General features: G+C 72.5%; 59 protein-coding genes and 1 other RNA gene (1 of these 60 only partly in view). 29 read left to right on the top strand and 31 right to left on the bottom strand.

Annotated elements, in window-relative coordinates:
* Positions 1-213: 213 nt before the first annotated feature.
* Complete coding sequence (locus LXM90_RS05875) at positions 214-1,473, bottom strand: glycosyltransferase family 4 protein (RefSeq protein ID WP_234082014.1); 1,260 nt, start codon at positions 1,471-1,473, stop codon at positions 214-216.
* 106 nt (positions 1,474-1,579) lie between these two features.
* On the opposite strand from LXM90_RS05875, the gene LXM90_RS05880 reads away from it, so the two are divergent.
* Positions 1,580-2,764 (top strand): DUF1972 domain-containing protein, encoded by a 1,185-nt coding sequence (locus LXM90_RS05880; RefSeq protein ID WP_026604548.1) that lies wholly within the window; start codon positions 1,580-1,582, stop codon positions 2,762-2,764.
* Positions 2,758-4,002 carry a glycoside hydrolase family 5 protein gene (locus tag LXM90_RS05885; protein ID WP_234082017.1) on the top strand — a complete coding sequence of 415 codons (1,245 nt, stop codon included), beginning with the start codon at positions 2,758-2,760 and terminating at the stop codon, positions 4,000-4,002. The genes LXM90_RS05880 and LXM90_RS05885 overlap by 7 nt, the downstream gene beginning before the upstream one ends.
* 35 nt (positions 4,003-4,037) lie before the next feature.
* Here LXM90_RS05885 and LXM90_RS05890 read toward each other — a convergent pair whose 3' ends face one another.
* The gene (locus tag LXM90_RS05890; RefSeq protein WP_056531666.1) at positions 4,038-5,336 is read right to left on the bottom strand and encodes a VpsF family polysaccharide biosynthesis protein; all 1,299 of its coding nucleotides are present in this window, start codon (positions 5,334-5,336) and stop codon (positions 4,038-4,040) included.
* Positions 5,333-7,438, bottom strand: coding sequence for a GumC family protein (locus tag LXM90_RS05895; protein ID WP_234082020.1), 2,106 nt, complete (start codon positions 7,436-7,438; stop codon positions 5,333-5,335). The genes LXM90_RS05890 and LXM90_RS05895 overlap by 4 nt, the downstream gene beginning before the upstream one ends.
* 434 nt (positions 7,439-7,872) lie before the next feature.
* On the opposite strand from LXM90_RS05895, the gene LXM90_RS05900 reads away from it, so the two are divergent.
* The 7 genes from LXM90_RS05900 to LXM90_RS31875 all read left to right on the top strand — a co-directional run bounded on the left by LXM90_RS05900 (position 7,873) and on the right by LXM90_RS31875 (position 12,717).
* Positions 7,873-8,127 (top strand): hypothetical protein, encoded by a 255-nt coding sequence (locus tag LXM90_RS05900; protein ID WP_020090689.1) that lies wholly within the window; start codon positions 7,873-7,875, stop codon positions 8,125-8,127.
* A gap of 69 nt (positions 8,128-8,196) precedes the next feature.
* Positions 8,197-8,353: non-coding RNA, 6S RNA (ssrS, locus tag LXM90_RS05905), on the top strand.
* The gene (locus LXM90_RS05910; RefSeq protein ID WP_234082022.1) at positions 8,343-8,960 is read left to right on the top strand and encodes a 5-formyltetrahydrofolate cyclo-ligase; all 618 of its coding nucleotides are present in this window, start codon (positions 8,343-8,345) and stop codon (positions 8,958-8,960) included. Before ssrS ends, LXM90_RS05910 begins: the two co-directional genes overlap by 11 nt.
* Positions 8,961-8,963: 3 nt before the next feature.
* Positions 8,964-9,782, top strand: a complete 819-nt coding sequence (locus LXM90_RS05915; protein ID WP_012322254.1) for a TIGR00282 family metallophosphoesterase — start codon at positions 8,964-8,966, stop codon at positions 9,780-9,782.
* 206 nt (positions 9,783-9,988) lie between these two features.
* The gene (locus LXM90_RS05920) at positions 9,989-10,978 is read left to right on the top strand and encodes a MotA/TolQ/ExbB proton channel family protein (RefSeq protein WP_234082025.1); all 990 of its coding nucleotides are present in this window, start codon (positions 9,989-9,991) and stop codon (positions 10,976-10,978) included.
* Entirely contained in the window at positions 10,978-11,991 is a 1,014-nt protein-coding gene (locus tag LXM90_RS05925) for a peptidoglycan -binding protein (protein WP_020090686.1), read from the top strand. Before LXM90_RS05920 ends, LXM90_RS05925 begins: the two co-directional genes overlap by 1 nt.
* Positions 11,992-12,270: 279 nt before the next feature.
* Positions 12,271-12,717, top strand: coding sequence for a methyl-accepting chemotaxis protein (locus LXM90_RS31875; RefSeq protein WP_267965782.1), 447 nt, complete (start codon positions 12,271-12,273; stop codon positions 12,715-12,717).
* Between the two features lie 72 nt (positions 12,718-12,789).
* Here LXM90_RS31875 and LXM90_RS05935 read toward each other — a convergent pair whose 3' ends face one another.
* Positions 12,790-14,634 carry an ABC transporter transmembrane domain-containing protein gene (locus tag LXM90_RS05935; protein ID WP_234082028.1) on the bottom strand — a complete coding sequence of 615 codons (1,845 nt, stop codon included), beginning with the start codon at positions 14,632-14,634 and terminating at the stop codon, positions 12,790-12,792.
* 240 nt (positions 14,635-14,874) lie between these two features.
* Between LXM90_RS05935 and rpmE the strand changes: the two genes are divergently transcribed.
* Positions 14,875-15,123: a 50S ribosomal protein L31 gene (rpmE, locus tag LXM90_RS05940; RefSeq protein WP_012322259.1), complete on the top strand. Its 249-nt coding sequence runs from the start codon at positions 14,875-14,877 to the stop codon at positions 15,121-15,123.
* 364 nt (positions 15,124-15,487) lie between these two features.
* Entirely contained in the window at positions 15,488-16,270 is a 783-nt protein-coding gene (locus LXM90_RS05945; protein ID WP_042674923.1) for a MetQ/NlpA family ABC transporter substrate-binding protein, read from the top strand.
* A gap of 66 nt (positions 16,271-16,336) precedes the next feature.
* Here LXM90_RS05945 and LXM90_RS05950 read toward each other — a convergent pair whose 3' ends face one another.
* The 5 genes from LXM90_RS05950 to LXM90_RS05970 form a co-directional block, all read right to left on the bottom strand.
* The gene (locus LXM90_RS05950) at positions 16,337-16,867 is read right to left on the bottom strand and encodes a DUF1465 family protein (RefSeq protein ID WP_020090682.1); all 531 of its coding nucleotides are present in this window, start codon (positions 16,865-16,867) and stop codon (positions 16,337-16,339) included.
* 179 nt (positions 16,868-17,046) lie between these two features.
* A complete protein-coding gene (locus LXM90_RS05955) occupies positions 17,047-19,182 on the bottom strand; it encodes a TonB-dependent receptor family protein (protein ID WP_234082031.1) in 2,136 nt (711 codons plus the stop codon).
* A 44-nt stretch (positions 19,183-19,226) separates the two neighbouring features.
* Positions 19,227-19,667: a hypothetical protein gene (locus tag LXM90_RS05960; protein WP_234082034.1), complete on the bottom strand. Its 441-nt coding sequence runs from the start codon at positions 19,665-19,667 to the stop codon at positions 19,227-19,229.
* 37 nt (positions 19,668-19,704) lie between these two features.
* Positions 19,705-20,679, bottom strand: coding sequence for a DUF1775 domain-containing protein (locus tag LXM90_RS05965; RefSeq protein WP_234082037.1), 975 nt, complete (start codon positions 20,677-20,679; stop codon positions 19,705-19,707).
* A 42-nt stretch (positions 20,680-20,721) separates the two neighbouring features.
* Positions 20,722-21,099: a hypothetical protein gene (locus LXM90_RS05970; protein ID WP_234082040.1), complete on the bottom strand. Its 378-nt coding sequence runs from the start codon at positions 21,097-21,099 to the stop codon at positions 20,722-20,724.
* 229 nt (positions 21,100-21,328) lie between these two features.
* Between LXM90_RS05970 and LXM90_RS05975 the strand changes: the two genes are divergently transcribed.
* Positions 21,329-22,627, top strand: coding sequence for a L,D-transpeptidase family protein (locus LXM90_RS05975; protein ID WP_020090677.1), 1,299 nt, complete (start codon positions 21,329-21,331; stop codon positions 22,625-22,627).
* A gap of 215 nt (positions 22,628-22,842) precedes the next feature.
* Positions 22,843-24,507, top strand: a complete 1,665-nt coding sequence (locus tag LXM90_RS05980; RefSeq protein WP_234082042.1) for a calcineurin-like phosphoesterase C-terminal domain-containing protein — start codon at positions 22,843-22,845, stop codon at positions 24,505-24,507.
* A gap of 33 nt (positions 24,508-24,540) precedes the next feature.
* Here the strand turns inward: LXM90_RS05980 and LXM90_RS05985 are convergent, their stop codons facing one another.
* Complete coding sequence (locus LXM90_RS05985; RefSeq protein ID WP_234082044.1) at positions 24,541-25,119, bottom strand: type 1 glutamine amidotransferase domain-containing protein; 579 nt, start codon at positions 25,117-25,119, stop codon at positions 24,541-24,543.
* Between the two features lie 166 nt (positions 25,120-25,285).
* On the opposite strand from LXM90_RS05985, the gene LXM90_RS05990 reads away from it, so the two are divergent.
* On the top strand, positions 25,286-25,489 hold the full coding sequence (locus tag LXM90_RS05990) for a hypothetical protein (RefSeq protein ID WP_012322267.1): 204 nt from the start codon (positions 25,286-25,288) through the stop codon (positions 25,487-25,489).
* A 30-nt stretch (positions 25,490-25,519) separates the two neighbouring features.
* On the opposite strand, the gene LXM90_RS05995 is transcribed toward LXM90_RS05990, so the two are convergent.
* Positions 25,520-25,909: a hypothetical protein gene (locus tag LXM90_RS05995; RefSeq protein WP_020090673.1), complete on the bottom strand. Its 390-nt coding sequence runs from the start codon at positions 25,907-25,909 to the stop codon at positions 25,520-25,522.
* Positions 25,910-26,226: 317 nt separating this feature from the next.
* Here LXM90_RS05995 and LXM90_RS06000 point away from each other — a divergent pair, with 317 nt between their 5' ends.
* Positions 26,227-26,436 carry a cold-shock protein gene (locus LXM90_RS06000; RefSeq protein WP_012322269.1) on the top strand — a complete coding sequence of 70 codons (210 nt, stop codon included), beginning with the start codon at positions 26,227-26,229 and terminating at the stop codon, positions 26,434-26,436.
* A gap of 216 nt (positions 26,437-26,652) precedes the next feature.
* Positions 26,653-26,889, top strand: coding sequence for an AsnC family transcriptional regulator (locus tag LXM90_RS06005; RefSeq protein WP_091679178.1), 237 nt, complete (start codon positions 26,653-26,655; stop codon positions 26,887-26,889).
* A gap of 33 nt (positions 26,890-26,922) precedes the next feature.
* On the opposite strand, the gene LXM90_RS06010 is transcribed toward LXM90_RS06005, so the two are convergent.
* Positions 26,923-27,738, bottom strand: a complete 816-nt coding sequence (locus tag LXM90_RS06010; protein WP_056531692.1) for an inositol monophosphatase family protein — start codon at positions 27,736-27,738, stop codon at positions 26,923-26,925.
* A 420-nt stretch (positions 27,739-28,158) separates the two neighbouring features.
* Here LXM90_RS06010 and LXM90_RS06015 point away from each other — a divergent pair, with 420 nt between their 5' ends.
* Positions 28,159-28,614: a DUF6101 family protein gene (locus tag LXM90_RS06015; RefSeq protein WP_020090670.1), complete on the top strand. Its 456-nt coding sequence runs from the start codon at positions 28,159-28,161 to the stop codon at positions 28,612-28,614.
* 15 nt (positions 28,615-28,629) lie between these two features.
* Here LXM90_RS06015 and ubiA read toward each other — a convergent pair whose 3' ends face one another.
* Together ubiA and LXM90_RS06025 are read right to left on the bottom strand one after the other, a co-directional pair.
* Positions 28,630-29,577 carry a 4-hydroxybenzoate octaprenyltransferase gene (gene ubiA / locus LXM90_RS06020; RefSeq protein ID WP_020090669.1) on the bottom strand — a complete coding sequence of 316 codons (948 nt, stop codon included), beginning with the start codon at positions 29,575-29,577 and terminating at the stop codon, positions 28,630-28,632.
* An 88-nt stretch (positions 29,578-29,665) separates the two neighbouring features.
* Positions 29,666-30,145, bottom strand: coding sequence for a hypothetical protein (locus tag LXM90_RS06025; protein WP_020090668.1), 480 nt, complete (start codon positions 30,143-30,145; stop codon positions 29,666-29,668).
* A gap of 220 nt (positions 30,146-30,365) precedes the next feature.
* On the opposite strand from LXM90_RS06025, the gene LXM90_RS06030 reads away from it, so the two are divergent.
* From LXM90_RS06030 to LXM90_RS06050, 5 genes are all read left to right on the top strand, one after another.
* Complete coding sequence (locus tag LXM90_RS06030) at positions 30,366-31,118, top strand: 16S rRNA (uracil(1498)-N(3))-methyltransferase (RefSeq protein ID WP_234082046.1); 753 nt, start codon at positions 30,366-30,368, stop codon at positions 31,116-31,118.
* 293 nt (positions 31,119-31,411) lie between these two features.
* The gene (locus tag LXM90_RS06035; protein WP_100250666.1) at positions 31,412-32,779 is read left to right on the top strand and encodes a glutamate--cysteine ligase; all 1,368 of its coding nucleotides are present in this window, start codon (positions 31,412-31,414) and stop codon (positions 32,777-32,779) included.
* A 98-nt stretch (positions 32,780-32,877) separates the two neighbouring features.
* Positions 32,878-33,219 carry a hypothetical protein gene (locus LXM90_RS06040; protein WP_234082047.1) on the top strand — a complete coding sequence of 114 codons (342 nt, stop codon included), beginning with the start codon at positions 32,878-32,880 and terminating at the stop codon, positions 33,217-33,219.
* 77 nt (positions 33,220-33,296) lie between these two features.
* Complete coding sequence (locus tag LXM90_RS06045) at positions 33,297-33,566, top strand: sulfurtransferase TusA family protein (RefSeq protein ID WP_020090664.1); 270 nt, start codon at positions 33,297-33,299, stop codon at positions 33,564-33,566.
* Between the two features lie 37 nt (positions 33,567-33,603).
* Positions 33,604-34,179 (top strand): NUDIX domain-containing protein, encoded by a 576-nt coding sequence (locus tag LXM90_RS06050; RefSeq protein WP_026604542.1) that lies wholly within the window; start codon positions 33,604-33,606, stop codon positions 34,177-34,179.
* Positions 34,180-34,181: 2 nt separating this feature from the next.
* Here the strand turns inward: LXM90_RS06050 and LXM90_RS06055 are convergent, their stop codons facing one another.
* The 6 genes from LXM90_RS06055 to LXM90_RS06080 all read right to left on the bottom strand — a co-directional run bounded on the left by LXM90_RS06055 (position 34,182) and on the right by LXM90_RS06080 (position 41,821).
* A complete protein-coding gene (locus tag LXM90_RS06055; protein ID WP_103984932.1) occupies positions 34,182-35,045 on the bottom strand; it encodes a WecB/TagA/CpsF family glycosyltransferase in 864 nt (287 codons plus the stop codon).
* A complete protein-coding gene (locus LXM90_RS06060; RefSeq protein WP_020090661.1) occupies positions 35,038-36,513 on the bottom strand; it encodes a GumC family protein in 1,476 nt (491 codons plus the stop codon). Before LXM90_RS06060 ends, LXM90_RS06055 begins: the two co-directional genes overlap by 8 nt.
* 280 nt (positions 36,514-36,793) lie before the next feature.
* Positions 36,794-37,933: a glycosyltransferase gene (locus LXM90_RS06065; protein ID WP_103984931.1), complete on the bottom strand. Its 1,140-nt coding sequence runs from the start codon at positions 37,931-37,933 to the stop codon at positions 36,794-36,796.
* Complete coding sequence (locus LXM90_RS06070; protein WP_234082050.1) at positions 37,930-39,906, bottom strand: glycosyltransferase; 1,977 nt, start codon at positions 39,904-39,906, stop codon at positions 37,930-37,932. The genes LXM90_RS06065 and LXM90_RS06070 overlap by 4 nt, the downstream gene beginning before the upstream one ends.
* Before the next feature lie 86 nt (positions 39,907-39,992).
* The gene (gene selD, locus LXM90_RS06075) at positions 39,993-41,039 is read right to left on the bottom strand and encodes a selenide, water dikinase SelD (protein ID WP_020090658.1); all 1,047 of its coding nucleotides are present in this window, start codon (positions 41,037-41,039) and stop codon (positions 39,993-39,995) included.
* A 62-nt stretch (positions 41,040-41,101) separates the two neighbouring features.
* Entirely contained in the window at positions 41,102-41,821 is a 720-nt protein-coding gene (locus LXM90_RS06080; protein WP_020090657.1) for a cytochrome c biogenesis CcdA family protein, read from the bottom strand.
* 208 nt (positions 41,822-42,029) lie between these two features.
* Here LXM90_RS06080 and LXM90_RS06085 point away from each other — a divergent pair, with 208 nt between their 5' ends.
* The 3 genes from LXM90_RS06085 (at position 42,030) to LXM90_RS06095 (ending at position 43,218) form a co-directional block, all read left to right on the top strand.
* On the top strand, positions 42,030-42,539 hold the full coding sequence (locus LXM90_RS06085) for a metallophosphoesterase (RefSeq protein ID WP_020090656.1): 510 nt from the start codon (positions 42,030-42,032) through the stop codon (positions 42,537-42,539).
* Between the two features lie 129 nt (positions 42,540-42,668).
* On the top strand, positions 42,669-42,992 hold the full coding sequence (locus tag LXM90_RS06090; protein ID WP_020090655.1) for a hypothetical protein: 324 nt from the start codon (positions 42,669-42,671) through the stop codon (positions 42,990-42,992).
* A gap of 88 nt (positions 42,993-43,080) precedes the next feature.
* Positions 43,081-43,218 (top strand): hypothetical protein, encoded by a 138-nt coding sequence (locus LXM90_RS06095; protein WP_020090654.1) that lies wholly within the window; start codon positions 43,081-43,083, stop codon positions 43,216-43,218.
* Here LXM90_RS06095 and LXM90_RS06100 read toward each other — a convergent pair whose 3' ends face one another.
* The gene (locus tag LXM90_RS06100) at positions 43,219-43,461 is read right to left on the bottom strand and encodes a hypothetical protein (RefSeq protein ID WP_020090653.1); all 243 of its coding nucleotides are present in this window, start codon (positions 43,459-43,461) and stop codon (positions 43,219-43,221) included.
* 168 nt (positions 43,462-43,629) lie between these two features.
* On the opposite strand from LXM90_RS06100, the gene flaF reads away from it, so the two are divergent.
* Positions 43,630-44,001 carry a flagellar biosynthesis regulator FlaF gene (gene flaF / locus LXM90_RS06105; protein WP_020090652.1) on the top strand — a complete coding sequence of 124 codons (372 nt, stop codon included), beginning with the start codon at positions 43,630-43,632 and terminating at the stop codon, positions 43,999-44,001.
* Positions 44,002-44,014: 13 nt separating this feature from the next.
* Here the strand turns inward: flaF and LXM90_RS06110 are convergent, their stop codons facing one another.
* Positions 44,015-44,428, bottom strand: coding sequence for a flagellar biosynthesis repressor FlbT (locus LXM90_RS06110; protein ID WP_234082052.1), 414 nt, complete (start codon positions 44,426-44,428; stop codon positions 44,015-44,017).
* Between the two features lie 150 nt (positions 44,429-44,578).
* On the opposite strand from LXM90_RS06110, the gene LXM90_RS06115 reads away from it, so the two are divergent.
* Positions 44,579-45,355: an SDR family NAD(P)-dependent oxidoreductase gene (locus tag LXM90_RS06115; protein ID WP_020090650.1), complete on the top strand. Its 777-nt coding sequence runs from the start codon at positions 44,579-44,581 to the stop codon at positions 45,353-45,355.
* 87 nt (positions 45,356-45,442) lie between these two features.
* On the opposite strand, the gene LXM90_RS06120 is transcribed toward LXM90_RS06115, so the two are convergent.
* The 5 genes from LXM90_RS06120 to LXM90_RS06140 form a co-directional block, all read right to left on the bottom strand.
* On the bottom strand, positions 45,443-45,673 hold the full coding sequence (locus LXM90_RS06120; RefSeq protein WP_020090649.1) for a hypothetical protein: 231 nt from the start codon (positions 45,671-45,673) through the stop codon (positions 45,443-45,445).
* A 216-nt stretch (positions 45,674-45,889) separates the two neighbouring features.
* Entirely contained in the window at positions 45,890-46,141 is a 252-nt protein-coding gene (moaD, locus tag LXM90_RS06125; protein ID WP_020090648.1) for a molybdopterin converting factor subunit 1, read from the bottom strand.
* 54 nt (positions 46,142-46,195) lie between these two features.
* On the bottom strand, positions 46,196-46,795 hold the full coding sequence (gene pgsA, locus LXM90_RS06130) for a CDP-diacylglycerol--glycerol-3-phosphate 3-phosphatidyltransferase (protein WP_020090647.1): 600 nt from the start codon (positions 46,793-46,795) through the stop codon (positions 46,196-46,198).
* Positions 46,796-46,868: 73 nt separating this feature from the next.
* Positions 46,869-48,935: an excinuclease ABC subunit UvrC gene (gene uvrC / locus LXM90_RS06135; RefSeq protein ID WP_103984928.1), complete on the bottom strand. Its 2,067-nt coding sequence runs from the start codon at positions 48,933-48,935 to the stop codon at positions 46,869-46,871.
* A gap of 74 nt (positions 48,936-49,009) precedes the next feature.
* Positions 49,010-49,726, bottom strand: a complete 717-nt coding sequence (locus tag LXM90_RS06140; RefSeq protein ID WP_020090645.1) for a protein phosphatase CheZ — start codon at positions 49,724-49,726, stop codon at positions 49,010-49,012.
* Positions 49,727-49,998: 272 nt separating this feature from the next.
* Here LXM90_RS06140 and LXM90_RS06145 point away from each other — a divergent pair, with 272 nt between their 5' ends.
* Positions 49,999-50,799, top strand: a complete 801-nt coding sequence (locus tag LXM90_RS06145) for a L,D-transpeptidase (protein WP_026604541.1) — start codon at positions 49,999-50,001, stop codon at positions 50,797-50,799.
* A gap of 100 nt (positions 50,800-50,899) precedes the next feature.
* Here LXM90_RS06145 and LXM90_RS06150 read toward each other — a convergent pair whose 3' ends face one another.
* The 3 genes from LXM90_RS06150 to pgeF form a co-directional block, all read right to left on the bottom strand.
* A complete protein-coding gene (locus LXM90_RS06150; protein WP_020090643.1) occupies positions 50,900-51,643 on the bottom strand; it encodes a DUF2076 domain-containing protein in 744 nt (247 codons plus the stop codon).
* A gap of 197 nt (positions 51,644-51,840) precedes the next feature.
* Complete coding sequence (locus LXM90_RS06155) at positions 51,841-52,680, bottom strand: outer membrane protein (protein WP_103984927.1); 840 nt, start codon at positions 52,678-52,680, stop codon at positions 51,841-51,843.
* Positions 52,681-52,947: 267 nt separating this feature from the next.
* A complete protein-coding gene (gene pgeF / locus LXM90_RS06160) occupies positions 52,948-53,715 on the bottom strand; it encodes a peptidoglycan editing factor PgeF (RefSeq protein ID WP_234082956.1) in 768 nt (255 codons plus the stop codon).
* A gap of 144 nt (positions 53,716-53,859) precedes the next feature.
* Here pgeF and LXM90_RS06165 point away from each other — a divergent pair, with 144 nt between their 5' ends.
* Positions 53,860-54,051 (top strand): hypothetical protein, encoded by a 192-nt coding sequence (locus LXM90_RS06165; RefSeq protein ID WP_012322302.1) that lies wholly within the window; start codon positions 53,860-53,862, stop codon positions 54,049-54,051.
* A gap of 41 nt (positions 54,052-54,092) precedes the next feature.
* Here the strand turns inward: LXM90_RS06165 and LXM90_RS06170 are convergent, their stop codons facing one another.
* Positions 54,093-54,266 carry the 3' portion of a class I SAM-dependent methyltransferase gene (locus tag LXM90_RS06170; protein WP_234082054.1) on the bottom strand. It continues 897 nt past the right edge of the window, so the window shows 174 of its 1,071 coding nt (coding positions 898-1,071); its start codon lies beyond the right edge, outside the window — the gene reads right to left on this strand; its stop codon occupies positions 54,093-54,095.

A 54,266-nucleotide genomic window follows, 5' to 3' on the forward strand; every position in this document is an offset into this window, starting at 1 on the left:
CGCGAGCGGGGCTCCGGTACCCGGGCGGCCGGGGCCGGTGAGGGGACGAGCCCGGGCCGGTCGTTGCGCGGCGCCGGCAGCAGGGCCGGCCGCGGCGCTTGGCCACGGACCGCGGGCGAGCAGGAGGTCGTCCCGGTAACCCCGAGGGCGCCCGCGCTCAGGGCGGACGCCTGTTCCGGACCGACGCCGGTCCTGCGGGGACGCGCGGGGATCCTAGGCGGCCGGTCGCGCCGGCGCGTCCGCGGCGCGGGACGGATCCGTCGCCGTCGGGCGGCGCAGCGTCGTCCGGACCATGGCCTCGATGCCCTCCGCCGCCGAGGCCTCCGAGAACAGGCTCAGGTAGCGCGCCCGGGCCGCCCGGCCGAAGTCGCGCCAGCGCGCCGGGTCGGCGACCAGATCCGCCAGCACGGCGGCGATCGGCTCCGGGCCGCCCGGCGGGACGATCCAGCCGGTCTTCCCGTCCTCCACCACCTCGGGCAGGCCGCCGATCGCCGTGACGAGCGGCGGCACGCCGTAGGACATCGCCTCGATCGCTACGCGGCCGAGGGATTCGGGCCGCTGCGACGGCATCGTGACCACGTCGGCCCAGCGGTAGAGGGCGGTGGGATCGGCCACGAACGGCTCGAGCGTGACCTGCGCGGCGAGCCCCGCCTCGGCGATCCGCCCGACCAGGGCCCGCTCGCGGGCCTCGTCCTCGAAGGCGCTGCCGACGATGCGCAGCGCGATCCGCCGACGCACGGGCTCCGGCAGGGAGGCCAGCGCCTCCACGAGGACGTCCTGGCCCTTGATCCGGCTGATCCGGCCGAGCATCAGCACGCGGAGCGGGCGGGCGCCGACGTAGGCGCTCCGATTCGGCTCGGCGGGACCCGCGATCCCGTTGTAGACGACCCGGGCGGTCGCCCCGCGGGGCAGGGCGTAGGCCCGCTCGGTGGCGCGCGAGTTGAACACCACGTTGGCGCCGCTCCAGCGGATCAGCCCGCGCAGGACCTTCAGCACGGCGCCTTCGGGGATCTCGTGGACGTGGACGATGCTCCGGCCGGGGACCAGCCGGGCGGCCAGCAGGTAGTCGGCCACCACGGTGGTGTTGATGTAGACGAGGTCGCTCGCGCGGATGCGGCGCCACGCACGGATCATCGCGATGGGCAGAGCCATCAGACCCAGGGTTACGAGGCGCGCCAGGTTCTTGCGCCGCAGGATCCAGAGCGGGGCGATCACGATCTCGCTGGCGAAGGGCTCCAGCGCGGCCACGATCGGCCCGCGTCGCGGCAGCACCACGTCGATCCGCGCACCCGGATGGGCGGCCCGGATCGTGCGGACGGTCTCGATGAAGCAGCGATCCGAGCCGTACAGCTCGAATCCCTGGTGGACGCACGTGATCCGAAGCTCCGCAGCGGCGTTGCCGACGGCCCGCAGCGCGGGGGCGGCAGCACGATCGCTGTCGCGCGCCGCTCTCAGTCCGAAGTTATCTACCATAAGATGATTTCTGTATTGAATAAACAACTAGCAGTTGTAGAGACCGGTCGTCGGGATTGTATCCTTCGGATCTACAATAGGGCCGACACATTGGAAAGGAAGTTTCATGCCTGACCGCGCACCGAAACTACTTATTCTCGGAACGCGCGGTATCCCGGCCGCCCACGGTGGTTTCGAGACTTTCGCGGAACGTCTCGCGCTCTACTTGGTCGAACGCGGCTGGCAGGTCGGCGTGTACTGCCAGAGGGATGTCGAGGCGGTGCGGGACCGCATCGTGCGGAGCACCTGGAACGGCGTCGAACTGATCACCGTGGAGATCGGCCTGCGCGGTCCCGTCGCGACGCTCGCCTTCGACGCGATCTGCGCCCACGACGCCGCGACCCGCGGCGGCGTCTGCCTCGTGCTCGGCTACAACGGCGCCGCATTCCTGCCCTACCTGCGGGCGCGGGGCGGGCGTATCCTGACCAACATGGACGGGATCGAGTGGCGCCGTCCGAAATGGTCGCTGCCCGTGCGCGCCTTCTTCTACGTCAGCGAGTGGATCGCCGCGTGGTCCTCGCAGCGGCTGGTGGCGGACCATCCCGTCATCGCCGACCACCTCGCCCGTCGCAGGCCGCGCGGCGCCATCGCGACCATCCCGTACGGCGGCGATCCCCCGGCGGCCGATGTCGGACCGCCGCCCCTCGGCCTCGAGCCCGACCGCTACCTCGTCTCGATCGCCCGCATCGAGCCAGACAACAACATCCTGACGCTCGTCGAGGCCTTCTCGCGCCGTGCCCGCGGCGTGCGGCTGGTGGTGCTCGGCACGCTGCGGGTCGGCAACCCGTACCATCGCGCCGTGGAGGCAGCCGCCTCGCCGGAGGTGCTGTTCCCCGGGGCCATCTACGAGCCCGGGCAGGTCCAGGCCCTGCGGGTCCACGCGCGGGCCTACCTCCACGGCCACACCGTCGGCGGCACCAACCCGTCGCTGGTCGAGGCGCTCTGGGCGGGCAACGCCGTGGTCGCCCACGACAATCCGTTCAACCGGGGCACGGCTGGCGACGGTCAGTTCTACTTCTCGGATCCGGACAGCTGTGCCGCGGCGATCGAGCGTGTGCTCTCCGACGGGGCCGCGGTCGCGGCGGCCCGCGCGGCGGCGCGGGCGCGCGCCGAGCAGTTCCGCTGGGATACCGTGCTGGCCTCGTACGAAGATGCGCTGCGCCGTGTCGGCGGCTACCCGCCGGCCCCGGACAACGCGGCGCGCGCCGCCGCGGCAGCGCCCGTCAGCGCCACGGCCGGTCCGGGATGGTAGGCCCCAGCCGCCGGTCGGTGCTGGCCGGCGTCCTCGCGGCGGGTGCGGGTGTCCGGCCTGTCCAGGGTAGTCCCGCGCCGGTCACCCTGCGCCGCGGCATCGCCCTCTGGCCCTGGTTCTCGCTGACCACCGAGTACCCGCCCCCGCGGACCGACTACGCGTGGCCGCCCTTCCAGGCCGGCCGGCCGGTGCCGACCCGCGACGACCTCGCCCGGATCGCCGGGTTCGGCTTCGACTTCGTGCGCCTGCCCCTCGATCCCGGGCCGTTCGTGGCCTTCACGGGGCCGCGGCGCGCCGAACTCCTCGGCACCTTGTCGGAGGCCGTCGACGCGGCGCTGGCGGCCGGGCTGCGCGTCCTGGTCAATGTCCAGGCGAACGCCGCGACCCACCACTACACGCCCGACGCGTTCTACGGCTCGGACCGGGCGCCGCTCTTCGCGGCCTATCGCGACCTCGTCGGAGACCTCGCGCGCCTGTGCGCGCGGAAGGGCACGGACCGCGTGGTCCTGGAGCCGGTGAACGAGCCGCCGCAGGCCTGCGGCGGCGGCGCCTGGAACCGGGTACAGGACGGGCTCCTGGCCGCGGCCCGCGCGGCCGCGCCGGCGCTCACCCTGGTGGCGACCGGCTCCTGCGGCAGCCTCGTCGCCGGCCTGACGGCTCTCGATCCGGCCGCGCTCGCGCGGTTCGCGCCGCTCCTCTACACATTCCACTTCTACGAGCCGTACCTGTTCTCCCACCAGGGGGCGACCTGGCTCACCGAGGAGCCGTTCTACCGCTGGCTCACCGCCGTGCCCTGGCCCGGGAGCCGCGGCACGCTGCGCGAGACCCTCGCGGCGGTGCGGGCGCGCATGGAGACGGACCGCACGGTGCCGCAGGCCGAGAAGGCGCGCGACCGCGCGGTGATCGAGGCGAAACTGCACGCGTATTTCGAGGCCGCGCCCGGCCCGGCCTACATCGCCGACGCGATGGCGCCGGTCGCGACCTGGGCGGACCTCTACGGGATCCCGCGCGGGCAGGTGCTGATGGGCGAGTTCGGCGCCCTGCGCACCGACGCCCGTTTCACGGCGTCCCGGGCGCCGGACCGGGCCGCCTACATCCGGGACGTGCGGCTGGCGGCGGAGGCGAACGGGTTCGCGTGGTCGTTCTGGAACCTGTTCGACGGCCTCGGCCTCATGGACGACGCGCACGTCGCCGATCCCGCCCTGATCGCGGCGCTCGGGCTGCGGGCCCGGCCCTGAGGCGGCCCTCGACCGATCCGCGGCACTGCGCCCACTCAGCCGCGGCGCGGAAGGGGCGGGAACAGGACGATGAGCATCAGGGCGAACTTGGCGAGCAGGGTCGTCTTGCCGGCGAGTCCCTCAAACGTGTTCACGAGGATCACGAAGGCCAGGATCGGGAGCCAGACGCCGCGCCGGCAATCCCGCGCGATCTCCGCGAGGTAGAGCCCCACCGCGATCACCAGCACCCCCGTGACCAGGATGCCGTGGTAGAGCACGGCCGAGATGATCGAGTTCTCGATGCCCCATTCCAGGCCGTAGATCCGGCGCAGCGTGTTCACCTGCAGGAAGTCGGGGGCGAGCAGGAGCTGCCGGAACGGGATCGCGTCGAACACCGTGAGCATGTCGACCCGGGCCTGCGCGCTGCCGCCGTCCGAGACGAACCGGTCCAGCAGGGTGTCGAAGAACCCGGCCGAGGCGAGGACCGCGACCAGCACGGGCAGCAGCGTCAGGGCGAAGCACGCGCAGGCCGCCGCCGCCAGCGGGACGCGGCCGGTGCGCAGTGTGCGGTTCAGGGACACGAGCCCGACAGCGCCGCCGAGGATCAGCGTCGTGACGGTGGCCGAGCGGCCCCCGAACGTGACCAGGGCGACGAGCTGGAGGACGATCATGGCGGCGCGCGGCATCGGCGCCAGGCGGCCGCCGCCCTTGGCCAGCGCCAGGATGTAGCACGCCGTCATGGTCGCGTTGGCCAGCGGGTGGCCCTGGAGGGCCGCCGAGCGGGTGTCGGACTCGAACGCCACGCCGTCGAACCGGTAGGGGAAGAAGCGCTGGCCGCTCGCGAGCTCGAACAGGCCGAGCAGGGCGTTGGCGAGCATCACGAGGTGGAAGATCGTCTCCAGCCGCCCGAGCGTTTCGGCGTCCCGATCCATCAGGAGGATCGGGACGAGGCCGGCGAGCACGAAGGTGTCGATGGAGCCGGCGAGGCCCGCGCCGCCCCGGGCCGCGATCAGCGCGAGCAGCAGCACGCCGCAGGCGGCCAGGAGCACGCTGGCCGGCCGCCTGTTCAGCGCCCCGGCCACCGGGATCACCGGATTGCCCGCGCGCATCAGGGTCCAGCCGATCAGGACGACCGCCAGGTAGGTGGCGGGGTGGATCTTCGAGGCGGCCGAGCCGGTGATCCCCTCGTAATTGAGGCCGAGCACCCACAGGAGGCCGCCCGAGACCCCGACGAGGAGCAGGGCCCAGACCGACAGCGCCACCGATTCCGCCCGCAGCAGGGCGCGCAGCACCGGACCCGTGCGCGCCGCCGGATCGTGGCGGCGCGCGAAGCCGGTCTGCCGGAGGGTCCTCACGCCTTGCGCCGGGTCAGGAGCAGGGAGCCCGAGATCGGCCGGCCCAGCGCCTCCGACGTGTCGACGAGGTCGATCAGGTCGCGCTGGCGCGTCGCGCCGTTGCAGGCGACGAGCAGCAGCCGGTCGGCGGCGGCCGCCAGGGGACCGAGCCGCAGGTTCTCGGTCAGCACGCCGCCGTCGACGAGCACGAGGTCGAAGCGTCCCTTCACGCCCGCGATGAAGCGCTCGACATTGGCGGGGGTCAGGGCATCGCGCAGGGGCTTCTCGGTGTCGCCGAGCCCGACCCGGCGGGCGCCGGAGGCCGGGTCCGTCCGGGTCACGGCGTTGAGGCTCTGCTCGCCGCGGAGCACGTCGAGGAGGCCGCCGGTGCCGGAGCCGTCCGCCCGCAGGTCGGCGTCGACGCGCAGGACGCGGTCGCCGCGCGCGACGGCGACCGCGGCGAGCAGCCCGATCACCGCCTGGCGCTCGGCCTCGTCGGATTCGCCCGAGGTGACGAGCAGCGCCAGGGCGTGGCCGCTCTTGCCGGAGGTCGCGGCCAGGTGGTCGAGGGTGAGGCTCGCGGCGCTCGCGCTCGCGCCCCGCGGCCGCAGGCCGGGCAGCACGGCCACCACCGGGGCGTTCGACAGCCGCTCCAGCTGCCGCGGCGAGAGCACGGTCGGCGCCAGATATTCCCGCGTCAGCGCGAGGCCCGCGCCGAGGCCGAGGCCGCCCGCGAGGGCGGCGGCGACCAGGATCAGCCGCGGCGGCCAGCTCGGATCCTGCGGCGGCCGCGCCGCGGTGATGATCCGGGCGTTCGAGCTGTCGATGCTGGTCTGCTCCTTGATCTCCCGGGCGCGCACCAGGAAGGCGTTGTAGACCGAGCGCGCCGCGTCGACCTCGCGCTCGAGCTCGCGCTGCTGCACCGACGACTGGGCGTTCACCGCCGACTGCCGCTGCAGGCGCTCCAGCTCCGCCGCGAGGGTCCGCTCGTTGGCCTGGGCGCGCTGGGCCTCGGTCTCCGCCGCGCCCGCGATGCGGTTCAGCTCGGCGTCGATCAGCCGGCGGACGTCCTGCATCTGGGCGCGCACCGCGGCGATGAACGGGTGGCGCTCGCCGAGATTGGTGCGCAGGTCCGCCTCCTTGGCGGCGAGCTCCGCGTACTGCCCGCGCAGGCGCTCGATCACCGAGGACTGGACCGCCTCCGGCATCGCTCCGGACCCGATCGCCTGCCCGCGCGCCTCTCGGATCCCCTGGAGCCGCGCCCTGGCGTCGGCGGTCCGCGCGCGCGCGGCGACCAGCCGCGCGTTCAGGTCGGTGAGCTGCTGCTCGTTCACGAGCCGGCCGCTCGACGCGATCAGGCCGTTGCGCGCCTTGTAATCCTCGAGCTTCTTGTCGGCGGCGTTGACGGCGCTGCGCAGCTCGTCGAGGCGGCCGCGCAGCTCGCCCGCGGCGCGCTTGGCGGCGTCCGAGCGGGCGTCGGTCTGGTCCGTCAGGTAGGCGCTCGCGATGGCGTTGACGATCCGCGCCGAGAGGTCGGGATCCGTCGTGGTGACCACGAGATCGATGACGAAGACCTTGTCGGCGCGCTTGACCGCGAGCCGCCGCCGCAGCTGGTCCAGCGCCCGGCCGCGGGCGTCGACCGGCCGCTCCGCCCTCGGCCCGGCCATCAGCGCGCGGAGCTCGCCGAGGACCCGCGTGACGACGCCGTCCTGCGGCGCGCCGAAGCCCGGCGCGGTCGCGAGCCCGACCTGATCGACCGCCCGGCCCAGCACGGCGTCCGACTCGATCACCTTCACCTGGCTCTCGACCTGGGCGATGCCGCCGTCCGGCGACAGCCCGGCGGGGTTGACGTCGTTCGAGACGACCTGGCGGTCGCGGGGATCGATCAGGATCTGCGCCGTGGCGGTGTAGAGGGAGGGCGTGATCAGCGCGTAGGCGAGGGCGAGCAGGCCGAGGAGCAGCGCCGTCCCGAAGACCAGCCGCTTGCGCCGCCACAGGATCCGCCACAGGTCGCCCAGCTCGGCCGTCGTGTCGGGACGGTTGGGGCCCGGACGCTCGGGATGGGCCGGCTGCACGGGGGTGAGCCACGTCGCGACAGCGATGTTATGGTCGATCTGTGCCACGATCGGTCACCGTCGTCTCAAACCTGGTCGGTCCCTCGCGGGTGCCTTCCCCACTGCAAGAGTCGCGCAGCCTCCTGACAATGGATCGGGACCGCGATCCGCGCCGGAGCGGCCCGGATGACTGGGAGCGTGGTAAATCAAATCCGCGCGGCGCGCTCCCGCGCACGCCTCGTTCATCGCGGTCCCGGTGTTGCTGCAGCGTGTCGGCGACGCGGACGCGGCGTCGCATCGCGGCGGGCCGCCGAGGGACCGTCCGGATATCCCGCACGCCGCGCTGCCGCAGCGCCCTCCGACCCCGAGCCACACGTTCAGACATCGGCGTGGATAACGCCTTCGGGCTGCTCTATTCCCCGATCGGATAAATTGTATTGGCTCTTCCGAGACGCAACAATCGCTTCAAGCTGCGGTTTGTACTCTAATTCAGGTGCTCTGCCATGGAAGCGATCGGCGTCGAGGACCGGGGCGGCGGCCGGCGCGACGCCAGCGCCCGCCTGCGTCGGATCGCGGCCGCGACCGGCGTCCCGCTCGCCGCGTTCTTCGGGGCACCGGCGCCGCGCCCGCTGGCCGAGCTCAGCGAGCTGATCGGCCTGTGGCAGTCGATCGCCGACCAGGAGGGCCGCAACGCGATCCTGGCGGTGGCCCGGGCGCGGGCCGCCGGGACGAAGGATGGGCCGGGCGGGCCGGCCTGACGGACCGGCCCGCGGATTTTGCGGTGCCCGGCCCTGGCGGGAACGCGCCGGGACCGCTACATGATGGGAGCGGGGCTGCAGAGTTCGTCAGGAGCACTATCCCCGGGGCCTTATCGACTCCCTCGGGAGCTGTCCCTGGCCTCGTCCCTGGACCTGGCCAACACGGCGCCCACCTACGCTGTAGGTTTCCCGGGATCGATCCTCCAACGGCTCACGTGGCTCCGCACCCGACCTCTCCCAGAACCGGCACCGAGGCTCCGGACGCCGCCCGCAAGGCGGAACTCCGCGCCGCGGCCCTCGCCGCCCGCGATGCCCTCGATCCCGCGGCCCGGCAGGCGGCCTCGACGGCGATCGGGGACGCGCTCCTCGCGCTGCCCGAGCTCGCCCAGGCCCGTCTCGTGGGCGCCTTCTGGCCGATCCGCAGCGAGGTCGATCCCCGGCCCGCCGCCGAGGGCCTGCGCGCCCGCGGGCAGGCCGTGGCCCTGCCGCACGTCACGCCGGACGGCCTGGTGTTCCGGGAATGGCGCGCCGGCGACGCCCTCGTCGCCGGCCGGTTCGGCCTCAGCGAGCCCGACCCGTCGCTGCCGCCGGTGGAGCCCGACGCGCTGATCGTGCCGCTCGCGGCCTTCGACCGGACCGGGCAGCGCATCGGGTACGGCCGCGGCTACTACGACGGCGCGATCGCGCGCCTGTCCCGGACGAACCCCGTCCTGACCGTCGGCATCGGCTTCGCCGCCCAGGAGGTGGCGCGGGTGCCGGCCGAGCCGCACGACCGCCCCCTCCAGTTCGTGATCACCGAAGACGGCGTGATCCGCTGCGACAGGACCGCCTGACCCATGCGCCTGCTCTTCCTCGGCGACGTCGTCGGGCGTTCGGGCCGCACCGTGGTGTGCGAGCACCTGCCGCGGCTCCGGGAGCGCTGGCGCCTCGACTGCGTGGTGGTCAACGGCGAGAACGCGGCCGGCGGCTTCGGCATCTCCGAAACGATCTGCGACGAGCTGATCCAGGCGGGCGCCGACGCGGTCACCCTCGGCAACCACAGTTTCGACCAGCGCGAGGCGATGGTGTTCATCGCCCGCCAGCCGCGCCTGGTGCGGCCGGCGAACTATCCGCCCGGCACCCCGGGCCGCGGCGCCACGGTCGTGGAGACCCAGGGCGGCGCCCGCGTCCTCGTGGTCAACGTGATGGGCCGGGTCTTCCTCGACGCGATGGACGACCCCTTCGCGGCGGTGGAGCGCGAGCTCACCGCCTGCCCCCTCGGCGCGGCGGCGGACGCGGTGATCGTCGACGTCCACGCCGAGGCGACGAGCGAGAAGCAGGCCTTCGGCCACTACCTCGACGGCCGGGCGAGCCTCGTCGTCGGGACGCACACGCACACGCCCACGGCGGATCACCGGATCCTGCCCGGCGGCACGGCCTACATGTCGGATGCCGGCATGTGCGGCGATTACGATTCGGTGATCGGCATGCAGAAGGACGAGCCGATCCGCCGCATGATCCAGAAGACGCCCGGTTCCCGCTGGGAGGTCGCCGTCGGCGAGGGCACCCTGTGCGGCATCGCGGTGGAGACGGACGCGCGCGGCCTCGCCACGCGGGTCGCGGCCCTCCGCCTGGGGCCGAATCTCGAGGAGACCGCGCCGCATTTCTGGGATTAGCGCCCTGTCCGGCCCGGTGGATGCCGGTTTGGCGTAAGGCGGTCGCGGGCCGCTAAGCCTTTTGTGCGGGACTGGTCTCGATCGGCCTGGGCATAGCTCCGCGATGACCTTCCCGAGACTTGATCGCGTGCGGGCCTACCCCCACACTGCCCCCGAGGGGCGCCGATGGCCGGCTGCCGCGTGGTGAGATCAGGCTAGAACGATCGATGGCCGCCCGAGAAACCGGCGACGACAAGAATGGGCCGCTGGCACAGCCCGGGATCTATCTCGGGCGGATGGTCATCTTCCTGATCCTTGTAGGCTTCCTGGCCTTCATTCTGTTCCGGCAGATCACACCGGCCTTCCTGGCCAATCCCGGGCTCAACGGGCTCATCCTCGGTGTGCTGCTGATCGCCGTCCTGATCGCCTTCGGGCAGGTCGTCCGGCTGTTCCGCGAGACCGCCTACGTCAACGCCGTCGCGGGCGGCGCGCAGGTCAAGAAGCCGCCCGCCCTGCTGGCGCCGATGGCGCCGATGATCGCCGCGCGGGCCGGCGGAGCCACCCTGCCGGGGACGACCGGCTACCTCGACACGATCGCGGTGCGCCTCGACGAGGGCCGCGAGATCCTGCGCTACATCTCCGGCATCCTGATCCTGCTCGGCCTGCTCGGCACCTTCTGGGGCCTCATCGACACGCTGTCGGCGGTCGGCGGCGTCATCAAGGGCATGCGCGGCGGCGGCGATGCCGGCGTGATGTTCGACGAGCTGAAATCGGGCCTCGCGGTGCCGCTCTCCGGCATCGGTCTGGCCTTCTCGGCCTCGCTGTTCGGCCTCGCCTCGTCGCTGATCACCGGCTTCCTGGAACTGCAGGCGGGCCAGGCCCATGCCCGGTTCCACAACGAGTTGCAGGACTGGTTGATGTCTGGCGCGGCAGCTCCGGAGTCGGCGCCGGTCGCGGCGGCGGCGACCGCGGCGCGGCCGGCCGCCGGCACGCAGGAGCTGAAGGAGGCGGTCGACCGCCTGAGCGCCCTGGTGGCCGAGGGCGGCGGCAGCCGCGCGGCGACCCAGGCGATGACCAACCTCGCCGAGGGCATCCAGGGCCTCGTCCAGCACATGCGCGCGGAGCAGCAGATGATCCGCGACTGGGTCGAGGCGCAGGCGAGCCGCGAGCGCGAGCTGAAGCAGGTGCTGGACCGGCTGGGCCGGGAGCGCGTCTAGTGGCCTCCACGGCGACCCGGACCCGGCGGACGCTCAACGTCTGGCCCGGCTACGTCGACGCGCTGGCCACGCTGCTGCTGTCGGTGGTCTTCCTGCTCACGGTCTTCGTGGTCGGGCAGTTCTTCCTGTCGCAGGAGCTGACCGGACGGGACGAGACCCTGGCCAGGCTCAACCGCCAGATCGCCGACCTCACCGACCTCCTCGCCCTGGAGCGGACGAACCGCCGCAACCAGGAGGAGGAGGCCCGCAATCTCCGCACGACGCTCGCCGGCGTCGAGGCCGAGCGCGACCGGGCCAAGGTGCAGGCCGAGGCCGCGACGGTCAGCCAGGGCGCGGCGGGCACCCTCGACAAGCAGCTGGAGACCGAGCGCGGCGCGACCCGGCGGGCGCAGTCCCAGATCGACCTGCTCAACGAGCAGATCAGCGCCATGCGCCGCCAGCTCGCAGCCCTGGAGGACGCCCTCGCGGCCTCCGAGAGCCGCGACAAGGAATCCCAGGCCCGGATCGCCGAGCTGGGCAGCCGGCTGAACGTCGCCCTCGCGCAGAAGGTCCAGGAGCTGGCCCGCTACCGGTCCGACTTCTTCGGCCGCCTGCGGCAGATCCTCGGCAACCGGCCCGACATCCGCGTGGTCGGCGACCGCTTCGTGCTGCAATCCGAGGTGCTGTTCCCGGCCGGCTCCGCGACCCTCAAGCCCGAGGCCGGGCCGGAGCTCGACCGCATCGCCGGCGCGGTCTCGGAACTCGCCAAGCAGATCCCGGCGGACCTGCCCTGGGTGCTCCGCGTCGACGGGCACACCGACGCGCGCCCGATCAGCACGTCGCAGTTCCCGTCGAACTGGTCCCTCTCGGCGGCGCGCGCCATCGCGGTGGTGCAGTTCCTCGCCGGCAAGGGGATCCCGCCGCAGCACCTCCTGGCAGGCGCCTTCGGCGAGTTCCAGCCCCTGGAAGCCGGGGCGACCGAGGAAGCCTACGCCCGCAACCGCCGGATCGAGATGAAGCTCACCGAGCGCTAGCGCTGTCGGACCGCCGCGGCGCCGCAGGGGGTGTCGGCGCGCGGCCCGCGTCCGGTGACCAGTTTCGCGGCGATCTCGCTCCGCATTCCCAGGTGCATGTGCCGATCAAGCCAGCATCCGATCGTCTTACGAGAGCTTCGAACACCAGAAGCCGGAAGAGATAGGCGGTAATTGTTCCGGCGGGCGCCGATTTCTCCTGTGCGCGCCGCAGCTCTGCTGGATTAACGCATCGTTATCCTTGACGTCCCATGGTGCGGACGATCCAGGGAGACCGTATCGATGTCGAAGCTCAGCCTGTCCCTGAACGCGGTTCGGCCCGGAGCCGACGATCACCCCCGTCCGCACGTCGCCCTGCGGGACGAGGCCAGCGCGATCGCCGCGGCCGTGCGGGTCTTCGAGGACGGGCTGACGGACCTGCGCGCGGGCGTGCGGGCCGCGGACGACGCCGCGTCCGCCGCGGCGGCGGCCGACGCGGCGACCGGCCTCCTGGCCGGCATCGCCGGTCAGACCAGCCTGATGGCGCTCCGGGCCGCGATCGAGGCGGCCCGCGACGGCGGAGAGGGCCGGGGATTCGCGGCCGCGGCCGCGGAGGTCAGGGACCTGGCCGGGCAGATGGTGCGGGCGACCGACACGATCGTGGCCCAGGTCGGCCAGATCCAGGCCGCGGCGGAGCGGGCGCAGGATACCGCGACCCGGGGGCAGCGCCAGGCCGCGTCCGCGCACTGAGGCCGCGCACCCCGCACCGGCGATCCGTCGCGCGGACGGGCGCCGGCCCGGGCGGCTCCGGGCGCGGCCCGGCTACTCGGCGACCGGCAGGCGCTCGCCCCGGCTGCGGGGCTCCTTGCCCCGCGCCGTCTCGTCCAGCGCGTCGGTGAACTGCAGGTTCGCGAGCTGGGCGTAGAGCGCGCCCTGAGCCAGCAGGCTCTCGTGGGTTCCGGTCTCGACGATGCGGCCGTCGTCGAGGACCAGGATGCGGTCCGCGGCGCGGATCGTGGCGAGCCGGTGGGCGATCACCAGCGTGGTCCGGCCATGCATCAGCGTGGCGAGGGCGGCCTGGACGGCGCGCTCGGACTCGGCGTCCAGGGCCGAGGTGGCTTCGTCGAGGAGCAGGATCGGCGCGTCCTTGAGGATCGCCCGGGCGATGGCGATGCGCTGCCGCTGGCCGCCCGAGAGGGTCACGCCGCGCTCGCCCACCTGGGTCGCGTAGCCCTGCGGCAGGGCCGAGACGAAGCCGTGCGCGTTGGCGAGTTCGGCCGCGCGCCGGACCTCCGCCTCGCCGGCCTCCGGGCGGCCGTAGCGGATGTTCTCGGTGACGGTGCCGGAGAACACGACGGGGTCCTGGGGCACCAGGGCGATGCGGGCGCGCAGGCGCTCGGGATCGACCTGGGCGATGTCGGCGCCGTCGACCACGATCCGGCCGCCCTGCGGGTCGTAGAAGCGCAGCAGCAGCTGGAACACCGTCGATTTGCCCGCGCCGGAGGGGCCCACGATGGCGATGCGCTCGCCGGGCGCGGCCGCGAAGCTCAGCCCGCCGAGGGCGGCGTGTTCCGGGCGGGTGGGGTAGGCGAAGCGCACGTCCTCGAAGGCCACCGCGCCCCGGGCCGGCTCGGGCAGCGGCAGGGCCGGGGACGGCGCGCGGATCGCGGGCTCCGCGGCGAGGATCTCGGTGAGCCGCTCGGCCGCGCCGGCCGACATGGCGAGGTCGCCGTAGACCTCGGAGAGCTGCCCGAGGGCGCCGGCGCCGAACACGGCGTAGAGCACGAACTGCGAGAGCTCGCCGCCCGTCATCGTGTGGTTCAGGACGCCCTGGGCGCCGTACCACATCACCCCGACCACCGAGGCCGAGATCAGGAAGATCGCGACGCCGGTGAGCAGCGCGCGGGCCCGGATCGAGGCCTGGGCGGCGCCGTAGGCCTCCTCGGAGGCCGCCGCGAACCGGGCCGCCGTCGAGTCGGAGCGGCCGAAGGCCTGCATCGTCCGCACCGCCCCGACCGCCTCGGCGGCGTAGGCCGAGGCCTCGGCGAGCCGGTCCTGGGCCGCCCGGGAGCGCCGGCGCACGCCGCGGCCCGACACGATCAGCGGGAAGACGATGATCGGGATCGCGGCCAGCACCATCACCGACAGGCGCGGGCTCGTCACCACCATCATGGCGGTGGCGCCCACGAACAGGAACAGGTTGCGCAGCAGGATCGAGACCGAGACGCCGAAGGCCGACTTGATCTGCGTCGCGTCCGCGGTGAGCCGCGAGACGATCTCGCCGGACTGCGCCCGGTCGAAGAACGCCGGATCGAGCTGGGTCAGCCGCGCGAAGACGGCGCTGCGGAGGTCGGCGACGACCCGCTCGCCCAGCGTCACCACCGTGTAGACGCGGGCCGCGCTCGACAGCGCGAAGGCCGCGACGACCCCGAGCAGGGCGAGGAAGTAGGCGTCGATCACGTTCGAGCCGTCGGCGGTGAAGCCGTGGTCGATGACCCGGCGCATGGCGATCGGGACGACCAGCGTCGAGGCCGACGCGCAGATGAGGGCGACGAGCCCCGCGGCGATCCGCGCGCGGTAGCGCAGCGCGAAGGGGAGGAGCGGCCGGAGGGCGCTCAGCGGGGCTCTGGGTCGGCCGGCCGCGGCCGCCTTGGTCTTACGGGCCATCACGCCTCACGTGTTGTCGTTCTCCCGGTCCGCGGCGCTTGTGACCGGGGAGCGGCTGCGGTATAGGCCGCCGCTCATCCGATTGCGTGTGTTCAATGGCCGCGGGCCGCCACCACGGTCGGCTTGGACGTGCCGTTGCCACGAACCCATGGTTCGGTGCAACCGGTGACATCTTCCGCATTCCGGGCCGGGCGGCGCCTCCTGCGCTTCCCGCCGGCGTGCCAGACAGGGACCAAGGTCATGGCGAAGGACGCGGCCGCGAAGGCCAAGGGGACCGAGCACCCCGATTACCACTTCATCAAGGTCGTGATGACGGACGGTACCGAGTACCAGACCCGTTCGACCTACGGGAAGGAGGGCGACACCCTCAATCTCGACATCGATCCGCTGACCCATCCGGCCTGGACCGGCGGTGAGCAGAAGATGCTCGACCGCGGCGGCCGCGTGTCGCGCTTCAACTCGCGGTTCGGCAACCTCGGCAAGCGCTGAGCGCCGCAGCCGTCACGGCGACGCTGTACGAGACGGGCGGTCCCTGGCGGGGCCGCCCGTTTTCGTGCGCGGCGGCGCGCGGCCGCGGGCGTTATCCACAGGACGGGTTTGCGAAGATCGGCGGGACCGCGACGCGAACCGCGCGTCCGGGCGCGCGAGCGGAGATGCGTCTTCCCCGACGGGCCGCGCCCGCGGTTCCCGTGGCCCGGATCGGCCGCTGCCCGCTCATTCAAAGCGCGGCCGGGCCGTCGTATCCTGCTCCGGTCACCCGCGCTTCGCCCGGACCCCGCGCCGGAGCCGAGGCGGGCGCCGCTGCCTGTCCGGGGCCAAGGCTCTCCGGACGCACTGCTAGGATCGAGATACGATGAGACGTCTTCTGCTGCTGGTCCTCGCCCTGGTCGGTCTGGCCGCCGCGCCGGCCCTGGCCGCCGACAAGATCAAGGTCGGCATCATGGGCGGGGATGCCGAAGTCCTCTGGGCGAAGGCCAAGGAGATCGCGGCCCGCGACGGGCTCGACATCAGCCTGGTGGTGTTCTCCGACTACCTGCTGCCGAACGAGGCGCTCCAGTCCGGCGACCTCGACGCCAACGCCTTCCAGCACAAGCCGTTTCTCGCCAACCAGGTCAAGGCGCGCGGCTACAGGATCGTCCCCGTCGGCGAGACGATCGTGACGCCGATCGGCCTGTACTCCAAGCGGGTCAAGGCCGTCGCGGACCTGAAGGACGGCGCGCTGGTCGGCATCCCGAACGACCCGTCGAACGGCGGCCGGGCGCTCCTGCTGCTGCAGGCCGAGAAGCTGATCCGCCTGAAGGACGGGGTCGGCCTGCTGCCGACGGTCTTCGACGTCGTCGACAATCCCAAGCGCCTGAAGTTCCAGGAGGTCGACGCCGCGCAGCTGCCCCGCAGCCTCGAGGATCTCGACGCCGCGGTGATCAACACCAACTACGCCGTCGATGCCGGCCTGATCCCCGGCAAGGACTCCATCGCGATCGAGTCCAAGGTCGACAACCCCTACAACAACGTCATCGTCGTCCGCGAGGCGGACACGGGCAAGCCCTGGGTGCCGAAGCTGGTCCACGCGTTCCAGAACGACGCGATCCGCCAGATCCTGAAGGAGCAGTTCCCGGGCCAGTTCCCGGCGTTCTGAGCGTCGGGGCCGGGACGCCGGCCACGCGCGGCGGCGGCGCTCCCCGGAGCGTCGCCCGGCCCTCGCTCAGCCCTCGCTCATGCGGAAGGCCATCCGCAGCAGGCCCTGCTGCGCGGCTACGGGGCTCTCCACCGGCTGCGGCGTCGGCCGGTCCTCGGCGATCAGCGCGTCGAGGTGCAGGATGCGGCTGTGCAGGCGCCGGGCCCGGAGGATCAGCTGCTGCAGGCGCATCGGCAGCAGGTTGAAATCCTGCTGCTTCGGCGGCTCGGCGGTGCCGAGCTTGACCCGGTGCTTCTCCAGGAGGGCCTCGGCCGGGGTCATCTCGCCCTCGGCGACGGCGCGCTGCACCAGCAGCCACGAGGCGATCTGCATCAGCAGCGTGGTCAGGCGCATGCTCTCGGCCGCGTAGCTGAGCGTCGCGTCCCGGGACACGAGGCGCGACTCGTCGCGGCCCTCGCCGTCGAGATAGGCGGCCGTCTCCTCGACCAGGGTCATCCCGTCGCGGAACAGCGCCTTGAAGGCTTCCGAGTTGACGTAGGACCTGCCGAAATCGACCCAGTCCTGATCGTCCCGGAACGTGACATCGAAGCCGTTCATCTGCCTCTCCTGTGCCGTCCGACGGCCCGGCTCGTTCCGATCCGGGACGCTCCGTCCGTGGCTTTCGGACGACGCCGCAATCCTAGCGCCGATTGGCCCGGACAGCAGGGTTCATGTTTTTTTAACCTTAACCCGCCGCCCGGGATCTGGAGAAGTGCCGCGGATGGCGGCACCCGCGCTCAGAACGAGGCGCGGATACCGCCGAAGACGCTGCGGCCGCTCCCGGGATAGAAGGCGGCCAGCGCGGCCGGGCCGCCCGCCGTCGCGGCGGCGTTGGCCACCACGGCGATGTCGGAGACGTAGCGGGCGTTCGTGAGGTTGCGGGCATCCACGAACAGGGCGACGCCGTCGGCGAGATCGAGGCCGGCCTCGACGCCGAGCAGGGCGTAGCCGGGCACCCGCAGGGTGTTGGCGTGATCGGCGAAGGCGCCCTGCGGCACCCAGTCGAGCGACGGCGCGACGTGGAAGCCGCGCGGGTGCCGGTAGCTCATCACGGTGCGCAGCACGTCGGCCGGGATCCCGGCGATGCGGTTGTTGCCGAAGACCGGGTCGCCGACGAACCGGAAGTCGTTGTGGGTCCAGATCTGGGTCACGCTGAGCCCGTCGCCCGCCGCCGCGAGGTCGCGGGCGAGGTCCAGGGTGAGCGCCGCCTCGACGCCCTGGTGGACGGAGCGGGGGGTGTTGAAGGTGGCGGCCGGGATGTTGAGGCCGGGATTGGTCGCGAAGTTGATCAGCTCGTCGCGCAGGTCCGACCGGTAGAGCGTCACGTCGAAGGCGAGGCGGTCGACGCGGCCGCGGGCGCCGGCCTCGTAGGTCCAGGCGCGCTGCGCCCGCAGGGGCACGAAGGTCGTGCTCAAGAGGTTCTGCTGCACGAGGTCGGAGAAGTCCGGCACGTCCCGGGACCGGACGACGTCGCCGAAGATCTGGATGTCGGGCCGCGGCTGCCACAGCAGGCCGACTTTGGGGTTGACGCCCGCATAGGTCACGTCGGCGAAGCGCGGGTTCGGGTTGCCCGGCAGCCCGCCCTTGTCGCTGAAGGTCCGGTTCGACGAGAACGCCTTCGCGCCGGTCATCAGCGCCACGTCCGGGAGGAACCAGAATCGATTCTCGCCGTAGGCCTCGAGGCTCGAGGCGCTCTGGAGGGCGTTGAGCGTCTGCGCCCCCCGCTGCCCGCGGACGTTGACGAATTGCAGCGCGGAGTTCTGGCCCGCGAAGGCGCGCAGGCCCAGCACCACGTCGTCGCGGAAGCCGCCGAGATCGAAGGTCCCGGCCCAGTGCGGGCTGATCCCGTAGGTCCAGCCGTCCTGGTCGATCGCCTGGAAGATCGGGTGGTACAGGCTCTTGTGGATCGCCCAGGTGTCGACGTCGAGCTTGCCCACGTCGAGCAGGAACGAGGTGCGGTTCGCGATCCGCTCCGTCTCGACCTTGCGGGACTGGTTGCCGGTGATCGCCGTCGGGTTGGCCAGCGTCGGGGTCGAGAGGCTCTGGCCGAGGGTCAGGGTGCCCGGCAGCTTCTGATCGGTGAGGTAGGTGCCGAGATAGAAGCGGGTCTCGATGTCGGGGGCGATCCGGTAGCCGATATTGGCGTTGAAGTTCTTCGTGGCCTGGGCCTCGTGGGCGCGGAACCCGTCGGAATTGGTCAGCGTCGCGTTGACCAGCCCGTCGAGCGGCCCGTCGATGCGGGACATCTGGGCCTGCTCGCGGATCGTGCCGAAGCTGCCGCCGTCGACCCGCAGGATGTTGGGCGCCAGCGCGGTGTAGGCCGTGGGCGTGACGGCGTTGACGGCGCCGCCGAGCGTCGTTGCCCCGAAGGTGAGGGCGTTGCCGCCCTTGTAGACCTCCACCGAGCGCAGGGCGAGCGGGTCCACCTGATAGAAGTCGCCGCTCCCGTCCGCGAGGTTGAGCGGGATCCCGTCCTGCAGTAGCTCCAGCCCGCGCAGGTGGAAGGCGCGGGCGATGCCCGAGCCGCGGACCGACAGGCGCAGCTCCTGCCCGTAGCGCTCCTGCACGTAGACGCCGGGCACGTCCTTGAGCACGTCGCGGAGCGTGTTGGTGTAGCGGTCCTGGAGCGCCGCGGTGTCGACGAAGGCCACGGAGCCGACGGTCCCCGCGAGGGCGGCCCTCTGGCGGTCGACGCTCGGCACCGAGAGCGAGCCGCGGGTCTCGTGCGACGGCGCGTCCGTCGCGGCGGCGCCGACGACGCTGAGTTCGGACAGGGTGACCGAGGCGGCGGACGGTGCCTGGGCCGCGGCCGGCGTCGCGCAGGTGAACAGCAGGAGCGCGGCGCGTCGGCCGGCCCGGAACTGGCGGGGCATGGTGTGGGATCCGTGTCTGGCGATCGGGAAGGCGGGGCGATCGGTCAGACGACGGGCGGGGCGCGGGCTCCGAGGCCGGGACGCGGGGGCGCCCGCGGGAGGGCGACGCGCCGCGGCCGGGCGGCGGCGGCCGCGGCGGGTCGGGCCACCGGCACGGCGGCGACGGTCGACGGCGCGGGCAGGGTGGCGGGCCCGGCCGCGTGGCAGGCGACGCAGCAATCCCCGCGGTGAGGGGCCGGCAGCTGTTTGCCGGCCGGTGCCGGATCGGTCGGGCCGCCGTCGGCGAGGCAGAGAACGTGGTCCGGCCCCGCGGCGGCGGAGGCCAGGCCGCCGAGGACGCCCTGGAGCGCCAGTGCGTAGAGGGCGAGGAGCGCCACGATCCGGGCGAGCGCCCGCGCCGGCCCCGCGGGGGCGACCCGAAGGTCCGCGCGGCCGCGACGGCCGGGCGCCGCGGCGGCCCGGCCTCGTGGATCTGCTCGCGTCACGGCTGTCGCCCGGCGGCCGAAGCTCCGTCCCGGGCGGCTAGTGCTGGTGCTGGTGCTGGCCGCCCGGCGCGCCCGCGCCGATCGGCGCCACCGTGAACGTCACCGGCACGGCGCCGGCGCGCTGGAAGGTGAGCGTCCCCGCGACGGTCTCGCCCGCCTTCGGCGCGCCGGTCAGGTCCTCGAACATGAGGTGATAGCCGCCGGGCTTCAGCTCCACGGTCTCGCCGGGCTTGATGGTCAGGCCGTTCGTGACCGGCGCCATCTTCATGACGCCGCCCTCCATCGACATGGAGTGGATGTCGCTGCTCTTGGCGAACGGCACCGTGGCGCCCGTGAGCGTGTCCGGGACGCTCCCCGTGTTGGTGATGCGCACGTACCCGCCGGCGACCTTGGCGCCGTTCGGCGTGGCGCGCAGCCACGGCGTCTCGATCGTCAGGTCAGCGGCCTTCACGGTCGTCGCGGCCGCGGCCGTCCCCGCGGCCGGCGCGCCGCCCGCCTGGGCGACCTGGACGATCCGGAAGGACGGCGCGGCCGCCTTCAGGTCGTGGGCGTCCTGACCGGCCTTGGGGATCTCCGACCAGGAATAGCTGCCCTCCGCGCAATCCTGCTGGACCGGGACGTAGACGGTCGCGCCGGGCTCGAAGGTGCCGGCGACCTGCGCCAGGAAGGTGAACTCGTCGACCTGATCGTCCGGAAGGGAGCCGCCGCTCCACGTGATCGACGTCACGCCCTCCGCGGCCGTGCCGTGATGGGTCGCGTAGGTCTTGGCGTAGGGTCCGCGCGTCGTCGCGAGGGTCCAGCCGGGTTTCGGCATCGGCTTGGCGCCGATCAGGCCCTCCGGGATGGTGACGCTCACGCGCGTCGTCGGCTTGCCGTTGCAGCCGTGCATGATCTGGACGACGCCGCGATACGAGGCGCCGGGGGCTGCCTGCTTGCGTTCCAGCACCGCGTGGGCCTGCGCCGCGGAGGCGAGCAGCCCGAGGCCGAGGGCGGCCGAGACAAGGGTCTTCATGGGAATACATCCGTCCTGAGGGATCCGAGAGGTGGTGATCGCTCAGGCGGTCGGCGGCCCCCTCGGGGACGCAATGGTGCCGGGCGGCGCGCGGGCGCCGACGCTCCGGTTGAGGGGCCAGGCCGGCCGCAGGTCCGCGGTCGCGACCCATCGGAAGCCGACGGACGGGGGGCGCGGCGGGAGCGCCGGGCCGGTGGCCTGGGCCGCCGTGCAGCAATCGCCGTGGTCGTGGGGGACGGGCGCGCCCGATGGAGCGGACGCGTCGGCATGCTGCGCGCAGAGGCCGTCGGTCGCCGCCGGCACCGGCATCAGGCCGCCGAGAAAGGCCTGGAGCAGCAGGGCGTAGAGCGCCAGCAGGGCGACGACGGCCCGCAGGGCCGGCCCGACACGTCGATCCGAAAGGGCCTCGCCCGAATCCATGCTGCTCCCGCGCGCCGTCCGAACCGGACCGCTATGGCATCCCTGCCACACCGGCGCGGCGATGGCTGTTGCCAGGGTGCCGCAGACGGACGCCGCGTGCGCTGGCGCACGGCGATGCCACATTCCGGCCCCTTCGATAGGGAGTCTTAACGCCATCCCGACACCGTGGCGCCCGAGACAATCCGCTCCCGTCACGACCTGACGAACCCCGGACCAGAGCCAGCGACCGATGCGCAAGAAGGCACAAAACCGGTTCCCCGCGATCCTCGGCGTCGCCGCCCTCGGCGCGCTCGGCATCGGCGGCGCCCAAGCCCGCGATCAGGGCAACTATGCCCAGGCCGAGTGGGCGCAGGACTACGCCTCACCCGCCGGCATGCAGGTGCAGCGCGAGACGGTGCCGATCCTCTCGCCCCAGACCGTGACGTCCACCGAGCAGATGGTGGAGCGCTACAAGGACATCGTCGCCCGCGGTGGCTGGCGGCAGGTTTCCGGCGCCGACCACCTGCGGATCGGCTCGCGCGGCCCGGCCGTGGCGGCCATCCGCCAGCGCCTGATCGTCACCGGCGACCTCGATCCGGCCGCGGGCGGCTCGGGCGTGTACGATTCGTACGTCGCCGCGGGCGTGAAGCGGTTCCAGGCCCGGCACGGCCTCAGCCAGACCGGCGCGATGACGATGGCCACCCAGCAGGCCATGAACGTGCCCGCCGACGTGCGTCTGCGCCAGCTCGAGATCAACGTCGTGCGCCTGCGCTCCTACTCGGGCGATCTCGGCCGGCGCTTCGTGATCACCAACATCCCGGCCGCGCTCGTCGAGACGGTCGAGAACGGTCAGGTCGTCACGCTCCACGCCGCCGGCGTGGGCAAGATCGACCGCCAGTCGCCGATCATGAATACCAAGGCGACGCAGATCAATTTCAACCCGACCTGGACGGTCCCGGCTTCCATCGTGAAGAAGGACCTGATCCCGAAGATGCAGAAGGATCCGAACTACCTCACGGACAACAAGATCCGGATCCTGTCGAACGGCTCCGAGGTCTCGCCGAAGTCGGTGAACTGGTTCTCGGACGAGGGCACCCGCTACACCTACCGGCAGGATTCGGGCGCCGACTTCAACTCGATGGGCATCGTCCGCATCAACATCCCGAACCCCTACGGCGTGTTCATGCACGACACGAACACCAAGGGCGTGTTCGGCGACGATTTCCGCTTCATCTCCTCAGGCTGCGTGCGCGTGCAGAACGTGCGCGAGTACATCACGTGGCTGCTGAAGGACACGCCCGGCTGGGACCGTCAGAAGGTCGAGGAGGCGATCGAGAGCGGCAAGCGCATCGACGCCAACATCTCCCAGCCGGTGCCGGTCTACTGGACCTACATCACCGCCTGGTCGACCCCGGACGGCATCGTCCAGTTCCGCGACGACATCTACAAGCGTGACGGCGTGAACGTGCCCTCGACCATCGGCGCGCCGACCCCGGTCGCCAGCGCCGAGCCGATGCCGCAGACCTTCGAGCCCGGCGACGAGGAGTAGTCGGACCCGCGGGCGCCGGCCGCTCCCAGCGACGCCCGCCCGTCGAACCCGATCCGAGGCCCGCACCTCTGCCGAGGCGCGGGCCTCGCGCGTTCGGGGCCGCGCCTGTCATCCGGAAGTCAAACGCGTCTGGTTGGCCGCGCAGGCAGCGTCCCGGATGCCGGTTGCCGGCCTCCCGCGGGACGCCGCGCCGCGAAGCCGTGCAGGAGCCATCGATGTCGCGCGACACCCAGCCCGGAGGCCTGACCCGCCGGAGCACCATGGCGGGCGCCGCCGCCCTCGGCCTCGTCGCGGGCCGGGCCGGTGCGCAGGAGCCCGCCGAGGCCGCCGAGGCCACCGGGATTGTCTCCGCGCGCGACGCGGCCGGCGGGGACCCGGTCCCGCTGCCGGGCGTGCTGGTGTCCAACGGTCGCGAGATCGCGCGGACCGACGAGCGGGGCCGATACCGCCTGCCGATGTCGGGCGACGGCGCGGTCTTCGTCATCAAGCCGCCGGGCTACGCCCTGCCGCGCGACGCCGACAACGTGCCGCGCCACTCCTACATCCACCAGCCCGGGGGCACGCCCGCCGAGCTGGGCCTGCGCTACCGCGGCCTCGCGCCCACCGGGCCGCTCCCGGCCTCGATCGACTTCACCCTGACCCGGGCGGACGAGCCGGACGACTTCGACGTCGTGCTGTTCACCGATCCCCAGCCCGAGAGCCGGTTCGAACTCGACCACGTGCGCGACACCGCGGTCACCCGCGCCATGGCGATCCCGGCCGCCTTCGGCCTGACCACAGGCGACGTGCTGTTCGACGATCTCTCGCTCTACGGCCGGTCCAACCGGATCGTCGGGCGGATCGGCCTGCCCTGGTACAGCCTGCCGGGCAACCACGACCTCAACATGCAGGCGCCGGACGCGCGCTACAGCCGCGAGACCTGGAAGCGGGTGTTCGGCGCGCCGACCTACGCGTTCCGGCACGGCCGGGCGTGGTTCGTGATGCTCGACAACGTCGAGTGGCTCGGGCCGCCGGTGCCGGTGGGCGCCAACACCTACCGGGGCCGGATCGGCGACCGCGGCCTGGCCTTCCTGCGCAACCTCCTGGCCGAGATCCCGCGGGACGACCTGATCGTGCTGGCCATGCACATCCCCTTGCACACCGAGACCGGCCCCGAAGAGCCCCGCACCCACACCACGGACCGCGCCGCGCTCCTCGACCTGCTCGCCGGCCGCAAGGTGCTGAGCCTCGCCGGCCACACCCACACGACCGAGCACCACTACCTCGCCGACGGCCATCACCATCACGTGCTCACCGCCGTCTCGGGCTCGTGGTGGAGCGGTCCCGACACCCGCACGGGCATCCCCTCGGCCGACAGCCGCGACGGCACGCCGAACGGGTTCCACGTCCTGTCGATCCGCGGCACCGACTACACGACGCGCTACGTCGCCGCGCAGGGGCAGCCGGACGAGACCATGCGGATCCTGTTCGAGAGCGAGCTGCGGGCCGGCGCGCCCGAGGTGGTGCGCTGGACCCGGCCGGTGCAGGGGCTCCGGCCGCCGGTGCCGCAGGACGCGCTCGCCGACACGACCCTGGTGGTGAACGTGTTCGACGGCGGCCCGCGCACGCGCCTCGCGTTCCGGGTCGGGGACGCGACGCCCCGGCCGATGGCGCGCGCCCGCCGCCCCGACCCGTTCGTCACCGAGCTCTACGAGCGCTACCCGGAGACGAAGAAGAGCTGGGTGAAGGCGGTGCCCTCGACCCATATCTGGACGGCGCGGCTCCCGGACGACCTCGCGCCGGGCGCCCACCGGGTCACCGTGGAGGGCGCGGACGAGTACGGCCGCCCGATCCGCGGCTGCACGGTGCTGGAAGTCACCGGCGAGCGCGGCCGCGGCTGAGCACGGGCGCCGGTCGTCCGGCGCCCGCGCGGGTCACGCCGCCAGCTGGCGGGCGCCGTGGCCGCCCTCCTGGATCTCCTCGACGATCTTCGCGCAGAACGCGTCGAGGTCGCCCGGATTGCGGCTCGTGACGATGCCGTGGTCGGTCACGACGTCCTTGTCGTGCCAGCGGCCGCCGGCATTGATCACGTCGGTCCGGATCGAGCTGAACGAGGTCAGGTCGCGGCCCTTGGCCGCGCCGGTCTCGATCAGCAGCCACGGGGCGTGGCAGATCGCGGCCACGACCTTGCCGGAGGTCAGGAAGCTCCTGATCAGGGCGAGGGCCCGGGGCTCGAGCCGGAGCTTGTCCGGGTTGATCTGGCCGCCCGGGAGGACGAGGGCGTCGTAGGATGCCGAGTCGACCTGCTCTAGGTCGGTGTCGACCGTGACCTCCCGGCCCCAGTCGGTCTTGTCCCAGCCGCGGATCGTGCCCTTGCTCTGGCGCGATTGCGGGGCGGCGACGGTCACCGCGGCGCCGGCCTCGGCCAGCTTGGCCTGCGGGACGGTCAACTCGCTCTCCTCGAAACCGTCGGTGGCGAGGATCAGGATCTTGGCTTGGCGGATGTCGGGCATGGTGGTCTCCGGTCGGGGGATCTGCCCGGCTAACGGAGGCTCGTGCCGCCCGTTCCCGCGGCCCTCCGCCGCCCGGCCGCGTCCGGGAGCGGACCCCGGACCGGTGATCGGAACCCCCGGGGAAGGCGGCCCGTTGGTCCCCATCCCAACCATCAGGAGTCGCGTCATGGCCAATCCCGGCCTTCCCGAGCCCACGCCCGGCGACCTGCCGCCGCCCCCGCCGACGCCCGAAGAGGAGCCCGATATCGGCCCGACCGGCCCGCGCACGCCCTATCCGGTGAACGATCCGGGGATCGGCGAACCCGGCGGTCCGGGCTCCGAGCCGGACATCTTCCCCGGCACGCCGACGGATCCCGGGACGCGCATGTGACGGCGCCCGCGACGGCCGAGCGCCCGGCCGTCAGTGACCGCCGTGCGAGGTCCGCACGTCGCGCGGGGCATTGAGGATCTCGGAGAGGCTCGTCACGACGTGGCGGGCCTCTTCGTCCGTCAGGCGGAGCTGGAACGGCGGCAGAGCGCCGGCCTGCAGGGCGACCACCGCCTGGCCCTCGTCGTCGGTACCGACCTCGATGGCCGACGACGTCACGTCGAGCATGGCGACCTCCTCGTCGCCCATCTCGTCGGCCATGTCGGGCTCGTCCGTATCGTCGATCGCCGTGAGGAGTTGCCCGACGGCGCGCACTAGCGCCCGGGCGGCGCGGGCATCCATCACCACCGCCGTCGCCTGATCGTCCTTCTGGAAGGAGAGCTGGATGTTCGCACCGTCCAGCGAGACCGAGATGCCTGCCATGTATCGTCCAGAGCCACGCGCCTTAACTGCTTGAGCGCATTCCGTATATGCATCGTGAATGCCCGGAATCACAGGGGGCGGTGCCGCTCGGCCCCCTCCCGATCCCGGCCTGCGACGCAGATGATACGCCGCCCATGCCTTGTTGCGGCCGCAGCCTGCGCCTAAATACGTCCTCGGGGGGCTTATCCACCGAGGCTGACGCTGTTCAAGGTTCAGCGACTCGCGCCCCGCCGCACTGGCCAAATCCAGAAAGACCGTGGTGCATCACGCGGCCCTCGTGCCGCGCGGATGGCCTATGGACGAACGAGGTACACTACGTGAATACCGGCACTGTGAAGTGGTTCAATGAGACCAAGGGCTACGGTTTCATCCAGCCCGACGATGGCGGCAAGGACGTGTTCGTCCACATCTCGGCCGTCGAGCGCGCCGGGATGCGCAACCTGATCGAAGGCCAGCGGATCGCTTACGAGATCCTGACGGACAAGCGCAGCGGCAAGGACGCCGCCGGCAACCTGCAGGCGGCCTGACCGTCGCGGGTTCCGAGGCGCCTCCCGCGCCCTCAGTGCGCCGAAGTGTGCAACTGAGGATTGCGGGTGGCGCATGAAGCGGCCGCCAGACGCGGTTCCCCCTTCCGACGCTGCCTGCCCGGGCGAGACTGCCAGGGTTCCGGTCGCGTCGGAGGCAATATCCCAGAAACGACGCCGGGCGCAGCCAACGTCCGGTCCAGAAAAGAAAAGACAGTGATGTTATTCGAGTACACACGGCGCCGCGGCGTCCGTTCCCCCGTCACCGATGCCCCGACCTTCCGGGTCGGCAAGCTGGCGCGGGCCAAGACCGCGGACCAGACCGGGGCCGATCTCAGCGACCTGATCGACCGGTCCTACAACTACCACTCCCCGCGTGAACTGCACTGGCATCTCGCCGAGCGTCTCGGGCTCGCGCCCGCCGCGGTGAAGATCCGCGAGACCGCGACGGCCTGAGGCCGCTCGCCGCGGACACGCGGGGCCTCGGCCTCAGCGGTCCCAGGCGGCGAGCACCGGGTCGCGCAGACCCACCGGCGCGGCAAGCAACTCGCCGTGCACCGGGTCAGCGCGATTGTACGGCGTCGCAGCCCCGGAGAAATCGCAGACCACGCCGCCCGCCTCGCGCAGAACGAGGTCGGCGGCGGCCAAGTCCCAGTCGCGGGCATTCCCGGAAATCATCCCGATATCGACCGTCCCGTCCGCCACGCGGGCGAGCCTCAGGGCGAGGGACGGGATCCGCGCGATCACTTCGAAATCCGGGTCCGCTCCGGCGCCCCGGGCCAGGCGGTCGAGCATCGGCTTCGGGCCGGTGACGCGGGCGCCGGGCAGGCTCTGCCTGGTATCGACGCGGATCGGTTCGCCGTTCCGCGTCGCGCCGCGCCCGCGCACGGCCTCGTAATCCGCGTCGCCCACCGGCGCGTGGACGAAGCCGATCAGCGGCTCGCCGCCCGACAGGAGCGCCACCGCGATCGACCAGTCCGGATGGCCCGACAGGAACGCCCGCGTCCCGTCGATCGGATCGACGATCCACACGAGGTCGTGGCCGAGGCGCGCCGGGTCGTCGGCGGTCTCCTCCGACAGCCATGCCGCCCGCGGCACGAGGGCGCTCAGACGCACCTTCAGGAAGGCATCGACCGCGACGTCCGCCTCGGTCACCGGCGAGCCGCCGGCCTTCGACCAGATGCGGGCCGAAGTCTGCCCGCCGAGCCTGAAGAACGGCCGCGCGATGTCGGCGGCCTCGCGCATCACGGCGCGCAGCTCCGGCATCAGGGCGGATACGGCATCGTCGGTGAGAGGCTCTGGCATCGCGCTCCGCGTGGAATCCGTGCGGCCCGCGAGGGCCCCGCCGGCCCGCCCGTCCGGCGGGCGGACGTCCGGGCCCGCTTGGGCTCACCCGGTCGGGCTGAGAAGACCCGGCGCGGAGGATCGCGCGCCCGGTCGCCCCGTTGTACGGCGGCGCCCGCAGCGCCACAAGGATGCTGGTTGATCGATCGATAACGACCGATCTGCGCAAGGAAACGTTGAGCATTCAAGGAAGCATTGAGCATTCCGCAAATGACAGCGCTGTCCAGATTCGCTTAACGACGGCTCTTAAGCGGTGCGGAGGAGTTCGGGTGCGATTTTGCTTGGCATAACGGACGGCCCGACAGGGGTCGCCACTTGCTCCAGGGACTCGGACCGATGAACACTTCCCCGGCCACGGACAAAAGCCACGCAGGACACCCGATGCACGGTGCCGACACCGCGCCCCGCTTCGTCGCTTCGCCGCTGCCGGTGATCGGCCGCACCCCCGGCGCGCGCCGGGCCGTCGGGATCGCGCTCGCCTACGCCACCGAGGACGCCGAGATCGTGGGCGCCGACCGGTTCAGCCTGATCCTCGTCGACGAAGAAGGCGACGTGCTGCAGCGCCTCGGCAGCTTCGAGGAGGACGACGTGGTCGCGTTGTGGCGCGACATCGCGGCTCGGGCGGGCCTCGTGCGGATGATCGTCCGGGAGGACGGCCTCCTCGTCCCGGTCTCCCAGCAGATCGGCCGGCTGATTCTCGGTCAGGTCCGCATCCGTCGCCGCCACGCCGGTCTCGGCCGCCGTCGCCCGCGCTTCCTGGCCCGCCGCAAGACCGGCCGGCTCCCCGCGCGCCCGCAGATCTTCCGCGGCGAGAACGAGATCATCGCCCGCACCTGAGGGCGCCGACGGCCCTTAGAACAAGTTGCGCAGCAGCGCGTCGGCGGTGAGGCCGACGAACAGGATCAGGCCCGCATCCCGGTTCGACCGGAACAGCGTGAGAGCCCCGCGCCCGTCGCGCTCGCGCAGCGACAGGACCTGCCAGGCGAGGTGCCCGGCGAAGGCGGCGACCCCCAGATACCCGACGAGCCCCGCTCCGGCCCCGCGCGCGGCCAGCACCACGAACAGGGCGGCCAGCGCGTAGCAGAGCCCGACGGCGAGCCGCACGTGCCGGCCGAACAGGCGGGCCGAGGAGCGGATCCCCGCGATCTCGTCGTCCTCGATATCCTGCACCGCGTAGATCGTGTCGTAGCCGATCACCCAGCACAGGGCGCCCGCGTAGAGCAGGAGCGCCGGCGGATCGAGGCGGGCGAACACCGCGGCCCAGCCCATCAGAGCCCCCCAGGCGAAGGCCAGTCCCAGGATCGCCTGCGGCAGCGGCATGACCCGTTTCATGAACGGGTAGATCGCCACCGGCAGCAGCGAGCAGAGACCGATGATCACCGCCTCCGCGTTGAACTGCAGCAGGACGGCCAGCCCGATCAGGGCCTGGATCACCAGGAACAGGGCGGCGTGGCGCGGCCGCACCTGGCCCGAGGGCAGGGGGCGCAGGCGCGTGCGCTCGACCTGCGCGTCGAGGTCGCGGTCGGCGATGTCGTTGTAGGTCGAGCCCGCCCCGCGCATCGCCACGGCGCCGATCAGGAAGAGCAGGCAGTGCCAGGGGTCGGGAAAGGCCTGGTCCGCGGCGATCGCCGCCAGGGCGGCCGACCACCAGCAGGGCAGGAGGAGGAGCCACCAGCCGATCGGCCGGTCGATCCGGGCCAGGCGCAGGTACGGGCGCCAGGGCCGGGGCGCCCGCCGGTCGACCCAGTGCCCGGAGACCGCGTCGGCCGGCCGCCCGTCGTCAAACACCGTGCCGTTCATCGGTCGGATCTCCGGTCGTCCCGCACGTGAGTCCCCCGCCGCTGCCGAGGGGGGACCCGCGCCGGATCCGCGATCCTCTCAGACGATCTCAGAGAGCGCCCTGCGGCAGCTTGAAGCTTCCGGTCAAGCCCGGGCCGCCGAGCAGCCCGCCGCCGCCGCCGCCCGCCTGGGCCTGCGCCTGGGCGCGGGCCTGCGCCTCCATCTTGGTCGCCTGGGCGGCGACGCTGCAGATCTTGGTGCGGATGCCGCTGACCTTCACGTGGTCGGCCTTGAAGCCCTCGGCGAAGGAATCGGGGATCGAGCACCATTCCTTGTTGGCGGCGATCCACTTGATGCCCTCCGCGCCGTTGGACTGGAGCTTCCCGAACAGGGCGCAGGCCTCCTGCGGGGTCATCTTCTTCTTGGACTGCGACGCCGCATTGGCGCGGCCGACCAGAGCCTTGCGCTCGGCCAGGGTCTTCTGGATGGCACCGCATTCCGGTGCCGCGCTCTGCGCGAACGCCGCCGTGCCGAACAGGACGGTGCCGACCAGCACCGCCGCCCCCAGCTTCAGACTCCCCTTCGCCATTCCGCGACTCCCTCGACGCCCCTGCCGAATCCGCGAGCGGCCGGCTCTCTTCCGTTCCGTTGGGTTCGCCATAGGATTGTGGCGTCATTCGAGCGGCAAACCGGCTGCGCCATGCACCGGTGGACTGGCTGCCGAAAACCGGGGCTCGTAACCATTCGGCAACACTTTCGGTCGCGGTCCCCGCGTTGACAGGCCCGCCGGCCCGCGCGACCACGCCGCCATGCCGGCCTATGACTTCACCGCTCCGCGCCTCCACGTCGCGGCCGATCTCGCGGCGGGGGTGATTCTGCCCCTCGACCGGGCTCAGGCAAACTACCTGCTCAACGTGCTGCGCCGGGGGCCGGACGATCCGGTCCTGGTCTTCAACGGCCGCCACGGCGAGTGGCGCGCCCATCTGGTCCAGACCGGGCGCAAGGGCGCCGACCTGCACGTCGCCGCGCAGACGCGTCCGCAGCCCGCGCCCGCCGACCTTCACTACCTGTTCGCCCCGCTGAAGAGCGCGCGCCTCGACTATCTCGCGCAGAAGGCGGTGGAGATGGGGGCCGGGACGATCCGACCGGTCATCACCCGGTTCACGCAGGGCGATCGCGTGAACATAGACCGGCTGCGGGCCAACGCGGTCGAGGCCGCCGAGCAGTGCGGGATCCTGGCGATTCCCGATTGTCCGGAGCCCGAGCGCCTGCCGGCCGCACTCGCGGGCCTCGCGCCCGGGCGGCTCCTCGTGTTCTGCGACGAGGACGCGCCCGTGCGCGACCCGGTGGCGGCCCTGCGGGCGGCCGGCGACCCGCTGGCGCCCCCTCCGCTCGCCGTGCTGGTCGGTCCCGAAGGCGGCTTCTCCGAGGAGGAGCGGGCGCTGATCCGGGCGCGGCCGAACACCGTGGCGCTCTCCCTGGGGCCGCGCATCCTGCGGGCCGACACCGCCGCCGTCGCCGTGCTGACGCTGGTGCAGGCGGTGCTCGGCGACGCGCGCTGACGCGCGCCGCCCCGATCCATGTGTGCCCGCGCACATGGAAGGACCGCGCCGGTCGATTGTTTCCCCGGATCAGACGTGAAGCGGCGCGCCGGTCGAGACCGCCGCGTTGTGGGTTCACGGCGGCTCGATTATGTCCCGGATCGGACGCCGCCTGCGCCGCGTGCTCATCGGGGTCGGGGGCGGGTGTCCGCCCGGATCCCGCTCGCGAGAGCGGGTTTGTACCGGGTGGATCCGCCGGAGCAGTCCGGCGCGCCCGTTCCCAGGCACACGTCAGACGCACGGGCAGGCAGCGCATGGCGCGCGACAGCAACGACACCACGCCGCTCACCACGCGCGCCGAACTGATCGAATGGTTCGCGGCGGGCGAGAAGCCGCGCGCGCGCTTCGCGATCGGCACCGAGCACGAGAAGATCCCGTTCTATCGGGAGACCCGGGCGCCGGTCCCCTACGAGGGGGACCGCGGCATCCGGGCGCTCCTGGAGGGACTCGCCCGCGAGACCGGCTGGGAGCCGATCCTCGATCTCGGCAACATCATCGGCCTGTCGGCGGAGGCGGGCGGCGCGATCTCGATCGAGCCCGGCGGCCAGTTCGAGCTGTCGGGCGCGGCGCTCCCCGACGTGCACGCCACGGCGGCGGAACTCGCCACGCACCTCGCCGCGGCGAAGCGGGTGGCCGATCCCCTGGGCATCGGCTTCCTGACGCTGGGCATGAGCCCGAAATGGCGCCGGGACGAGACCCCGGTCATGCCCAAGAGCCGCTACCGGATCATGGCCGGCTACATGCCGAAGGTCGGGTCCCTCGGTCTCGACATGATGCTGCGCACCGCCACCGTGCAGGTGAACCTCGACTTCGCCTCCGAGGCCGACATGGTGCGCAAGATGCGCGCGTCCCTGGCGCTGCAGCCGGTCGCGACCGCGCTCTTCGCCAACTCGCCCTTCACCGACGGCCGGCCGAACGGCTTCCTGTCGCGCCGGTCCGAGATCTGGCGCGACACGGACGCCCACCGGACCGGGATGCTGCCCTTCGCCTTCGACGCGGGGTTCGGCTACGAGGCCTACGTCGACTGGCTGCTCGACATGCCGATGTACTTCGTCAAGCGAGGCGACACCTACCACGACGTGTCGGGCGCCTCGTTCCGCGACCTGATGGCCGGCAAGCTCCCGCAGCTGCCGGGCGAGTTCGCCACGGTCTCGGACTGGGCCAACCACGCCTCGACGGCCTTCCCCGAGGTGCGGCTCAAGCGCTTCCTGGAGATGCGCGGCGCCGATGTCGGCGGCCCCGGCATGATCGCCGCCCAGGCCGCCTTCTGGACCGGTCTCCTCTACGACGACTTGGCCCTCGACGCGGCCCTCGACCTCGTGAAGGGGTGGAGCCTCGCCAACCGCGAGGCCGCGCGCGCCACGGCGCCGCGCCTGGGGCTCGCGACGCCGGTGGCCAATACCACGCTCGGGGCCGTCGCCGCCGAGGCCCTGGCGATCGCCCGCGCGGGCCTCCGGGCGCGGGGCCGCCGCGACGCCGAGGGCCGGGACGAGGTGATCTACCTGCAGCCGCTCGAGGCCGTCGTCGCGGCCGGGCGGACGCGGGCCGAGGATCTCCTCGCCGACTACGAGGGTCGCTGGGGCGCCTGCGTGCGTCCGGCCTTCACGGAATGCGTCTTCTAAGACCCTCCTGAGCGGCTCTCGCAGCCCGAGCGAATCGCCGTTGGAACGTGCTAATAGAACGTTCCGACAGGGCGCCACGCTCGGGGAGATGCCGAATCATGACCCGCATCATTGCCGTCATCCTCGCCGGGATGACTTCCATGCCGGCGGCCGTGAGCACGGCGCGGGCGGCCGACCTGGCGCGGTTCGAGGGCGCTGGGCCGGCCCCGGGGCGCTGGCATTACGGGGCCGGCGGCCGGATCGCCGGCACCGTGGCCGCGCGGGGGCGGCCGCAGTACAGCTATTACGGCGAGTACGGCTATCCCGCGCCGTTCGGCTACGGTTACGCCTACGCGCCGGTCCCGAGCCGCGGCTTCGAGTACGGCTACAACGGTCCCCGCTATGTCTGGACCGCGCCGGACAGCTATTCCGGACCCGCCTTCGGCTATCACGTGTGGTGAGGACGCCGCTGGCGCCGGGCCGCCGCGGTGCCTAAGACCGCCGGGCCGGCATCCGCGCCGGTTCGGGAGCTTCCGGCGTGCGGGACGAGGATCCGGACTGCGTCGACCTCGACCTGAGCGGCCTGAAATGTCCGCTCCCGGTCCTGCGCACCCGCAAGGCGCTGCGCGGCCTCGCCGCCGGCCGGACGCTGGTGGTGACCTGCACCGACCCCCTGGCCGCCCTCGACATCCCGAACCTCGTGCGCGAGGAGGGCGCCCGCCTCGACGCCGCCGAGCGCCTGGAGGGGCCGCCCGCGGGGCGTTTGCGCTTCCGCATCACCGTGTCCGCAAGGCCGCCGCATTCCTGAACGATCCGTCGGGCTCCAGGAGCAGGGCGAGATCGGAATGGCACCACGGATCGGGGGCGTGCGCCTCGTACATGACGGCTGGGCGCGCTACCTCGTCGCCGAGGTGATGCAGGAGGACGGGAGCCGCATCACCCGGGAGATGGAGGATCACGGCCGGGCGGTCGCGGTGCTCCCCTACGATCCGGAGCGGCGGGTCGCCACGCTCGTCTCGCAGTTCCGGGCGCCGGTCCTCTACTCGGGCGGGCCGCCGAGCCACATCGAGGTGCCGGCCGGCCTCCTCGACGAGGGCGCCTCCGAGGACGAGGCGCGGCGCGAGGCGATGGAGGAGACGGGCCTGCGCCTCAGCGCCCTCGACTTCGTCGCCAGCGCCTGGTCGATGCCGGGGATCTCCACGGAGCGGATGGACCTGTTCCTCGCCGCCTACGGCGAGGCCGACCGGACCGGCACCGGCGGCGGTCTCGCCGCCGAGGGCGAGGCCGTGGCGGTCCACGAGATCCCGCTGCCGGAGCTGGCCGCCATGGGCCGCCGCGGCGCGATCACCGACATGAAGTCGCTGACGCTGCTCTTCGCGCTCCAATTGCGGCGGCCGGACCTGTTCGCGGAGCGGCGCTGAGGTCAGCCGGCGCGCCGCCGGAACTGGTCGCGCGCGGCGAGGCCGATGAAGCGCCACGACTTGATGAAGTAGCGCCGGAACAGCCGGCGCGGCGCCTGCAGGAACCGGTAGATCCACTCGAGGCCGAGGCGCTGCATCAGCCGCGGGGCGCGCGGCAGGAACCCGGCGGCGACGTTGAGGGCGTCGCCGACGCAGAAGACCACCGGCTCGCCGAGCGTCTGGCCGTGGCGATCCACCCAGATCTCGGATTTGGGCGCGCCGACGCCCATCACCAGCAGCGTCGTCCCGTGGGCGCGGATCCGCTCCGCCAGGGCGCGGCTGTAGGCCGCGTCGTGCTCGAAGCCGAAGGGTGGCACGGCGCTCGTCACGGCGCCGGGCGGAAGGCCCGCTGCCTGCAGCCGGGTCGCCAGCGCGTCCGCCGCGTCCTGTCGGGCGGAGACGAAGAAGACCCGCCGCGCGAAGGCCGGCGGGTCGGCCAGGACGCAGCCCAGGAGGTCGTGGCCGGTGATCCGGTGAACGGGCTGGCCGCACGCCTTCCGGGCCAGCCAGACCAGCGGCATCCCGTCGAGGGTCCGGGCCGCGGCGCGCGCGTAGGCCTCGCGGAACGGCGCGTTCTCGCTGAGCTGGACGATGTGATCGACGTTCGCCGTCACGATCATGCGCGGGCGGCCGTCACGCCGGGCCGCGACGTCGGCCACGAGGGTCGCGGCGGGACCGGTGTGAAACCGGTAGCCGAAGAGTTCGACGGTCGCGCCCGTCTGCGGCGATCCGGACGCCGCGGGGGCCGGGGCGCTCACCGTGTGTGCCTCCCCGAGGACCGGATCCATAGCGCCCAGGTAGAGGCTGATCTCGCCGATGTCACGCATCGGCGGCCCGGAAGCTCGCGGCCGGCCGGGTGGCGGCGCGCAGGCTGCGGCGACGGTCGCTGTCGGCGCCGAGCAGCAGGGCGATGCCGCCGCCGAGCAGCAGGCCGAGGACGAGCGCCACCGGCAGGACGATCTTGGGGGAGGGCGGGAAGGTCCGCTGGCGCGCCGGGACCGCGGCCGAGATGATCCGGACGTTGGTGGTGTTGAGCCGCTCCTGCTCGCTCGCCTCGCGGGCGCGCTTCAGATAGGCCTCGTAGATGCCGCGGCGGGCGTCGAGGGTCCGCTCCAGCTCGCGCAGGCCGACATAGGCCCGGTCGCTGGACGCGGTCTCGTTCTTCACCCGGTCGAGATTGGCCCGGATCGCGGCCTCGCTCGCGGCGGCGCGGTCGTAATCCTTCTGGGTCGTCTCGATGATCCGCTCCTTCTCGCGCTGGATCAGGCGCTGCAGGTCGCGCTGCTGGGCGTACTGCTCGGCCATGGCCGGGTGGCGCTCGCCGAGGCGGGTGGCGAGCTCCGCGGTGTTGCGGGACAGCGTGGCGTATTGCTGCCGCAGGGCCTGCATCTCCAGACTCTGCAGCATTTCGGGAAGGGCGGTGCTGGGATCCGACGAGCGCATCCGGCGCGCCTGATCGAGGCGCGACTTGGCCTCCGCGGTCTTGATGGAGGCGGTGACGAGCTGCTGGTTCAGGTCGCCGAGCTGCTGGTCGGTGAGCAGGCGGCCGCTGGCGGCCACGAGCTTGTGATCCTCGCGGTAGCGCACCACGGCGCTCTCGGCCTGCTCGACGTCGCGCTTGAGGCTGTTGAGCCGCCCCGCCAGGGCGTCGGAGGCGCGCCGTGCGGTCTCGGTCCGGGCCGCGGCCTCCTCGGCGAAGTAGGCGTCGCCGACGGCGTTGGCGATGCGGGCGGCCTTCTCGGGATCGCGCGACTGAACGGAGACGTCGATCACGAAGGTCCGCTCGGCCCGCCGGACTGTGAGCCGGTTCTGCAGCGTGTCGAGGGCCGTGAAGACCGGGTCGCGGCTCGCCGGCGGGGGCAGCATGCCCAGCGCGCCCTTGATCCAGGTGAGGGTCGGGTTGTTGCCGTCCGGCAGCACGAACTCGTCGTCCTGGTCGAGGTGGAGCTTGGCGATCACCCGGCGCAGGACGCTGTCGGACTGGATCACCCGCACCTGGCTCTCGGCGATCGACACGCCGCTGTCGGCCTGGGGCTGGCGCGCGTTCACGTCGTTCTCGACGACGCGCAGGTCGCTCGGATCCACTAGGATCTGGATGCTCGACGTGTAGCGGGGCGGGATCAGGCCGAGGAGCGCCACCGCGACGGCGACCATGAACAGGCCGCCCAGCACGATGAAGCCGCTGCCGCGCCACAGCCGCCGCAGGATCACGCGGCCGTCCGTCGGCGGCGCGACCTGCGGCAGCACCATCCGCACGGGCCGTTCGCCGCTCATCCGCGTCGAGAAGTCGAACATACGCCTCGCTCCCTGACCTGCCTCGGCGGAGACCGCCGCCCGTCACCCGCCCCGTCGCCCGTTCCCTTTCTGACCAGCTCCGTGCCGATCTGGAACAGGTGCCCGCCCGAGGCGCTGCCTTCTTCGGGAGCCCAGCAATCAACATACCGGACCAGTAGTGTCGCCCCGATGCGGCACTTGCTTCAGGAAGCTGGCAGATATCGCTTACAGATGCAGTCCTGACTGTCACGACAATCGGGCGTGAAAAGTTCCCGATTTGTTGGGGACTACGCAGGCCGCCTCAGGCGGTGCCCGCGTGTGCGACAATTGACTCCAGCGCATCGTAAGCCGCGGGATCGCCGGCCAGGAAGCGCCGGAAGCGCGCGCCGTCCTCGGCCGCGATCGCGTTCCAGCGCGCGACGTTGGCCCGACTCATTCCGGCGGCGCGGGCCAGGGCGCCGTCGCGGATCCAGCCGGCGAGGGCGCCCGCGGCCGCGTCGGGCTCCTCCGGCCGGATCAGCAGGGCCGACGCCCCCAGGACCTCCCGGAACACCGGGTCGTCCGGCGCCACCACCGGAAGGCCGCCGTGCTGCACCTCCAGCAGCGGCAGGCCGAGCCCCTCCGCCTTGGAGGTGGAGACCAGCAGGTGGCACGACCCCGCGAGGGCGCGCAGCTCGGCGTCGGCGAGGTACCCGTGGCGGTGCAGGAACGGCGGCGGTGCGTCCAGGAAGGCGTGCTGTCCCCAGCCGACCCGGCCGACGAGGTGGAGCTCCGCCGGGATACCGGCACGGATGAGCGCCGCCGTCAGCGCGAGGGTCGCCGGATAGTTCTTGCGCGGCTCGATGGTGCCGATGGCGAGGATGCGCAGCGGCCGGCCCGGCGCGTAGGCAGCCGGTCCCGGCAGGTGCGCGAGCCCGAAGGCGTCGCGGACGGGGGGGCGCAGCAGGGCGACGCGGGCGCGTCGGGCGCAGAGCGCGCGCACGTCCGCCCCGGTGGTGCGGCTGTTAACGAACAGGTTCGGGCACCAGCGCAGGGCCAGGGCGAAGCTGGGGCTCATGTAGAGCCGGCTGCGCAGGCTCAGATCCTCCGTCCGCGTGAGCAGGAAGGTGTCGTGGACGTAGAGCAGGCAGCGCGACGCCGCGACGGCGCAGAGCGGCCCGGGCGGGAAGCCCGGGAACAGGAACAGGGCGTCCCGATCCATCAGCGCCCGCGCCGGCAGGCCGAGCTGCTGCGCGGCGACCATGCCGGGCAGGGAGCCCGCGGTCACCGGCCGCACCGCGTGCGGGGCGAGCCGGTCCGGGGCGAACAGGTCGAGGGTGACTCGCTCGATCCCCGTCACGTGGGCGCGCAGATGGGTCTGATCGAGGTAGATCCGTCGCCGAGTCGGCGCCGCCCGCGCGCCGCCCGCATTGTCGCCGGCCCTGTCGCCGCGGGCCGTCACGTCTGGCTCCGGCGCAGCGCGCCGGCGAGGTAGAGGCACCGGCGCACGAGGAGCGGCATCCGACGCCCGAAGACCATCTGCTTGGCCCGCCGCAGCCGGCGCACGAGCGGGCGCGAGATCGCCGGGACGGTGCCGGCCGCGCCCGCCCGCAGGTCCGCCGCGAAGGGGAAGTGCCCGAGCATCCCGGGGGCGAAGCGCGGGCCCGTCGGGGCGCTCGGCAGACCGTGACGCCGGAAGACCGCGTCCAGCGACAGCGCGGAGGCGGCCGGGCTGTAGCGGCTCTCCAGGGCGATGCGCGCGAAGGCGCCGAGCCGCGCGCGCGCCTCGCTGTCGCCGACCAGCGCCGCCAGCGCCTCGGCGAGGGCGCCCGGCCGCACCGGTACGAGGCGGCCCGACACGCCGTCGATCACGGCCGAGGTCAGGCCGGAGGTGCGGTAGGCGAGCGTCGGCACCCCGCACAGGCCGGCCTCGATCGGCGTCTGCCCGAGGGTCTCGTGACGGCTGGCGGTGACGTGGAGGTCGCAGGCCCCGTACCACGCGGCCAGGAGCGCCTCGTCGGCGATGAGGCCGGGCGCGTACAGGTTCGCGACGCCGAGCCGGGCCGGGTCGTCGAGCCGGCCGACCGCCACCACGCCGACGCCCGGGCCCGCCACGGCCTGGAGCGCGGCCCGGAGATCGGCGAAGCCCTTGTCGGGCCCGTCGACGATGACCGAGGAGACGAGGATCAGGACGTCGTCGGCCGGCAGGCCGAGCGTGCCGCGCAGCGCCGCGCGATCGCCGGGCCGGAACACGGCGGTCGGGAAGGCCAGCCGCACGGGCTCGATCACGCTGCCGGGCGGGGCGAGTTCGCGCGCCCGCGCCAGCGTCCAGTCGGAATTGGCCAGCAGCCAGGGCGCGGAGGGTCGCGTCGGGGATCCGGGCGCGGCGCCGGCGAGCACCGCGCGCTTGCGCTCGTGCATCCCGGCGATCCGGCCGGGCGCCAGCTCCGGGTACTCGTCCGGGCCGGGGCAGGCGGCGTCGCAGCCGGAGGCGGCGCGCCCGCAGTCGCGGGGGTGGGCGCACCGGCCCGTCAGGGGGAAGAGGTCGTGCAGCACGAGGCCGACCGGACCGCGCCGCGCCAGGCGGCCGACGACGTCGAGGCTGCGGGTGGCGCCGTGCAGGTTGCCGGCGAGGACGAGATCGGGGGCGGCCGCCGCGACCGCGGCCTCCGCCTGCGGGAAGTCGTCGCGCCACTCGGCGGCCTCCGGGCGTCCGCTCAGCGTCACCTCCGCGACCCGGTGGCCCGCGAGCGTCAGCGCCTCGGCGAGGCGGCGCTGGGCCACGCCCGCGCCCCCGCGGGTTCCGGTCCCGGTCAGCGACACGATCGACAGGCCGGCGGCGGGCGGGGGCGGCGGCGCGTCGAGCCTGTGGAGCAGGATCGGGCGGCCGATCAGGCTCCGCCGATCGGCGGGGATCGCCGACCAGGCGGAGGCGGCGTCGAGCGTCCCGTCGGCGTCGAGGATCGCGTGCGCGAGGGCGTCCCGCCGCCAGAGGATCCCGCCGTCCGCGGCCCCGGGGCCGTCGAGGCCGCGGACGGCGTCGTCGAACAGGACGCGCAGCCCCGCCACCGCGTCGGCGCCGGTGAGCGCGGCCTCCAGCGCCAGGGCGGTCAGCGCACCGGGCGCGAGCAGGTCGCCGGCGCGGAGCCAGAACAGGTGCTCCGGATCGGGAACCGACAGGATGCGCGCCGCCGCGGCGCGGCCGGCCGCCGGGTCGAGCAGGTCGTGCCGCAGTTCCGGGTAGCCCTGGCGCAGGACCGACGCGACGGTCTCGGCGAGCGCGGCACCCGCGCCGGCCACCGTGACGACGCGGATCCGCGGCCACGGACGCCCGTCGGGGAGCGACGCGGGACGGGCCGGCGCGCCGGCGCTGCGCCCGAACGGCCAGCCGGCGACGCCGTGGGCGGGCGGTGACATGTCTGCGGCGTCGGTCACGGCGGCTCTGGCGGCGGCTCGGGTCTCGTGCGGGGCGGCAGAGTGGACGGGAAGGTTGAAGATTGCCTCTCGGGGCGGGCGGCCCGTCAGGCCGCCACGCGGATCCGCGCCGGGCCGGCCTCGATCCGGCCGATCCGGGCCGCCGCCGGGTAGCCGGCCGCCCGGATGCGCGCCAGGATCGCGTCGGCCCGGTCGGCCGAGCAGGTCACCAGCAGCCCGCCCGAGGTCTGCGGATCGGTCAGGAGATGGCGGCGCCACTCGGGGAAGTCGGCCGGCAGGTCCACGGCCTCGCCGAACGCCGCCCAGTTGCGGTGCGAGGCGCCGGTGACCGCGCCCGCGCGCGCCAGCGCCTCCGCCTGCGGCAGCAGGGGAAGGGCGTCGGCCTCGAGGGTGAGCGTGAGGCCGGCGCCGCGGGCGATCTCCAGGCCGTGCCCCAGGATGCCGAATCCGGTCACGTCGGTCAGGGCGTGCACGGCGGGCTCGGCGGCGAGATCGGTCCCGATCCGGTTGAGCAGCGTCGTGGTCGCGATGAAGTCGCGGTAGCCGGCCTCGTCGAGGGTCGCCCGCTTGATCGCCGCCGAGTAGACCCCGACCCCGAGGGCCTTGGTGAGCAGGACGGCGTCCCCGGCCACCGCGTCGGCGTTGCGCCGCACCGCCTCGCGGCGGCAGGTCCCGATCACCGCCAGACCGTAGATCGGCTCCGGTGCGTCGATCGAGTGGCCGCCCGCCACCGGGATGCCGGCCGCAGCGCATTGCTCCGCGCCGCCGCGCAGGATCCGCGCGACCACCTCGGGGTCGATCTTGCCGAGCGGCATCCCGAGGATCGCCAGCGCGAACAGCGGCCGGCCGCCCATGGCGTAGACGTCCGAGATGGCGTTCGTCGCGGCGATCCGGCCGAAATCGACGGGGTCGTCCACCATCGGGGTGAAGAAGTCCGTGGTGGCGATGAGGCAGGTGCCGTCCTCCAGTTCCCACACCGCCGCGTCGTCCGCGGTCTCGTTGCCGACGAGGAGCCGCTCGAACGGGCCCGCCGCCGGCTGCTGGGCGAGGAGCTGGCGCAGGGTGGCCGGATCGAGCTTGCAGCCGCAGCCGCCGCCGTGGGCGAGACTGGTCAGGCGGGGGGCATCGCTCATGGCCGAACTCCGTTCCGGATAACCTGGGGTCTTCGCGGGGTCTTCGCCGGGTCTTCGCGGAGTCAGTAGCGCGTCGTCACCGCGTTGAGCCAGTCCGGCGAGGCCGCGACGGCCGCGGCCTCGACCCGCTTGTCGAGGCCCGTCAGCACCAGCAGCCCGAGCACGACCATCACGGCGCCGAGCGCGGCCTTCGCGGCCCGGCCGGCCGCAGCGAGGCCGCCGCGCCAGCGCAGCAGCGCCTCGCGGGAGACGAGGCCCAGGAGCATCAGCGGGGCCGCGGCGCCGATCCCGAAGGCCAGCATGGTCAAGGCGACGCCCCCGAGATGCTCGCCCCGCGCCGCCATGAGCGAGGCCGCCCCCAGGGTCGGTCCCACGCAGGGGCTCCAGGCCGCGCCGAGCAGCAGGCCCACGGCGAACTGGCCGGGCAATCCCCCGGAGCCGACGCCGCCGAAGTGGTCCTCCGCCCAGGCGCCGACCGGGCCGGCCGCCGTCGCGACCCGGGCCTGGAGCCGCGGCAGCATCAGCACGACGCCCAGGAGCACCAGGAGCACCGCGCCGGCGCGCCGGAACACGTCGCCGTCGAGCCCGACGGTGAAGCCGATCGTCGCGACGAACAGCCCGATGGCCGTGAAGGCGATGGCGAGGCCGGCCGCCAGAGCCGCCGGACCCAGGCGATGCTCGGCCGCCGCCGTGCCGAGCACGATGGGGATCAGTGGCAGCACGCAGGGCGAGAGCACCGAGAGCAGGCCGGCCAGGAACGCGAACCCCACCGTTCCCAGCATGCCCCGTGCCCTCCCGCTGGCGCCTCGCCCGACGAGGCTTCGACCCTGGCGCGCGGGCCGTCAACGCGCCAGGCGGACGCGGGCCGGCGGGAACAACGCGGCCGCGCGCCGCTTTCGGCGGCAGTCCGGCGGCGTTGCCGGGCGAGGCGCCGAGGAAGGCGCCGAGGAAGGCGCACAGGAAGGCGCTGAGGCGAGGCGGAGCGGACCGGTGACCATCTTCTTCACGGGCGACACGCATTTCGGCGACCCGCGCGCGCTGCGCTTCGATCACCGGCCCTACCCGGATCTCGAGGCCCACGATGCCGGCCTGATCGCGGCCTGGAACGCGACGGTCGCGCCCGGCGACACGGTCTGGCACCTCGGCGATTTCGCCCTCGGGCCGAGCGGTGACCGGATCCGCGCGATCCTCGCCGGACTGAACGGCGAGAAGCACCTGATCGTCGGAAACAACGACGGGCCGGACACGCTGACGGCGCCCGGCTGGGCGTCGGTCCGGCACTACGCGGAACTCGCCGTCGAGGGGCGGATGGTGGTGCTCTGCCACTACGCGTTCCGTACCTGGAACGGCATGAGCCGGGGCGCGCTGAACCTCCACGGCCACAGCCACGGCAAGCTCAAGCCGATGCCGAAGCAGTACGATGTCGGCGTCGATCCGATGGGTGCGGCCCCCGTGCCACTCTCCGCAATCCTGACCTCCCGACTGCGCCGGAAGCGGTGATTCGGGGCGGAACTTTCACGTCAGCTTCACTGTTTCAGCGGACAGAGAAGGAGTGGACCTGAGCCGCTCCGAGAAGCCCGGCAGGACCGCCCGCGGATCTGCCATCACAAACCGTGTGTGAGTGTTCCCGTGAGTGCCAAGTTGGTCACTCTGACCCGCTGCCTCGCCAGCCTCCTGGCAGGCCTCGCCCTGACTTCCGCCGCGTCGGCCCTGCCGTCCTGCATCGAAGCCCAGCGCAAGGTCGACGAGGCGAACGCCCTGCGCTTCCAGGCGCGTCAGGAAGCCCGCCTGGGCAACCATGACCGCGTCTGCGACACGCTCGACGAGGTGGGCGACCGCTACGACGATGCCCGCGACGCGTTCGAGCGATGCGGAGAGGGCGTCGTGGCCATCGACCTCCGCAGCGAGCTGCGGGGTCTGCGGATCGCCAAGAAAATCAACCGCTGCGACTGACCGGGTGCGCGATCGCACCTCGGCCGTCCCGTTCCTGAAGCATCACCCCGATACGCGCGACGCTGGTCGCCGAGAAGGTTCTGCGCCGATGACCCCCGCCACGCTCTCGAACGACATCGAGCCCACCGTCACCCGCACCGGTCCGTCCTTCGCGGCCGCCCTGTGCGGTTTCGTCAGCACCACCGTCGCCACGACGATGCTGCTCATGCTGATCGGCACGTTCTGATTACGGTGCGACCGACCAGAATCTCTGGCGGTTGAACAGCATCTCCTGGGAGCCGATCTTCGGGGTCGGCTCCGTCCTCCGTCCGCAATCGGGCTCGGCCGGTTTCGTGACCGCCGCCAGGGTCGCCGGCGCCACCGGCACGAGGCCCAGTCGGGACTGCACTTCGGGTTGCCGTGCCGCCGCGATGGTCAGCACGCAGGCGATCAGGCCGCCGGCAACAGTTCCGAGAACGAAATTCAACATCGGGGTTGGGGTCCGAGGGCCGGTTCCTTTCGGCCGCACAGCGTCGTCGATAACCAACCCGGCGGCATCATGGCGGATGCGGCGCTCACGCGCTTTTAACTCCTGATCTGCGACAGCTACGCGCTAGCTTGCCTCAGTAGCAGGCCCGACGACGGGGCTGGACCGCCGATGAACTACGCCGCCAACGCCTACGCCAAGACCTCCCACAGCGCGCTGTCGCCCCGCGAAGCCGAATCCGCCGTGCTGCTCAAGGCGGCGCAGAAGCTGATCGGCGCCAGCCAGGGGCTCGCCAGCGGCGACGCCGGGCGCATCAACGAGGCCCTGTCGTTCAACCAGCGGGTCTGGACGCTGCTGACCTCCGAGGCGACGTCCGCGGAGAACCCGCTCCCCGCCGACGTGAAGCAGGGCGTCGGACGCCTGGGCGTGTTCGTGCTCCAGAGCTGCATCGACACGATGATCGCTCCCACGCCGGAGAAGATCGCCACGCTCGTGTCGATCAACAATCACATCGCCGCCGGCCTGCAGGGCAATCCCGGCTGAGGCCGCGTGCCGGTCAGCGAGCCGCCGCGGCGTCCGGCACCTCGGCCGGCGATTCGGCGCCGGCCGCCTCCCACTCGACGAGCTTGCGGCTCAGCTTGAGCGACCGGTAATACTCGCCGGCCTCCACCGCCTCGGCGATCGCGGCGATCTGCCCGGCGGCGGCCGGCGCGAGTCCCAGCAAATCCGTGGCCTGCCGGAAGAACAGGTCGATGCCCTGCGTCGGGTCGTCGGCGAGGTAGATGACCGTCAGGGTCAGGTGGAGACGCTTGCAGGCCGTGTCGGCCTCGCTCTCCGTGATGATCTCGCTCTCGCGCAGGAACTTGCACTGCGTCTCGATCAGGAAGGTCGAGCGACGGTCGCCGTTGCGGAGCAGCGCGCCGTTGATGATCAACCGCTCGAACGGCTTGAGTTCCAGGCGCAGGGGCATCGGGTGTTCCTTTCTAGAAGACCCGGCGATCTCATTCGCGAACCGTTAACGTTTCGCGAATGTCGGACGGCGGCGCCGCCGTTGCCGCGGGTTGCCATGATGGTAAACTCAGACAAATTCCGGCCGGGCGAGCCACGTCGAGGAGGATCGATGACGGCGAAGGGCGATCAGCGCGCGCGGTATCCCAGCCTCGCCGGCAAGCGCGTCCTCGTGACCGGCGGTGCCTCGGGCATCGGCGAGGGGCTGGTGGAGGCCTTCGTCGGGCAGGGCGCCCGCGTCCTGTTCTTCGATATCGCCGACGACGCGGCCCGCGCCGTGGTGGCGCGCCTCGCGCCCGGCGCCGCGCACGCCCCGCTCTACCGGCGCTGCGACCTGACCGATATCGAGGCGGTCCGCGCGCTGGTGGCCGAGGCCGACACGGCCCTCGGCGGGCTCGACATCCTGATCAACAATGCCGGCAACGACGACCGCCACGCTCTCGCGGACGTGACGCCCGCCTACTGGGACGACCGGATGGCGGTGAATCTGCGCCACCTGTTCTTCGCGGCCCAGGCGGCGGTCCCACCCATGCGCCGCGCCGGCGGTGGCGTGATCCTCAATTTCGGATCGATCAGCTGGCATCTCGGGCTGACGGAGATGCCGCTCTACCAGACCGCCAAGGCGGCGATCGAGGGCATGACCCGGGCGCTCGCCCGCGACCTCGGCCGCGACAACATCCGGGTGGCGGCGATCGTGCCGGGCAACGTTCAGACGCCCCGCCAGGAGCGATGGTACTCGCCGGAGGGCGAGGCGGAGATCGTCGCCGCGCAGTGCCTGAACGGTCGGATCCAGCCGGCCGACGTCGCCGCGCTGGTCCTGTTCCTGGCCTCGGACGATGCCCGGATGTGTACGGCCCACGCGTACTTCATCGACGCGGGCTGGCGCTAGGACCGGCGCCGGGCAACCAAGCGGCCGGGCAAAAGATCGGCCGGGCGGAGGCGTCGACGGCGCTCCGGCCCGGCCCGCTTTCCTGCCTCAGTCGCAGGTCTCCTTCTTGACGGTCTTCGAGTCGCCCATGTCGTTCTCCTTGCGCACCGTCTTGGTGACGCAGCCGTCGCCGTGGTCGTGGACGGTCACGGACTTCGACTCGGAGGCCGGGCGGTCGACGACGACGGCCGGGCGGTCGCGCTCGATCACCGTGGTCTGGGCTTGCGCGGCGGCGCCGAGGCTCAACAGGGCGGCGGTCGCGAGCAAGGTCATGCGCATGCTGAAACTCCAATACCGATTTCGGTAGCGGATAACGGCAATGCCAGCTTGGGCGTTCCGCGGCGTGTCGCGTCCTGAGGCGGGCCGAACCAGTAGAGAACTTGGCTCGGCCCGCGCGCCGTTCGGCATGAGGTGCAGCCGGAGCGACGGCGCCAATGACCGCGGAAGCCGACCCGTTGCAACCCCGGCGAACTACGTGCGCGGCGCGGCCGGGTCTCAGCCGCCGGTCATCGGCGGGAAGAAGGCGATCTCGCGGGCCCCCGCGATCGGCGCGTCCGGCTTGGCGTGGGCCCGGTCGATCGCGGCGCGGACGACGCCGGCATCCTCGAAGGCGTAGGCGTATTCCTCGCCCCGGCCCCGGAGCCAACCGACGAGATCGGCGACGGTGGCCACCTCCGGCGGCGGCGCCAGCTCCTCCTCGGAGCGGCCGATCCGCTCGCGGACCCAGGCGAAATAGACGAGCTTCATCGCATCACCGTACCGGAGACAGGGCAGGGACCGCGCGTCCCGGAGACGGATCCCTCAGCGCGGATCGTCGATGACGTGCTTGATCCCGGCCCGCATGTAGTCCCACCCGGTCCAGAGCGTGAGCGCGGCGGCGAGCCACAGGAGCGTCAGGCCGATCGGCTCGGTTCCCGGGAGCACCGTCTCGCCCGCCGGACCGGCCACCAGGAAGCCGAGGGCCAGGAGCTGCACGGTGGTCTTCCACTTCGCGATCCGGCTGACCGGCACGCCGACCTTCAGCTCCGCCAGATACTCGCGCAGGCCGGAGACCAGCACCTCGCGGCACAGGATCACGATGGCCGCCCAGATATTCGAGCCGACGATGGTGTGGTCCGCCGCCAGCATCAGCAGGCACGCCGAGACCAGCAGCTTGTCGGCGATCGGATCGAGCATCCGGCCGAGCGCCGAACTCTGGTGGTAGGTGCGGGCGACGTACCCGTCGAGGTAGTCGGTGATCGCGGCCGCGACGAACACCCCCAGCGCCGTCCACCGCGCCGTGTGGGATTCGGGCCAGAACAGCAGCGCGACCATCACCGGCACGGCAACGAGGCGCCCGTAGGTCAGGCAATTCGCGAGCGTCCAGGCCGGCGACCGTCGTCGGGGAAGGACGGCGTTCATCGGAGGGGTGAAATCAGAGTGGGCCCCGGGCGTCAACGCCCCAGACTCCGCCTCGGCCATCGCGGCCGGGTTCTCAGGCGCCGGCATGAAAGAAGTCGTAGACCGCCCGCGCGGTGGCGGCGTTCACGCCCGGGGTCTTGGCCAGATCCTCGAAGGCGGCGCGCTCGATCGCCTTCACGGTCCCGAAGTGGTGCAGCAGCGCGCGCTTGCGGCTCGGACCGATGCCGGCGATCTCGTCCAACGGATTCTTCACCATCTCACGCTTCCGCTTGGCCCGATGGCTGCCGATGGCGAAGCGGTGCGCCTCGTCGCGGAGCCGCTGCACGAAGTAGAGCGTCGGGTCGCGCGGCGGAAGCTTGAAGGGTGGCCGCCCGGGCACGAAAAACGTCTCCCGGCCCGCATCCCGGTCGCGGCCCTTGGCGACGCCGACGAGCGGCACGCCCGCCACGCCGACCTCCTCCAGCGCCGCCCGCGCGGCGTCGAGCTGGCCCTTGCCGCCGTCGATCAGCACGAGGTCCGGCCAGGCCGGGAACGCCTCGCTCTCCTCCGCCGGGGCCGGCACCGGCTCCGGCACGCCGCCCTCGGCGGCGGCCACGGCCGCCTCGCGCTCCGTGCGCGGCGCCTCCTTCACGAGCCGCTTGAAGCGCCGCTGCAGCACCTCGCGCATCATGCCGTAATCGTCCCCGGGGGTCAGATCCTCGGACTTGATGTTGAACGTGCGGTAATGCGCCTTCATGAAGCCCGTCGGGCCGGCGACGATCATGCCGCCGACCGCGTTCGTGCCCATGATGTGCGAGTTGTCGTACACCTCGATCCGGCGGGGCGCCCCGTCGAGCCCGAAGGCCTGGCCGAGGGCGGCGAGGAGCTTGCCCTGCGAGGCCGTGTCGGCGAGGCGCCGCGCCAGCGCCTCCTTGGCGTTGCGCTGGGCGTAGTCGACGAGGTTCTTCCGCTCGCCGCGGCTCGGCCTGTGAATCTCGACGCGGTACTCCACCCGGCTCGACAGGGCCGCCGCGACCAGCTCCGCGTCCTCGATCGCGTGGCTCGTCAGCACGGTCCTGGGGGCGGGCTTGTCGTCGTAGAATTGGCCGATGAACGAGCCCAGCACCTCGTCGGGCGTCATCGTCCGGTCGGCCTTCGGGAAATAGGCGCGGTTGCCCCAGTTCTGGAAGTTCCGGAAGAAGAACACCTCGATGCAGAACTGGCCGGCCTGCTCGTCGAGGGCGAACACGTCCGCCTCCTCGACGCCCTGGGTGTTGACCCCCTGCACGCCCTGGATCGCCGACAGGGCGGCGATGCGGTCGCGGAACCGGGCGGCGCGCTCGAACTCCATCGCCTCGGACGCCTCCTGCATCTCGGCGCGCATCCGGTCCTTCACGGCGTTCGACTTGCCGGCGAGGAACGCCCGGGCGGAATCCGCCATGGCCGCGTAGTCGTCCGCGGCGATCTCACCGGTGCAGGGGCCGGAGCAGCGCTTGATCTGGTAGAGCAGGCAGGGCCGGGTGCGGTTCTCGTAGTAGCTGTCGGTGCAGGTGCGCAGCAGGAAGGCGCGCTGCAGGGCGTTCACCGTCCGGTTCACCGCCCACACGCTGGCGAACGGGCCGTAATAATTGCCCTTCCGGCGCCGGGCGCCCCGGTGCTTGACGATCTGCGGGGCGGGGCCGTCGTCGGTGACCAGGATGTAGGGGAACGACTTGTCGTCCCGCATCAGCACGTTGAAGCGCGGCTTCAGCTGCTTGATCAGGTTGGCTTCGAGGAGGAGCGCCTCGGTCTCGGTCGCCGTGGTGACGAACTCCATCGCCGCCGTCTGCGAGATCATCCGGGCGATGCGGTTCGAGTGCGCCTGGCCCCGCGCGTAGGAGCCGACCCGCGCCTTCAGGTTCTTGGCCTTGCCGACGTAGAGGACGTCGCCGCGATGGTCGAACATCCGGTAGACGCCGGGCGAGGACGGCAGGGTCGACCAGAATCGGCGGATCACCTCGGTTCCGGCCTGGACGGCGCCCGGCTCGAAGTCGAAATCGATCTCCGGCGCCTCCGTCTCGGGGAGGCCGGCTTCCGGCTCGTCGGCGGCCTCGTCCCGCTCGGCGTCGCGGCCGTCGTCGAAGGTGTCGGGGGGCAGGTCTGAGAGGGCTCTGCGGCTCATACCGCAGATCTAAGCGTTCCGGACCGCCAGGGGGACCGGGGCGGCGACAAAAATCGCGCGCCCGGTCGGCTCGATCAGTCGAACAGCGAGTCGATGTCGCTCTGGTCGACGTGGCCGATGTCGTGGTCGAGCTTGGGCCCGTTGAGCAGCGAGCTCTCGTCGTCCAGGGAGGTCGGCACCGGCATGACGGTGATGAGCTCCTTGAAGCTGTCGAGTTCCGACCACGTGGCGATGAGCCGGTCGAGATGCTCCTCGATGAACTTCATCACGCTGACGATCTTGGTGATCCGCTGGCCGGTCAGGTCCTGGAAGTTGCAGGCCTCGTAGGCGGTGATCACGCGCTCGAGGATCACGTCGACGTGCTGCTTCGTGCCGGGCGGCAGCGTCGCGGCGTTGAGCATGCCGGCGTGGCTCTCGATCTCCTCGATCGCGCCGAGGAGCTGCGTGGTGGCGCGCTCCGTCGAGTCGACCACCGCGTCGAGCTCGTCGGCCGCCCGGCGCATGCCCTTGCCGGTGTTCTCGGTCCGGTGCAGCGTCGCCAGCTCCGACTTGGTGCGGGTGATCGCCTCCTTCATCACGTCGAGCTCGGTGCGCATCGCCAGCGCCTCGTGCAGCTCGCGGCGGCACGACTCGATGGTCTCGCTCGCGCTCATCTGCGTGACGCGGCGCAAGTCCTGGATGGCGTTGAAGATCTCCTCCAGGCGCTCGCTCGAGGCGGACGCCCCGGGTCCGGGAGGGGGAGCCGCGGGAAGCCCGAGACTGTCTTCGATGCGATAGCGCTTCTGGGTCATCGTCCGGGCGTGAGCGTTCGGGTTCCGTCGCCGCGACTGTCTACCATAACGGTTAGCGGACTGTGACTGCCGAGCTTCTTACCGCCGGCCCCCTGCGCCTGGGGGCCCAGGGCCCCGTCGGGGCTTAACCGCCGATTCACGCTGGTCGCGACGGGCCGGGGACGGGCCGGGCCGCCCCGGCGATTCACCACGTTCGTTCACCGGATTCGGTAAAATTCGACGGGATCGTTCGCGGGCCGGGAGCACGGGCACCGGCTCGGGAGCATGCGACGATGCGGCGTTCAGTCCGTCTGGGAATGGGGGTGGCCGCGGCCGCGTTCGTGCTGTGCGGCCCCGCCCGGGCGCAGCAGGCGCGCTACGCCGAGGGCGGCTACGGCGGCGGCCTGATCGAGTATCTAGTCACCGGCAGCGCCGGCGGCGCGCCCGGGCGCGGCTGGCCGCAGCGCGCGGCGCCGCAGCAGCGCGTCGCGGCCTATTCCGGCGAGCTGGTGCCGGTCGAGCCGGAGCCGGCGCAAGGTTACGGGCAGGCGTACGGGCAGGCTTACGGCCAGCCCTATGGCCAGGCTTCCGGCGCCCCTCAGCCCTACGGTGCGCCCCAGGGAGATCCGGGCCGGATCGGCCGCGCGGTCTCGCCGGAGTACCAGCGCCAGGAAGTGGCCTTCACGGGGCGGCAGAAGCCCGGAACGATCGTGATCGACACCGCCGGAAAGCATCTCTACCTGGTGCAGGCCGGGCAGCGCGCCCTGCGCTACGGGATCGGCGTCGGCCGCCCCGGTTTCGCCTGGAGCGGGCTGAAGACGGTGAGCCGCAAGGCGGAGTGGCCGGACTGGACGCCGCCGGCCGAGATGCTGGCCCGCCGTCCCGACCTGCCGCGCCACATGGCCGGCGGCCCGGAGAACCCGCTGGGCGCCCGCGCCCTCTACCTGGGTTCGTCGCTCTACCGGATCCACGGGACGAACGAGCCCAACACGATCGGGCAGTCGGTCTCGTCGGGGTGCATCCGCATGATGAACGACGACGTCATCGATCTCTACGAGCGCGTGCCGGTGGGGACGCGGGTCGAGGTCCTCTGAGCGGCCGACGCGGCCCCGGTCGCGGATCGGACCTTCTGGATACGAGAAAGGCCCGGCCGCGCCTGACGCGACCGGGCCTTCCGCTGCCTATCCGGGACGATCAGGTCCAGTCGCTGTCGTCGCCGCCGCCGAGGTCGCCGCCGAAATCACCGCCCGGATCGCTGTAGCCGGCGTCCTGGAAGCTGCCCATGTCGCCGCCGCTGTTGTCGAGGGCCGAGCCGAGATCCTGGTTGCCGCCGTCGCCGTAGTAGTTGTTGACGACGGTCTCGCCCCCGCCGCCGAGACCGGCGGCCGCGGCGCTGCCGAGGCTCGAATGGCCGCCCGCGAAGGCGTTCGACAGGGCGCTGCCGAGGAGCATGCCGCCCGCCGCGCCGGCCGCCATGGGCAGGGCCGTCGCCATGAAGCCGCCGCCGCGCGCCGGCGCCTGGGGCTGGCCGCCCCACGGGCCGCCCTGCTGCTGCGGGTAGCCGCCCTGCTGCGGGTAACCCTGCGGCGGGCCGCCCTGGTTGCCCCAGGGCTGGCCGCCCGGACGCGGCTGGCCGTAGCCCGGCTGGGGCTCCTGGCGCTGCTGGCTGCCGCCGCCGAAGATGCTCGACAGGAAGCCGCCACCCCCGGAGGACTGGGCCGGAGCCGCCTGGCTACGAGCTTGCTCCAGCTGCTGGTTGAGGCTCTTGATCGCCTCTTCCTGCACGTAGATCAGCTGCGCCATCGCGTAGGGCGCGTAGGGCTGCGCGCGGAGCTTGTCGGCGATGAAGCGCTCCGCCTCCGCGTCGCGGGGCTGGGTCTGCGCCTGCTCCAGCCGCTGGAAGATTCCCGAAATGACGTCGCGTTCTTCGCTGTTCATGGAGTCGTCCTCCTCGAATCTCACCCGCGGGCCCGAACGCGCCGCATGGCAGCTAGGACATGGGTGCGCGGCGACGCTTTGTCAGGGGGATTGCGAAAACTTCATCCGCCTATCCCGAAACGCGAGAAGCCCGACCTGCCGGCCGGGCTTCCTGCATGCCGAGTGTAAGGCGCGGCCGCGGCCGCGCCGACGCGATCCTAGAACGTGCCGAACTTGTAGTTCAGGCCGGCGCGGACGACGGCGAACTGGTCGTCGCGGCGGCCGACGCCGCTGTAGACGACCGGGAAGTTGTTGGCGGCGTTGATGACGAACGCGCCCTGGTTGCGGGTGCCGCGGTCGAGGTTGACGTACAGGCCTTCGACCTTGAGCGTCACGGCCGAGGAGCGGAAGAAGTTCAGGAACGAGTCGGTGGGCAGGGCGTACTCGATGCCGCCGCCGGCGGCCCAGCCGGTGCGGAAGCTGTCGTTGCCGGCGAAGCCACCGAAGGAGCGGTCGGCGCTGCCCGAGCCGTAGGCGAAGCCGCCGGTGCCGTACACGAGGGTGCGGTCGAAGGCGTAGCCGAGGCGACCGCGGACGGTGCCGAAGAAGTCGAGGCTGGAGAGGCCGCGCGGGTCGGTGACGTAGTAGCCGGGGGCCAGCGCGCCGGAGATGAAGGCGTTGTTCCGGCTGCGGCCGAAGTCGAGGTACTGGGCGTCGGCCTCGAAGCCGATCACGACACCGGAGCCCGGGGTAAACTGGTAGTTGTAGCCGATCTGGCCACCGCCGGAGAAGCCGTCCTGGCTGCGGTTGCGGAAGGAGGCGACGGTGCCGGGGGCGGCGTAGGGGAAGGGGACGGCGAAGGTGTTGCCGGTGTTGCGGTCGCTGGCGTCGAAGGCGTAGCCGGCGTTGATACCGAAGTAGGCGCCGGTCCAGGTGAAGACCGGGACGGGGGTGAACACCGGCGGCGGGGCGGCGCGGCGCGGAAGGTCGGCGGCGAAGGCCGAACCCGCGAAGGCGACGCCCGCGAGGGCCGTGGTCACACGGAGCATGGATTTCATGATCTGGTCCTCACTGGTGGTCCGCGCCGTCCCACGGGCGGACGGTTGCGGAACCGGATCTGGCTGCGTTCCAGCGGTTCCAGGGTTGCTTTGCGCTCCGCGGTGTCGCCGACCGCTCTCGCGGCCCCTTGTGGCAACCCGCCGTTTTCCCCGGCACCTTGACCCCTAAACGCGGTCGAATGGCCAAGGTTCATTTACGGCTACGCTTTTTTTCGGGCCGAGGATCGACAAAGTGTCGCAGCCCCTTTCCGAGGCCGCACTGGCTCGTCAGGGCACCAGCGTGATCGCGGAGATCAGGCGGCCGTAATCCGCCTCGCCGCGATGCGTGGTCCGCCGGTAGCTGTAGAACCGCTCCGGATCGGCGTAAGTGCAGAGATTGAGTGCGGTGGCCTCGCCGATCTCGGCCTCGCCGAGCCGGGCCAGGATGAAGCCCGGAAGATCGAACTGGGCGTGTCCCGGCCGCGTGCCGGGGCCGAGGAAGCGCTCCATGCCGGGGGCATCGCTCCCGAAGCGCGCGACGAAGTCCGGACCGACCTCGTAGGAGGCCTGACCGATCGTCGGTCCCAGGACGGCGACGATGCGGCTGCGCCGCGCCCCGAGCGCCTCCATCGCCGACACGGTCGCGCCGATCACGCCGGTGAGCGCGCCCTTCCAGCCGGCATGGGCGGCGCCGACGACGCCGTTCTCGGGATCCGCGAACAGGATCGGCCCGCAATCCGCGGTGGCGATGCCGAGCGCCAGGCCCGGGACCCGCGTCACCATGGCGTCGGCCTTCGGCCGCTCCGCCGCGAAGGGGGCCTCGACCGTGACCACGTCGGCCGAGTGGACCTGATACAGGCTCACGAGCCGGTCCCGCGGCAGGCCGAGCGGCGCGCACATCCGCGCCCGGTTCTCGGCGACGCGCTCCGGCGCGTCCTGGGAGCCGAGGCCGCCATTGAGCGACGCGTACAGGCCCTCGGAGACCCCGCCGACGCGGGTGAAGAAGGCGTGGCGCACGCCCGCATGGGCGGAGAGTTCCGGCGCCTCGATGAACATGCCTGCGGTCACGGTCGGCCTCGCGCTTGCCCCTGTCGCGCCCCGATAGCGCAAGGGCGGACCCTTGACGATGTCGTTCAACCGTCAGATTCTTGCTGCATTGCAGTACGGAGCCGATCCGGCCCCGCCTTGAGAAGGATCGCGATGTCACGAGGGATCGAGACCGACGCCCTGCCCGAGACGCCCGAGGCCGAAGAGCCCCGGATTCCGAGCGCGCCTGCCCACCCCGTCACGGGAGAGCCCGCCGCCTTCGACCCGACCGACCTCAACCCGCCCGCGCCGCCGACTCCGCGGCCCGCCAGCCAGACCGATTCCGGCTTCGGCTCCTTCGGCTGAGAGTAGCCGGCCCGTACGGGGCCGCGCATCGTCCCGGCGGCTCAGAGCCCCGGAAATCCCGGGAGCGGCCCGACGGACGGGCCGCTCACCGCCAGCACCTTGAACAGGCTTCCCATCCCGCCCCGGCCCGGATCGGTCAGGCGCGCGGCCGCCGCGTCGATCGCGGCGGCCTGCGCGGGGCTCGCCCGTGCCTTCAGACGCTCGGCACGGGCCCC

The organism is Methylobacterium oryzae, assembly GCF_021398735.1.
Lineage (GTDB): Bacteria > Pseudomonadota > Alphaproteobacteria > Rhizobiales > Beijerinckiaceae > Methylobacterium.

Coding starts and splice junctions, on each gene's coding strand:
- LXM90_RS05875 (WP_234082014.1), bottom strand. CDS start 1,473: ATGGTAGATAACTTCGGACTGAGAGCGGCGCGCGACAGCGATCGTGCT.
- LXM90_RS05880 (WP_026604548.1), top strand. CDS start 1,580: ATGCCTGACCGCGCACCGAAACTACTTATTCTCGGAACGCGCGGTATC.
- LXM90_RS05885 (WP_234082017.1), top strand. CDS start 2,758: ATGGTAGGCCCCAGCCGCCGGTCGGTGCTGGCCGGCGTCCTCGCGGCG.
- LXM90_RS05900 (WP_020090689.1), top strand. CDS start 7,873: ATGGAAGCGATCGGCGTCGAGGACCGGGGCGGCGGCCGGCGCGACGCC.
- LXM90_RS05915 (WP_012322254.1), top strand. CDS start 8,964: ATGCGCCTGCTCTTCCTCGGCGACGTCGTCGGGCGTTCGGGCCGCACC.
- LXM90_RS05920 (WP_234082025.1), top strand. CDS start 9,989: ATGGCCGCCCGAGAAACCGGCGACGACAAGAATGGGCCGCTGGCACAG.
- LXM90_RS31875 (WP_267965782.1), top strand. CDS start 12,271: ATGTCGAAGCTCAGCCTGTCCCTGAACGCGGTTCGGCCCGGAGCCGAC.
- LXM90_RS05935 (WP_234082028.1), bottom strand. CDS start 14,634: ATGGCCCGTAAGACCAAGGCGGCCGCGGCCGGCCGACCCAGAGCCCCG.
- rpmE (WP_012322259.1), top strand. CDS start 14,875: ATGGCGAAGGACGCGGCCGCGAAGGCCAAGGGGACCGAGCACCCCGAT.
- LXM90_RS05945 (WP_042674923.1), top strand. CDS start 15,488: ATGAGACGTCTTCTGCTGCTGGTCCTCGCCCTGGTCGGTCTGGCCGCC.
- LXM90_RS05950 (WP_020090682.1), bottom strand. CDS start 16,867: ATGAACGGCTTCGATGTCACGTTCCGGGACGATCAGGACTGGGTCGAT.
- LXM90_RS05955 (WP_234082031.1), bottom strand. CDS start 19,182: ATGCCCCGCCAGTTCCGGGCCGGCCGACGCGCCGCGCTCCTGCTGTTC.
- LXM90_RS05965 (WP_234082037.1), bottom strand. CDS start 20,679: ATGAAGACCCTTGTCTCGGCCGCCCTCGGCCTCGGGCTGCTCGCCTCC.
- LXM90_RS05970 (WP_234082040.1), bottom strand. CDS start 21,099: ATGGATTCGGGCGAGGCCCTTTCGGATCGACGTGTCGGGCCGGCCCTG.
- LXM90_RS05975 (WP_020090677.1), top strand. CDS start 21,329: ATGCGCAAGAAGGCACAAAACCGGTTCCCCGCGATCCTCGGCGTCGCC.
- LXM90_RS05980 (WP_234082042.1), top strand. CDS start 22,843: ATGTCGCGCGACACCCAGCCCGGAGGCCTGACCCGCCGGAGCACCATG.
- LXM90_RS05985 (WP_234082044.1), bottom strand. CDS start 25,119: ATGCCCGACATCCGCCAAGCCAAGATCCTGATCCTCGCCACCGACGGT.
- LXM90_RS05990 (WP_012322267.1), top strand. CDS start 25,286: ATGGCCAATCCCGGCCTTCCCGAGCCCACGCCCGGCGACCTGCCGCCG.
- LXM90_RS05995 (WP_020090673.1), bottom strand. CDS start 25,909: ATGGCAGGCATCTCGGTCTCGCTGGACGGTGCGAACATCCAGCTCTCC.
- LXM90_RS06005 (WP_091679178.1), top strand. CDS start 26,653: ATGTTATTCGAGTACACACGGCGCCGCGGCGTCCGTTCCCCCGTCACC.
- LXM90_RS06010 (WP_056531692.1), bottom strand. CDS start 27,738: ATGCCAGAGCCTCTCACCGACGATGCCGTATCCGCCCTGATGCCGGAG.
- LXM90_RS06015 (WP_020090670.1), top strand. CDS start 28,159: ATGCACGGTGCCGACACCGCGCCCCGCTTCGTCGCTTCGCCGCTGCCG.
- ubiA (WP_020090669.1), bottom strand. CDS start 29,577: ATGAACGGCACGGTGTTTGACGACGGGCGGCCGGCCGACGCGGTCTCC.
- LXM90_RS06025 (WP_020090668.1), bottom strand. CDS start 30,145: ATGGCGAAGGGGAGTCTGAAGCTGGGGGCGGCGGTGCTGGTCGGCACC.
- LXM90_RS06030 (WP_234082046.1), top strand. CDS start 30,366: ATGCCGGCCTATGACTTCACCGCTCCGCGCCTCCACGTCGCGGCCGAT.
- LXM90_RS06035 (WP_100250666.1), top strand. CDS start 31,412: ATGGCGCGCGACAGCAACGACACCACGCCGCTCACCACGCGCGCCGAA.
- LXM90_RS06040 (WP_234082047.1), top strand. CDS start 32,878: ATGACCCGCATCATTGCCGTCATCCTCGCCGGGATGACTTCCATGCCG.
- LXM90_RS06050 (WP_026604542.1), top strand. CDS start 33,604: ATGGCACCACGGATCGGGGGCGTGCGCCTCGTACATGACGGCTGGGCG.
- LXM90_RS06055 (WP_103984932.1), bottom strand. CDS start 35,045: ATGCGTGACATCGGCGAGATCAGCCTCTACCTGGGCGCTATGGATCCG.
- LXM90_RS06060 (WP_020090661.1), bottom strand. CDS start 36,513: ATGTTCGACTTCTCGACGCGGATGAGCGGCGAACGGCCCGTGCGGATG.
- selD (WP_020090658.1), bottom strand. CDS start 41,039: ATGAGCGATGCCCCCCGCCTGACCAGTCTCGCCCACGGCGGCGGCTGC.
- LXM90_RS06080 (WP_020090657.1), bottom strand. CDS start 41,821: ATGCTGGGAACGGTGGGGTTCGCGTTCCTGGCCGGCCTGCTCTCGGTG.
- LXM90_RS06095 (WP_020090654.1), top strand. CDS start 43,081: ATGACCCCCGCCACGCTCTCGAACGACATCGAGCCCACCGTCACCCGC.
- LXM90_RS06100 (WP_020090653.1), bottom strand. CDS start 43,461: ATGTTGAATTTCGTTCTCGGAACTGTTGCCGGCGGCCTGATCGCCTGC.
- flaF (WP_020090652.1), top strand. CDS start 43,630: ATGAACTACGCCGCCAACGCCTACGCCAAGACCTCCCACAGCGCGCTG.
- LXM90_RS06110 (WP_234082052.1), bottom strand. CDS start 44,428: ATGCCCCTGCGCCTGGAACTCAAGCCGTTCGAGCGGTTGATCATCAAC.
- LXM90_RS06115 (WP_020090650.1), top strand. CDS start 44,579: ATGACGGCGAAGGGCGATCAGCGCGCGCGGTATCCCAGCCTCGCCGGC.
- LXM90_RS06120 (WP_020090649.1), bottom strand. CDS start 45,673: ATGCGCATGACCTTGCTCGCGACCGCCGCCCTGTTGAGCCTCGGCGCC.
- moaD (WP_020090648.1), bottom strand. CDS start 46,141: ATGAAGCTCGTCTATTTCGCCTGGGTCCGCGAGCGGATCGGCCGCTCC.
- pgsA (WP_020090647.1), bottom strand. CDS start 46,795: ATGAACGCCGTCCTTCCCCGACGACGGTCGCCGGCCTGGACGCTCGCG.
- uvrC (WP_103984928.1), bottom strand. CDS start 48,935: ATGAGCCGCAGAGCCCTCTCAGACCTGCCCCCCGACACCTTCGACGAC.
- LXM90_RS06140 (WP_020090645.1), bottom strand. CDS start 49,726: ATGACCCAGAAGCGCTATCGCATCGAAGACAGTCTCGGGCTTCCCGCG.
- LXM90_RS06145 (WP_026604541.1), top strand. CDS start 49,999: ATGCGGCGTTCAGTCCGTCTGGGAATGGGGGTGGCCGCGGCCGCGTTC.
- LXM90_RS06150 (WP_020090643.1), bottom strand. CDS start 51,643: ATGAACAGCGAAGAACGCGACGTCATTTCGGGAATCTTCCAGCGGCTG.
- LXM90_RS06155 (WP_103984927.1), bottom strand. CDS start 52,680: ATGAAATCCATGCTCCGTGTGACCACGGCCCTCGCGGGCGTCGCCTTC.
- pgeF (WP_234082956.1), bottom strand. CDS start 53,715: ATGTTCATCGAGGCGCCGGAACTCTCCGCCCATGCGGGCGTGCGCCAC.
- LXM90_RS06165 (WP_012322302.1), top strand. CDS start 53,860: ATGTCACGAGGGATCGAGACCGACGCCCTGCCCGAGACGCCCGAGGCC.